At 37.4% G+C, this 57,671-nt stretch carries 56 protein-coding genes (1 of these 56 running past the window's edge); 43 read left to right on the top strand and 13 right to left on the bottom strand.

Annotation, left to right across the window (positions count from 1 at the left end; translation table 11 throughout):
* Positions 1 to 212: 212 nt before the first annotated feature.
* The 4 genes from spxA to pepF all read left to right on the top strand — a co-directional run bounded on the left by spxA (position 213) and on the right by pepF (position 5,142).
* Positions 213 to 608 (top strand): transcriptional regulator SpxA, encoded by a 396-nt coding sequence (gene spxA, locus FCI53_RS04960; RefSeq protein ID WP_138416428.1) that lies wholly within the window; start codon positions 213 to 215, stop codon positions 606 to 608.
* Between the two features lie 341 nt (positions 609 to 949).
* Positions 950 to 1,636, top strand: a complete 687-nt coding sequence (gene mecA, locus FCI53_RS04955) for an adaptor protein MecA (protein ID WP_138416426.1) — start codon at positions 950 to 952, stop codon at positions 1,634 to 1,636.
* 389 nt (positions 1,637 to 2,025) lie between these two features.
* The gene (locus FCI53_RS04950) at positions 2,026 to 3,192 is read left to right on the top strand and encodes a competence protein CoiA (RefSeq protein WP_138416424.1); all 1,167 of its coding nucleotides are present in this window, start codon (positions 2,026 to 2,028) and stop codon (positions 3,190 to 3,192) included.
* Positions 3,193 to 3,324: 132 nt separating this feature from the next.
* Positions 3,325 to 5,142: an oligoendopeptidase F gene (gene pepF, locus FCI53_RS04945; RefSeq protein WP_246050010.1), complete on the top strand. Its 1,818-nt coding sequence runs from the start codon at positions 3,325 to 3,327 to the stop codon at positions 5,140 to 5,142.
* A 1,038-nt stretch (positions 5,143 to 6,180) separates the two neighbouring features.
* Here pepF and FCI53_RS04940 read toward each other — a convergent pair.
* The 3 genes from FCI53_RS04940 to FCI53_RS04930 all read right to left on the bottom strand — a co-directional run bounded on the left by FCI53_RS04940 (position 6,181) and on the right by FCI53_RS04930 (position 8,047).
* Entirely contained in the window at positions 6,181 to 7,065 is an 885-nt protein-coding gene (locus FCI53_RS04940) for a DsbA family protein (protein WP_281279501.1), read from the bottom strand.
* Complete coding sequence (locus tag FCI53_RS04935) at positions 7,062 to 7,361, bottom strand: globin family protein (RefSeq protein WP_138416417.1); 300 nt, start codon at positions 7,359 to 7,361, stop codon at positions 7,062 to 7,064. Before FCI53_RS04935 ends, FCI53_RS04940 begins: the two co-directional genes overlap by 4 nt.
* A gap of 116 nt (positions 7,362 to 7,477) precedes the next feature.
* A complete protein-coding gene (locus tag FCI53_RS04930) occupies positions 7,478 to 8,047 on the bottom strand; it encodes a CYTH domain-containing protein (protein ID WP_138416414.1) in 570 nt (189 codons plus the stop codon).
* Positions 8,048 to 8,330: 283 nt separating this feature from the next.
* Here FCI53_RS04930 and yjbM point away from each other — a divergent pair, with 283 nt between their 5' ends.
* From yjbM to FCI53_RS04915, 3 genes are all read left to right on the top strand, one after another.
* Positions 8,331 to 8,960, top strand: a complete 630-nt coding sequence (gene yjbM / locus FCI53_RS04925) for a GTP diphosphokinase (RefSeq protein ID WP_138416413.1) — start codon at positions 8,331 to 8,333, stop codon at positions 8,958 to 8,960.
* On the top strand, positions 8,960 to 9,766 hold the full coding sequence (locus FCI53_RS04920) for an NAD kinase (RefSeq protein WP_138416410.1): 807 nt from the start codon (positions 8,960 to 8,962) through the stop codon (positions 9,764 to 9,766). The genes yjbM and FCI53_RS04920 overlap by 1 nt, the downstream gene beginning before the upstream one ends.
* 368 nt (positions 9,767 to 10,134) lie before the next feature.
* Positions 10,135 to 11,004, top strand: a complete 870-nt coding sequence (locus tag FCI53_RS04915; RefSeq protein WP_425457154.1) for an RluA family pseudouridine synthase — start codon at positions 10,135 to 10,137, stop codon at positions 11,002 to 11,004.
* 184 nt (positions 11,005 to 11,188) lie between these two features.
* Here the strand turns inward: FCI53_RS04915 and prpE are convergent, their stop codons facing one another.
* Entirely contained in the window at positions 11,189 to 11,926 is a 738-nt protein-coding gene (gene prpE, locus FCI53_RS04910) for a bis(5'-nucleosyl)-tetraphosphatase PrpE (RefSeq protein ID WP_138416409.1), read from the bottom strand.
* An 85-nt stretch (positions 11,927 to 12,011) separates the two neighbouring features.
* On the bottom strand, positions 12,012 to 13,202 hold the full coding sequence (locus FCI53_RS04905; protein WP_138416407.1) for an FtsW/RodA/SpoVE family cell cycle protein: 1,191 nt from the start codon (positions 13,200 to 13,202) through the stop codon (positions 12,012 to 12,014).
* 445 nt (positions 13,203 to 13,647) lie between these two features.
* On the opposite strand from FCI53_RS04905, the gene mgtE reads away from it, so the two are divergent.
* From mgtE to FCI53_RS04885, 4 genes are all read left to right on the top strand, one after another.
* On the top strand, positions 13,648 to 15,015 hold the full coding sequence (gene mgtE / locus FCI53_RS04900; protein ID WP_138416405.1) for a magnesium transporter: 1,368 nt from the start codon (positions 13,648 to 13,650) through the stop codon (positions 15,013 to 15,015).
* A 13-nt stretch (positions 15,016 to 15,028) separates the two neighbouring features.
* Positions 15,029 to 16,882: a monovalent cation:proton antiporter family protein gene (locus FCI53_RS04895; protein ID WP_138416403.1), complete on the top strand. Its 1,854-nt coding sequence runs from the start codon at positions 15,029 to 15,031 to the stop codon at positions 16,880 to 16,882.
* A gap of 244 nt (positions 16,883 to 17,126) precedes the next feature.
* Complete coding sequence (gene fabI / locus FCI53_RS04890) at positions 17,127 to 17,906, top strand: enoyl-ACP reductase FabI (RefSeq protein ID WP_138416401.1); 780 nt, start codon at positions 17,127 to 17,129, stop codon at positions 17,904 to 17,906.
* A gap of 328 nt (positions 17,907 to 18,234) precedes the next feature.
* Positions 18,235 to 18,783 carry a CotO family spore coat protein gene (locus FCI53_RS04885; protein WP_138416399.1) on the top strand — a complete coding sequence of 183 codons (549 nt, stop codon included), beginning with the start codon at positions 18,235 to 18,237 and terminating at the stop codon, positions 18,781 to 18,783.
* Between the two features lie 47 nt (positions 18,784 to 18,830).
* Here FCI53_RS04885 and FCI53_RS04880 read toward each other — a convergent pair whose 3' ends face one another.
* The gene (locus FCI53_RS04880; protein WP_138416397.1) at positions 18,831 to 19,295 is read right to left on the bottom strand and encodes a CotY/CotZ family spore coat protein; all 465 of its coding nucleotides are present in this window, start codon (positions 19,293 to 19,295) and stop codon (positions 18,831 to 18,833) included.
* Between the two features lie 214 nt (positions 19,296 to 19,509).
* Here FCI53_RS04880 and FCI53_RS04875 point away from each other — a divergent pair, with 214 nt between their 5' ends.
* The 4 genes from FCI53_RS04875 (at position 19,510) to FCI53_RS21335 (ending at position 21,192) form a co-directional block, all read left to right on the top strand.
* The gene (locus FCI53_RS04875) at positions 19,510 to 19,761 is read left to right on the top strand and encodes a hypothetical protein (RefSeq protein ID WP_138416395.1); all 252 of its coding nucleotides are present in this window, start codon (positions 19,510 to 19,512) and stop codon (positions 19,759 to 19,761) included.
* Between the two features lie 328 nt (positions 19,762 to 20,089).
* Positions 20,090 to 20,284 carry a hypothetical protein gene (locus tag FCI53_RS04870; protein WP_138416392.1) on the top strand — a complete coding sequence of 65 codons (195 nt, stop codon included), beginning with the start codon at positions 20,090 to 20,092 and terminating at the stop codon, positions 20,282 to 20,284.
* 57 nt (positions 20,285 to 20,341) lie between these two features.
* Positions 20,342 to 20,599, top strand: a complete 258-nt coding sequence (locus tag FCI53_RS04865) for a hypothetical protein (RefSeq protein WP_138416390.1) — start codon at positions 20,342 to 20,344, stop codon at positions 20,597 to 20,599.
* A gap of 443 nt (positions 20,600 to 21,042) precedes the next feature.
* Entirely contained in the window at positions 21,043 to 21,192 is a 150-nt protein-coding gene (locus FCI53_RS21335) for a hypothetical protein (protein WP_171038065.1), read from the top strand.
* A 205-nt stretch (positions 21,193 to 21,397) separates the two neighbouring features.
* On the opposite strand, the gene FCI53_RS04860 is transcribed toward FCI53_RS21335, so the two are convergent.
* From FCI53_RS04860 to FCI53_RS04845, 4 genes are all read right to left on the bottom strand, one after another.
* The gene (locus tag FCI53_RS04860) at positions 21,398 to 22,066 is read right to left on the bottom strand and encodes a DUF421 domain-containing protein (RefSeq protein ID WP_138416388.1); all 669 of its coding nucleotides are present in this window, start codon (positions 22,064 to 22,066) and stop codon (positions 21,398 to 21,400) included.
* A 382-nt stretch (positions 22,067 to 22,448) separates the two neighbouring features.
* Positions 22,449 to 22,871, bottom strand: coding sequence for a GNAT family N-acetyltransferase (locus tag FCI53_RS04855; RefSeq protein ID WP_138416386.1), 423 nt, complete (start codon positions 22,869 to 22,871; stop codon positions 22,449 to 22,451).
* Between the two features lie 5 nt (positions 22,872 to 22,876).
* The gene (locus tag FCI53_RS04850; protein WP_138416384.1) at positions 22,877 to 23,389 is read right to left on the bottom strand and encodes a YjcG family protein; all 513 of its coding nucleotides are present in this window, start codon (positions 23,387 to 23,389) and stop codon (positions 22,877 to 22,879) included.
* 119 nt (positions 23,390 to 23,508) lie between these two features.
* Positions 23,509 to 24,237 (bottom strand): alpha/beta hydrolase, encoded by a 729-nt coding sequence (locus tag FCI53_RS04845; RefSeq protein WP_138416382.1) that lies wholly within the window; start codon positions 24,235 to 24,237, stop codon positions 23,509 to 23,511.
* A 190-nt stretch (positions 24,238 to 24,427) separates the two neighbouring features.
* Here FCI53_RS04845 and FCI53_RS04840 point away from each other — a divergent pair, with 190 nt between their 5' ends.
* The 4 genes from FCI53_RS04840 (at position 24,428) to FCI53_RS04825 (ending at position 27,490) form a co-directional block, all read left to right on the top strand.
* Positions 24,428 to 24,841: a hypothetical protein gene (locus tag FCI53_RS04840; RefSeq protein WP_138416380.1), complete on the top strand. Its 414-nt coding sequence runs from the start codon at positions 24,428 to 24,430 to the stop codon at positions 24,839 to 24,841.
* 112 nt (positions 24,842 to 24,953) lie between these two features.
* Positions 24,954 to 25,565 carry a hypothetical protein gene (locus FCI53_RS04835; RefSeq protein WP_138416378.1) on the top strand — a complete coding sequence of 204 codons (612 nt, stop codon included), beginning with the start codon at positions 24,954 to 24,956 and terminating at the stop codon, positions 25,563 to 25,565.
* 656 nt (positions 25,566 to 26,221) lie between these two features.
* Positions 26,222 to 27,073 carry an SDR family oxidoreductase gene (locus tag FCI53_RS04830; protein WP_210238481.1) on the top strand — a complete coding sequence of 284 codons (852 nt, stop codon included), beginning with the start codon at positions 26,222 to 26,224 and terminating at the stop codon, positions 27,071 to 27,073.
* Between the two features lie 72 nt (positions 27,074 to 27,145).
* Positions 27,146 to 27,490 (top strand): hypothetical protein, encoded by a 345-nt coding sequence (locus FCI53_RS04825; protein WP_138416374.1) that lies wholly within the window; start codon positions 27,146 to 27,148, stop codon positions 27,488 to 27,490.
* A 44-nt stretch (positions 27,491 to 27,534) separates the two neighbouring features.
* Here the strand turns inward: FCI53_RS04825 and FCI53_RS04820 are convergent, their stop codons facing one another.
* Complete coding sequence (locus FCI53_RS04820) at positions 27,535 to 27,729, bottom strand: hypothetical protein (RefSeq protein ID WP_138416372.1); 195 nt, start codon at positions 27,727 to 27,729, stop codon at positions 27,535 to 27,537.
* A 138-nt stretch (positions 27,730 to 27,867) separates the two neighbouring features.
* Between FCI53_RS04820 and FCI53_RS04815 the strand changes: the two genes are divergently transcribed.
* Both FCI53_RS04815 and FCI53_RS04810 read left to right on the top strand, forming a co-directional pair.
* Positions 27,868 to 28,839 carry an alpha/beta hydrolase gene (locus FCI53_RS04815; RefSeq protein WP_138416370.1) on the top strand — a complete coding sequence of 324 codons (972 nt, stop codon included), beginning with the start codon at positions 27,868 to 27,870 and terminating at the stop codon, positions 28,837 to 28,839.
* 99 nt (positions 28,840 to 28,938) lie between these two features.
* Positions 28,939 to 29,478, top strand: a complete 540-nt coding sequence (locus FCI53_RS04810; protein ID WP_138416368.1) for a YkoP family protein — start codon at positions 28,939 to 28,941, stop codon at positions 29,476 to 29,478.
* A gap of 509 nt (positions 29,479 to 29,987) precedes the next feature.
* On the opposite strand, the gene FCI53_RS04805 is transcribed toward FCI53_RS04810, so the two are convergent.
* Positions 29,988 to 30,842, bottom strand: a complete 855-nt coding sequence (locus FCI53_RS04805) for a metallophosphoesterase (protein WP_138416366.1) — start codon at positions 30,840 to 30,842, stop codon at positions 29,988 to 29,990.
* A gap of 98 nt (positions 30,843 to 30,940) precedes the next feature.
* Positions 30,941 to 31,609: a DUF421 domain-containing protein gene (locus FCI53_RS04800; RefSeq protein WP_138416364.1), complete on the bottom strand. Its 669-nt coding sequence runs from the start codon at positions 31,607 to 31,609 to the stop codon at positions 30,941 to 30,943.
* 429 nt (positions 31,610 to 32,038) lie between these two features.
* Here FCI53_RS04800 and FCI53_RS04795 point away from each other — a divergent pair, with 429 nt between their 5' ends.
* From FCI53_RS04795 to FCI53_RS04690, 22 genes are all read left to right on the top strand, one after another.
* Positions 32,039 to 32,884 (top strand): alpha/beta fold hydrolase, encoded by an 846-nt coding sequence (locus tag FCI53_RS04795; RefSeq protein WP_138416362.1) that lies wholly within the window; start codon positions 32,039 to 32,041, stop codon positions 32,882 to 32,884.
* Between the two features lie 87 nt (positions 32,885 to 32,971).
* The gene (locus FCI53_RS04790; protein WP_171038064.1) at positions 32,972 to 33,604 is read left to right on the top strand and encodes a GntR family transcriptional regulator; all 633 of its coding nucleotides are present in this window, start codon (positions 32,972 to 32,974) and stop codon (positions 33,602 to 33,604) included.
* Between the two features lie 38 nt (positions 33,605 to 33,642).
* A complete protein-coding gene (locus FCI53_RS04785) occupies positions 33,643 to 34,833 on the top strand; it encodes an acyl-CoA dehydrogenase family protein (protein WP_246050009.1) in 1,191 nt (396 codons plus the stop codon).
* A 207-nt stretch (positions 34,834 to 35,040) separates the two neighbouring features.
* The gene (locus FCI53_RS04780) at positions 35,041 to 35,994 is read left to right on the top strand and encodes a VOC family protein (protein WP_138416358.1); all 954 of its coding nucleotides are present in this window, start codon (positions 35,041 to 35,043) and stop codon (positions 35,992 to 35,994) included.
* A 240-nt stretch (positions 35,995 to 36,234) separates the two neighbouring features.
* On the top strand, positions 36,235 to 38,094 hold the full coding sequence (locus FCI53_RS04775) for a XylR N-terminal domain-containing protein (protein ID WP_138416356.1): 1,860 nt from the start codon (positions 36,235 to 36,237) through the stop codon (positions 38,092 to 38,094).
* 822 nt (positions 38,095 to 38,916) lie between these two features.
* Positions 38,917 to 39,756, top strand: coding sequence for an alpha/beta fold hydrolase (locus FCI53_RS04770; protein ID WP_138416354.1), 840 nt, complete (start codon positions 38,917 to 38,919; stop codon positions 39,754 to 39,756).
* 13 nt (positions 39,757 to 39,769) lie between these two features.
* Positions 39,770 to 40,255, top strand: coding sequence for a flavin reductase family protein (locus FCI53_RS04765; protein ID WP_138416352.1), 486 nt, complete (start codon positions 39,770 to 39,772; stop codon positions 40,253 to 40,255).
* 23 nt (positions 40,256 to 40,278) lie between these two features.
* Positions 40,279 to 41,061, top strand: a complete 783-nt coding sequence (locus FCI53_RS04760; protein ID WP_138416350.1) for a 2-keto-4-pentenoate hydratase — start codon at positions 40,279 to 40,281, stop codon at positions 41,059 to 41,061.
* Positions 41,061 to 41,939 (top strand): acetaldehyde dehydrogenase (acetylating), encoded by an 879-nt coding sequence (locus FCI53_RS04755; RefSeq protein ID WP_138416348.1) that lies wholly within the window; start codon positions 41,061 to 41,063, stop codon positions 41,937 to 41,939. Before FCI53_RS04760 ends, FCI53_RS04755 begins: the two co-directional genes overlap by 1 nt.
* Before the next feature lie 14 nt (positions 41,940 to 41,953).
* Complete coding sequence (dmpG, locus tag FCI53_RS04750) at positions 41,954 to 42,979, top strand: 4-hydroxy-2-oxovalerate aldolase (protein WP_138416346.1); 1,026 nt, start codon at positions 41,954 to 41,956, stop codon at positions 42,977 to 42,979.
* A 94-nt stretch (positions 42,980 to 43,073) separates the two neighbouring features.
* On the top strand, positions 43,074 to 43,934 hold the full coding sequence (locus FCI53_RS04745; RefSeq protein WP_138416344.1) for an aspartate/glutamate racemase family protein: 861 nt from the start codon (positions 43,074 to 43,076) through the stop codon (positions 43,932 to 43,934).
* Positions 43,935 to 44,031: 97 nt separating this feature from the next.
* The gene (tcuA, locus tag FCI53_RS04740; RefSeq protein ID WP_138416342.1) at positions 44,032 to 45,537 is read left to right on the top strand and encodes an FAD-dependent tricarballylate dehydrogenase TcuA; all 1,506 of its coding nucleotides are present in this window, start codon (positions 44,032 to 44,034) and stop codon (positions 45,535 to 45,537) included.
* A gap of 213 nt (positions 45,538 to 45,750) precedes the next feature.
* Positions 45,751 to 46,800 carry a TRAP transporter substrate-binding protein gene (locus tag FCI53_RS04735; protein ID WP_138416340.1) on the top strand — a complete coding sequence of 350 codons (1,050 nt, stop codon included), beginning with the start codon at positions 45,751 to 45,753 and terminating at the stop codon, positions 46,798 to 46,800.
* Positions 46,801 to 46,857: 57 nt separating this feature from the next.
* A complete protein-coding gene (locus tag FCI53_RS04730) occupies positions 46,858 to 47,370 on the top strand; it encodes a TRAP transporter small permease (protein ID WP_138416338.1) in 513 nt (170 codons plus the stop codon).
* 28 nt (positions 47,371 to 47,398) lie between these two features.
* A complete protein-coding gene (locus FCI53_RS04725) occupies positions 47,399 to 48,697 on the top strand; it encodes a TRAP transporter large permease (RefSeq protein ID WP_138416336.1) in 1,299 nt (432 codons plus the stop codon).
* 50 nt (positions 48,698 to 48,747) lie between these two features.
* Positions 48,748 to 49,707: an SMP-30/gluconolactonase/LRE family protein gene (locus FCI53_RS04720; protein WP_138416334.1), complete on the top strand. Its 960-nt coding sequence runs from the start codon at positions 48,748 to 48,750 to the stop codon at positions 49,705 to 49,707.
* A gap of 217 nt (positions 49,708 to 49,924) precedes the next feature.
* Complete coding sequence (locus FCI53_RS04715; protein ID WP_138416333.1) at positions 49,925 to 52,216, top strand: arylsulfatase; 2,292 nt, start codon at positions 49,925 to 49,927, stop codon at positions 52,214 to 52,216.
* 92 nt (positions 52,217 to 52,308) lie between these two features.
* On the top strand, positions 52,309 to 53,262 hold the full coding sequence (locus tag FCI53_RS04710; RefSeq protein ID WP_246050008.1) for a formylglycine-generating enzyme family protein: 954 nt from the start codon (positions 52,309 to 52,311) through the stop codon (positions 53,260 to 53,262).
* 510 nt (positions 53,263 to 53,772) lie between these two features.
* A complete protein-coding gene (locus FCI53_RS04705; RefSeq protein ID WP_138416331.1) occupies positions 53,773 to 54,891 on the top strand; it encodes a TRAP transporter substrate-binding protein in 1,119 nt (372 codons plus the stop codon).
* Between the two features lie 99 nt (positions 54,892 to 54,990).
* Positions 54,991 to 55,482 carry a TRAP transporter small permease gene (locus FCI53_RS04700; protein ID WP_138416329.1) on the top strand — a complete coding sequence of 164 codons (492 nt, stop codon included), beginning with the start codon at positions 54,991 to 54,993 and terminating at the stop codon, positions 55,480 to 55,482.
* The gene (locus FCI53_RS04695; RefSeq protein ID WP_138416327.1) at positions 55,475 to 56,773 is read left to right on the top strand and encodes a TRAP transporter large permease; all 1,299 of its coding nucleotides are present in this window, start codon (positions 55,475 to 55,477) and stop codon (positions 56,771 to 56,773) included. Before FCI53_RS04700 ends, FCI53_RS04695 begins: the two co-directional genes overlap by 8 nt.
* A gap of 242 nt (positions 56,774 to 57,015) precedes the next feature.
* Positions 57,016 to 57,671 carry the 5' portion of an acyl-CoA dehydrogenase family protein gene (locus FCI53_RS04690; RefSeq protein WP_138416325.1) on the top strand. 541 nt of this gene lie beyond the right edge of the window, so only the first 656 of its 1,197 coding nucleotides appear in the window; its start codon is at positions 57,016 to 57,018; its stop codon lies beyond the right edge, outside the window.

Raw genomic sequence — 57,671 nt, 5'->3', positions numbered from 1 at the left:
TGTTCAGAAATAGGGTATTTCTAAAAGGTATGGAAAAGTCAAAAAAATTACATAAATTTTAAAAAAATTATAGAATTCTCTACCTTTGAGTTGACAATTGTAGTATACTGTAGATAGAAGGTTATTTAAAGTTATTTTAATTTAATAAAGTCTTCAATTCATTAGTAGTTACTATAAATTAAAAAATTTATATATTGAGGAGTGAAGTTTCAATGGTAACACTTTATACCTCACCAAGTTGTACATCTTGTCGCAAAGCAAAAGCATGGCTCGAAGAACACGATATACCATTCCATGAACGAAATATTTTCTCCGATGCACTGACATTAGATGAGATTAAAGAAATTCTAAGAATGACAGAGGATGGAACGGACGAAATTATTTCAACTAGATCAAAGGTTTTTCAAAAGCTTAATATTAATTTAGATCAGATGCCGATGAAAGATTTATTTGAACTGATCCAAGAAAATCCAGGACTTCTTCGTCGTCCGATTATTCTTGATGAAAAACGTCTTCAAGTCGGCTATAATGAGGATGAAATTAGACGTTTTCTACCTCGAACGGTTCGAACATTCCAGCTTCGTGAAGCACAACGAATGGTTAACTAAACATAAGCGCAGATCTTTTAAGATGGAGGTCTGCGTTTTTTTCTATATACTACCAATCGATTGCAAAGGCAGGACTAGTGACAAATGTATCGAAATAAGTTAAAATAATAAACTAATCATCCTTTAGTATAGCCTATTATCCAAACATGAAATTTGTGAAATTCGCCTGTTTTTTAAAGAGATAAGTAATATGTGTTTTCAAACAGGAGAAAATATCATAAAATAAAACTAAGATAAAATGATGATTGATCCATGTAATAATTGGGTATGGTGGTAATAGGAGTATAACTAGGTGAAGTATCCCTTCCACCTAAAATTTTATCAGAAGGGAGAGTGGCGAGATGGAAATAGAAAGAATTAATGAAAATACGGTAAAGTTCTATATTTCCTATCTAGATATTGAAGATCGTGGATTTGACCGAGAAGAAATTTGGTATAATCGTGAGAAAAGTGAACAATTATTTTGGCAAGTAATGGATGAAGTCAATTACAATGAAGAAGATTTTAATATAGATGGCCCATTATGGATACAAGTTCAAGCACTTGATAAAGGGCTAGAGATCGTGGTTACAAAAGCCCAGTTGTCTAAAGATGGGCAGAATTTAGAATTACCAACGGAAAATGGAAAAACGATTGATATGCCTGTTGATGAAAAAATTGAATCGTTATTAGACGAGAAATTTGGAACATCCCATCAAGAAGAATTTGATATGAAATTGCTTGAGGAAGAATTATCATTCGTAGTAAGTTTCAATGATTTCGAAGAGGTAATTCAGTTAAGTCATTACTTCCCAAATGTGGATGGTGTGTCCGACCGCCTTTATCATTTTGAAGGTCAATATTTATTGTTAATTCAATTTGAAGATGATTATCTAGAGGACGAAGAACAAGAAAACGTGCTAAGCCAAATTTTAGAATTTGGTAAAGAATCAAGTGTTACGATATACCGATTACAAGAATACGGGAAGTCAATCTTTGAAGCTGACGCACTGTCGCAAATTAAAGAGTACTTCCCATTGCAAGATTAGCATTCGTATAGCGCGAATGCTTTTTTTTGTTCTTTTTTAGAGTATGTTGTGTTGTCACAAAAAATATAAACTCCGACGTAAGTTTTAAATTTAAGGACAATTTGAGTTGAGTGCTGATTGTTTTCTGGTTCAACGACGCTTTTTTTTCCGCTTACTTACATGCTTGTACTTTTTTCGGTTCAACCGCATATATAATGAATCATAGCTTAAGAGAAGTAAGTATATGGTATAAGCGATAAAAACTAAGTATTTGTAGAAAGGCATAGTAAAATTACATCGGATTTTCTATCAACTACGTCATCGAAAATCACAAAGTGTCACATAGACGTCACATATCAGTAGAGGAAGTATACCTCTGTTATCGAAATATAAAAGTGGAGGTGTATGGAATGCTACAAGCAATGAATCAAAATGGCTATTTATTAACCCCTGCTTTATTAGAACCCCACAAATTAGAAAAGCTGAAACAAAATTCATTTTCCTGTCCACATTGTAAGGAACATGTGATTATGAAGACGGGTAAGTACAAGATTCCCCACTTTGCCCACTATGCGAAAAGCGCTTGTCCATCTTCAAGTAGCGGGGAGGGTGAATACCATGAACATGGTAAACTTGATTTATATTATTGGCTAAAGAATCAAGGGGTTGATGTGCGTTTAGAAGTATATTTACCGACTATTAATCAGAGGCCGGATTTGTTATTTCAAATTGGCTCGAAGACCATTGTTGTGGAGTACCAATGTGCACGCATTTCACATGAGGAATTTATTCACAGAAATAAAGGCTACAAACGATTAAACATCCATCCAATATGGATCCTCGGTGGTAATCGAATGAAGCGAAAAGGAGAGTTTTCACTACAAACGAATGCTTCTGACTACAAGTTTCTTCATCAATTCTCCAAGCAACTCCCACTGACTTTTTACTTTTATTGTCCAAAAACGAAAGATATATCAATTGTTCATTCGATTCAAGCTACAGGAAAAAATGTATCCTACGCACAATTTCAGTTTCAAAAACTTACTAGGTTAAAATTGGCCGACTTATGGCGTTATAACGGCAAGAGCAACTATCAACTTTTGCAAATATGGAAGATAGAAAAGGAACGACTTCGAACTAAACCATTACGTAGTTATTCTTCCAAACAACGTCAATGGAATCAGTGGCTTTATCTTCAACATTTGCATCCCAGTTTACTCCCATCTATTGTACATTTACCTGTACGGGGGCAATTCATCATGAACAGTCCACCATGGATTTGGCAAAGCAGATTAGTCTTAAATCTGTTCCAAACGCCATATAAGCAAGTTACCAAACAGATGTGTGATTGTTTAATAAGAAAAGACAAGTTACCTCCTTCATATTTCCCGCTTGTCAAACCTGTCTATGATCCAGTTTTGGAATATCTCCACTTACTTGTTCAATTAAATTACTTGCATGAGGAAAGTCCAATAACCTACAAATTAGTAAAGGAAATTCCATGTCACCACCATATCAACCGTGCGATTGATGCGGATCATCGCCTGTTGGAACAATTAATGAATAGCGGATTATGAGCAACTATTCGCATGATCTGGTTTTGTTTCGATATACTAATAATAGGTGATAAAAAGATAGGGATAGTTATAAAGGTTTTTAGCTTTTTATCAAGAAATTATATAGGTAGAAGGAAAAAGGAGGATGGACAGTTGGCACAATCTGCTAAACAAATAAAAAAAAGAGAAGAAATACCTGAAGAAAAAACATGGAAATTAGAGGATATTTTTGCTACTGATGAACAATGGGAACAAGAACTAGAAGCGATTAAACAACAGGTACCGACTTTTAAAGAGTATCAAGGTAAATTAGATCAATCAGCACAAAACTTGTATGAATTGTTGACCCTTCAGGATGAGGTATCAGAGCGTATTGGCAAACTTTTTACATACGCACATATGAGATATGACCAAGACACGACGAATTCTTTTTATCAAGCATTAAATGCAAAAGCAGAAAATCTGATTACGCAAGTATCTAGTGCAATGAGCTTTATTGTACCTGAAATTCTGTCGATTGATGATACAAAATTAAAAAACTTTCTAGAGGAGAAAGAAGAACTAAAGCTTTATCAACATGCACTAAATGAAATTACTAGACAGCGTCCACATATTTTAAGTGAGAAAGAAGAGGAACTGTTAGCAGAAGCATCGGAAGTGACTGGCAATGCTGCACAAACATTTGGAATGCTAAACAATGCAGATTTAACGTTCCCAGTTATTAAAGATGAAGATGGAAATGATGTTGAATTAACACATGGCCGTTATTTAGGATTTTTGGAATCTAGTGATCGTCAAGTCCGTAAAGAGGCATTTAAAGCGATGTATGACACGTTTGGTAAGTTTAAAAATACATTTTCATCAACCTTGTCAGGCGCTGTCAAGAAAAATAACTTTTATGCTAAGATTCGAAATTATGAGTCTGCACGTCAATCAGCACTTGATAACAATAAGATTCCAGAACAAGTGTATGATAATTTAGTGGAAGCAATTAATGAACGTTTATCTCTATTGCATCGATATGTTGCAGTACGTAAGAAAGTTTTAGCACTTGATGAAGTGCATATGTATGACTTGTATACACCATTAGTCAAAGATGTCGATATGAAAATTCCATATGAAAAAGCACAAGAACACGTGCTAAAAGGCCTTGCTCCACTTGGAGACGAATATGTAGGAATCATAAAAGAGGGCTATGAGAATCGCTGGATTGATGTCGAAGAAAATAAAGGAAAGCGTAGTGGAGCATATTCCTCAGGTGCTTATGGTACCAATCCATATATTTTATTGAATTGGCAAAATAACTTAAATAACCTGTTTACTTTGGCACATGAGCTTGGTCACTCCGTTCACAGCTATTATACACGCAAACATCAGCCATTCCGTTATGGAAATTACTCCATATTCGTGGCCGAAGTTGCTTCTACTTGTAATGAGGCACTTCTGAATGAGTATATGATTCAAAATACGAAAGATCAAAAGGAAAAATTATTCTTATTAAATCATTTCTTGGAAGGCTTCCGTGGTACGGTATTCCGTCAAACAATGTTTGCTGAGTTTGAACATAATATTCATATCCTGGATCAAAATGGGGAGGCATTGACAGCTGATAAGTTAACGGAGGTTTATTATGATCTTAATAAAAAATATTTTGGTGATGATATTGTAATAGATGAAGAAATTGGATTAGAATGGGCTCGTATCCCGCATTTTTATTACAATTATTATGTGTATCAATATGCAACAGGTTATGCTGCTGCAACAACACTAGCATCACAAATTCTCAAAGAAAAAGACCCTGCTGTTGAACGCTATTTAGGTTTCTTAAAAGCTGGGAATAGTGATTATCCGATTGAAGTATTAAAACAAGCTGGAGTCGACATGACCGAGAAACAACCAATCTTGTCTGCGCTAGATGTATTTGAAGAGAAGTTAACAGAAATGGAACAATTATTAGAGGAAATGGAATAAATAAATTTAACCGAGTGGAACATGTTGATGCTTTCACTCGGTTTTTTTCTGTGTCGCGTTTAGAAGGAGGCTTAACGAAGAGGTAAATACGTTATTTAAATCCCCGAAATGCATTTCTATGTGTTAAAGAAAAGATCATTAAGTAAATAGAAATAAATAACATTGGTAACGTAAGGATTAGTGGAATGAGTTGCATTAGCGCAAATATGTTTAAAATAAAGGAAAGAATGGTTAAAAAAGAAAAGAATAATGGAAAGAAGCGTCGCACCTCTATTCACCTCCAAGGCTTTGTCCACTGATATTTTCTATGTAAATTATATGAGAAAAGATTTGTAGATAGAAGTGTGACATTTATGTGAACTAGTGAACACTGCTATTGCAAAATTCGTCGAACGATGCTATATTAATAAATGTGAGATGTTTAACAAACAAAAAACCCCTTTGTTTGACCTGAAACTTTCTCCCATCCCCCCTTGTCTAGAAATAGACGATAAGAAGGATATGTCGACGGACATATCCTTTTTTTATTTTATTTTGATTAGTGAACCTTATGGTTATTACTGTTCATTTGCTGTATTATGCGCAGTAACATTTATAATTGTTTTTAATTGTTGTTTTGTTATAACGCGTATTTAGATTTTTCTCGATAGCACGATTTTAGAGGCTTTTTCACGCATAATCCAGCGCTAATTATCTAGATCCTGCGCATTTAGTGCTTTTTCACGCATAATCCAGCGCTAATTATCTAGATCCTGCGTATTTAGTGCCTTTTCACGCATAATCCAGCGCTAATTCTCTAGATTCGGCGTATTTAGTGCCTCTTCACGCATAATTTAGCGCTAATTATCTAGATACCGTGTATTTTGGAAAATCACTGTACTTCAGTAGTTAAATTAGTTAATGACTTGTTGCCATAATACAGCTTTTATACAATAATAAAAATCTGTATATAGCATTGCACCTCCCGCATGTTAAGAGGGGATTGCGAGCAATAAAAAAGACCAACTCCTTTGTCCGAAGTTGATCACTAAAACTGGTTTATCCAATATATCTCCAAAATGTTCCATGCTTGACAGGTACTTTTTCTACAAGTTGTTTTAATTGTAATTTTTTCATTTCTTTAGCTGTTTTTTCGTAAGACCAATCATAAACAACGGAGATCTCTTTCGTTCCCACGAAATGAAAATGGGATAAAAAATCTACGAGTTCTGGTTTGGTAGCGGGAGTGGGATCCTTTTGTAACATCTGTTTTAAGACTTTTACATAGATGTCATATGGATATAACCCAGATAGTTTCAAACCTTCTTCTCCATTTTCATTGAAAAAAACAAGTGATGGAATGTATTCCACACCCATTTCTTTCGTTAGTTTCAGATCACATTGTAATGCTTTTCTAGCGGTTTTGGAATAGAGGTCGGATTTAAATTCTTCTATATCTAAGTTAGATTGTTCCGCACATTTGAGTAGGACATCTTCTTTTGAAATATCTTGCTTATCTAAAAATACGTTCTCCTGAATTTTTCGTAAATATTTTCGTCCAGCTTTTTTACCTTGTAGTTCTGCTGCTTTGATTGCGATAGAAGTGTATAAGGGATGTGTAATTGGATTTTCTATCCATATATCTCCGTCACAGCTCATACCTGTACGATTAGCAGTTTTTTCCCAAATTTCTTTCAGACGTTTCGGTTTTCCAAAATTATCTTTATTTAATGTCATTAAACGACCACTTAGGATAGGGCGAATGGTAAAAAAACGGCCATATTCGATCGTAAGCTTTTTTAAATAGGGTTCAAGCGACCAACATTCTGGACATAGTGGATCAACAAAAACATATATTTCTACTTGTTTTTTCAAAAAATCAAAAAAGCCATACGGTGCGGTTTGGTTACTCTGGTTGTTAGATCCAGATGAATTCCAAGTCACAATGATTCTCCTTTCTGTTCCTCGGGTGTATTCATCATTTGGTGTGTTGTTAAAGATAGGCAATGAAACAGCGCACATTTGTATGACTTTGGTATGGAAACTGGATTAAGTACTGCATCCATGTAAAGAAGCCATGCATCTTTTTGAATTGGTGTGTTTGTAAACGGTAGAAATCCCCAATTTAAAACTGACCTTTTTCTTAGATGTATAGCTATTCGAGCAGAGAACATTTTACAGAGTTGTTCTATTCTGTTGTTGCCACCAATTGTCTTAGAAACAGTAATTGGTTGTATCATCCTTACCAAACCCCTCGTGCATCATCAATCAATCATTTTAGTATATTGTACCAATGCCTCATTCGCTTGAGCAACTTATCTGTTTAGTAGGTTGAACTATTATATGTTTAACAAGGCTAAAGCGTTGTATAAAACCGTTTTATTTTATTGTCGGTTTCTCGTTTTGGAATTTGTTGTTCAATGAGTAACTGATTAAAGACTTTTTGGCCATGTTGAAAGTTTTTGGCTTCCAACTCTAGCTCATAATCAACATGATTGTTATACGTATTATAATCCAAAACAACGATCGTATCCTGATAAGGTACTTCTTGCCTATGAGTTTGCAGCCTACCACCATAATGAAGTTTGGCAAAATCTATTCCTAACTGATTCAATTGTTTTGCAACATGAGGTTTGGGAATAATATCGCCATTTATCCACGAATGTGCTTCTTCGGCTGTTAAGGTATCATGGGTCTCTAATAAGCCATCCGTGTGTGGCTGTTTTAATGTTAATTGCCATAAGTCATTTTTTTTTCTAATTCTTAAAGCAGCTCCATTTGCTTTTAACTGAAAGTCTTTGGTTTCAAAATAGTGATTTGTTTGAATGGTTGCTGGATGGTTATCTAAGTTAAAAAACTGTTGCAAACGTTGATATTCTAATTTAGTCAACATATTTTTAAATTCAATTTCAATTTCTTGTGTCAAAATCCATACCTCCAACAAAGTAGTCTAATCTATATTGTGTAGAATCTCTAATGAAATTGCAAAAGATAGCCTTAAAATCTTCTACAATTTCTTTCATTTCGTGTACAATAATAAAGAATGATCATATAAGTGAGTTCTCTAAAAGGAGGAGAAAAAGGACCTAGACGTTTGGTATACTTTACCTTTAAGGTCCGCAGAGTAAAAGTTTGTTGCAATCTTTCGTTAAATTTTTACCTCCTTTTAGAAATGAAAAAATGGATACAATAACAAGGTGGTATGTCATGTGAATTGGGAAGCTTTCCTCGCCCCGTATGTACAAGTGGTCGAGGAGTTAAAAGTTAAACTGAAGGGAATGAGAGCCCAATTTGAATTTGAATCGCGACATTCTCCAATTGAATTTGTTACAGGTCGTGTGAAGCCCGTTCCTAGCATTTTGGAAAAAATTTATCGTAGAAATATTCCGCTAGAAAAAATGGAAACTGATCTTCAAGATATTGCAGGTGTACGGGTAGTATGTCAGTTTGTTGACGACATTTATACGATTATCGATATGTTGAAAGCACGAAATGACTTCGAAATTGTTGAGGAAAAAGATTATATTGCAGAAAAAAAAGAAAGTGGTTATCGTTCTTATCATATAATTATTAAATATCCTGTTGAAACAGTAAGAGGAGAAAAACTTTTGCTTGCTGAAATACAGGTTCGAACCTTGGCGATGAATTTCTGGGCGACAAACGAACATTCTTTAAATTACAAATATGAGGGCCAAATCCCTACAGCTGTAAAAGCAAGGTTAAAGAGCGCAGCGGAAGCAGCCTTTCAATTAGATGAAGAAATGTCTAAGATAAAAGATGAAGTCCTTGAAGCACAGCGAATTTTTCATAAAAATAAAAACAAGGGTGGGAAAAATTAATGAAATTTGCAATTAAGTCCAAAGGGGATGAAAAGTCCAATCAGATACGGGCAAGAATTGAACAGTACTTAATTGAATTTGATTTAATTTATGATAGCGAGGAGCCAGATTTAGTTATTTCGGTTGGTGGGGATGGTACGTTTCTTGAAGCATTTCATACATATAACCACCGCTTGCGGGATACAGCTTTTATTGGTATTCATACTGGACATTTAGGGTTTTATGCTGACTGGGTTCCAGACGAGATTGAGAAATTGATTATAGAAATAGCTAAGAAACCTTTTCAAGTTGTAGAATATCCATTACTAGACTTAACCATCTATCCTAAAAATGGAGGGAAAGTCGATCATTTTCTTGCATTGAATGAATGCTCAGTAAAAACTGCGGAAGGATCTGTTGTGCTTGACCTTTCCATTAAAGATGAACATTTTGAGCGGTTTCGTGGTGATGGGTTATGTATTTCCACCCCTTCAGGAAGTACTGCTTATAACAAGGCATTAGGTGGTGGGATTATTCACCCGTCCCTAGAATCGATTCAAGTAACCGAAATCGCTTCGATTAACAATCGAGTATTTAGAACAATTGGTTCCCCGTTAATTTTACCAAAGCATCATGTTTGCAAGTTAGAACCAATTCATGATGAACGGAGTTTCCTCATTACGGTTGATCATATAACAGGAACATACAACAATGTGGATGCAATTGAGTGCAAGGTAGCAAGTGAAAAAATTCGGTTTGCGCGATTCCGCTCCTTTCCATTTTGGAAACGAGTCCATGATTCCTTTGTATCCGATGATCGAACGTAAAAGAGAAGATTCTGTTTAGCTTTTTTGCGTCGTACTGAAAGAAAATTCGACATAACTGATTTTCTGTTCGTTCATTTATTACGGTGCAACCGTCCGTAAGACTCCCACTTCAAAACATGATCGGAAACGGAAATGTTTAAGCGGGAGTTAACTTTCGCTTTCACCCCGATTGGTTCAAGGGCCTGCGGGTCTCTCCTACTAACATTTAGTTGGGGAAGAGAAAAACAAAGAGTGAAATTTTACTTTATAAAATGAATGCTGGTCTAGCGCTGTGGAATACACCTAGCTTTTCGCAGGTGACTGATGAGCCTCTATAGAAAACAGCCAAAGAGAAAGAAATCCATAGGGGAAGAAGGGTGTAAGTCAAAGTGAAATGGATGATAGAAAAACAACATCAAGACATGCTAGTGTATGATTATTTACGCCAAATAAAAGGTTTTTCTAGTCGATTATTAAAAGAAGTAAAATATGATCGATTATTGGTGAATGGGAAGGTTGTAACGGTACGCAGAAGGTTAGTAGCTGGTGATGAATTAGAGGTCTTGCTACCGCCTGAAGGGCGTGGTGCATCCTTGCAATCTGAACAGCTTCCATTGGAAATTATTTATGAAGACGATGATGTGTTAGTGGTAAATAAGCCCGCAGGCATCGCCACCTTACCATCGATGAATCATAAGTCAGGTACAATTGCTAATCGACTACTTGGTTATTATGACCAGCATCATTTGCCATACACTGTTCATATTGTGACAAGATTAGATGCTGATACTTCTGGTTTGTTGCTTGTGGCGAAACATCGTTATAGCCATTTATTGCTTTTTCGTGATCAACAAAAAGGTTTAATCAATCGTCGGTATCAAGCGATTATTGAGGGGCAATTGTCTAATAAGCAAGGGACAATTCGTCTCCCAATTGGGAGGAAATCAGGATCGATTATTGAACGTACTGTTGTAGAGGATGGAAAACCAGCTATAACGCATTATCAAGTATTGGAAATTCGCAATGGTTACACGAACGTAGGTGTGAACTTAGAAACAGGGCGTACCCACCAAATACGTGTTCATTTTGCCCATATTGGACATCCACTACTAGGTGATGGATTATATGGGCAAAAGAAACAAGAAATCGAACGACATGCGCTACATTGCTCGGGATTAAGTTTTCAACACCCTATTACCAATGAGTTAAAAACCTTTCATGCAGAAATGCCAGCAGATATGAAACAAATTATTTTATAGATAGAAAATATCTATACATGCGGAGACGAAGGCGCGTAGATGCACACAAGTGGTGCACATAGAAGCTCAGGTTGCTCGTCCCCATATCAAAGTTGCGCACACCTTAGAATACGTGTAAGCACCTTTGTCAAGCGCAATTATACTAATGATACTCGAAAAAAAAGCACTTCTTTCTTAGAAGTGCTCAATCTATCCGAAACTTTTCTTCTATATAAGGTTGCTTTGACGGAACAGAAATACATTCTTCTTCAGGCAACCGAAAACAAGTTAAGGCATTACCAAACACGCAACCAGTATCAATGTTAATGGTTTTATTTACGATACGAGGATGGTTGACAGGGGTATGACCATATACAATCCATCTATCTCCATGATAGGATTGTGCCCAATCTCGTCGTACTGGTCGACCATCTTCATGTGTTTCACCAGTAATATCTCCGTATAATACAAAGGTTTTTACCTTTTTTCCAGTTTTGCCAATCAAGTTTTCACTAATGCCAGCATGAGCAATCACTGCATTTACTTCAGGTAGTTCTAGGTAGAGTGATGCTTGGTCATATAACGTCATAAAATGGTGTCTAACTTGTTTTTGCAGTTTTTTGTCCAATGCTTGATATTCAGCCACGGTTGTTTCCAAACCATGTTGTTGTTTGACATTATTGCCTAAAAAATAGCGGTATAATTTGTTACAATGATTGCCTGGAACATATTTCGCAACTTGTTCTTCGACGACCATCTTGTAAACGAGTAATATCACAGCGATGGAATTCGGTCCCCGATCTGTTAAGTCGCCAACAAAAACAGGTAGTCGGTCATCAGGGTGGATCGGAACGTTATTGTTCCATTCGTAACCAAGACGATCAAATAACTCTTTTAATTCATCAATACAACCATGTATATCTCCTATAACATCAACTTTCACGATCATTAACCTCCAACCATTATAATTGCATTCATAAGAAAAGGGCGGAAAACCCATACAAATAGCTTTTCCACCCTTTATAAATCTAATCAAACATATATTCTTTTGTTCGGTAATGAATGTTTAAGACAATCCCAATCGCGATTAAATAAGTCAATGTGGAGCTACCACCGTAACTAATAAACGGTAACGGTAATCCTGTAATTGGCAGTAATTGAATCGACATACCGATATTTTGGAAGGTTTGGAATGTAAACATACCAATGAAACCAGCGATCATAAAGCTTCCAAACGGATCATTACTTTGTAAACCAATATGAATTAATCGATAAATCAATAAGAAAAATAACGTAACGACAAAGCTAGCCCCAAAAAAGCCATATTGTTCGGCAATTACTGAGAAGATCATATCCGTATGTCGTTCCGGGATGTATACTTGAATGTCAGCATATCCCTTTCCAGTTAATTGCCCTGACCCAATTGCCATGATGGCACGTGTTAATTGATAGCCAGAATCACCGTATGTTTCAGGGTAGAGCCAACCAAGAAAACGACTTTCCACGTGCTTGAATCCAACATTATATAGTACATCCCTAGTAGCGTCAGGGTAATTAATATAGAAAAACACAATCACACCTGCAATGATTGTGACAGTTGCGGTAATGGCAAATAAGATCCGCCAACGGATGCCTGACACTAAAATCATACACGCAACAATCGCTGCTAGAACTAAAAAACCACCTAAGTCTGGTTGTACGGCGATTAAGCCCATTGGTGGAAAAGATAGACCCAACAATTTAGCAAGTAACCATAGATCCGTTTGATTGGTCCGTGTTTTGAATTTTTCGTTGTGACTAACAATGATATGTGCAAGAATAACGGTTAAAAAGATCTTCATAAATTCAGCCGGTTGTATCGTTGTTGATGTTCCTGGAATGATAAACCAACTTCTTGCGTTATTTGCCTCATGGATAATTGGTGCAGGAAAATTGAAAAATATCATAAGCAATGTGACAATGCCGAAACCATATAAAATCCATGAGATTTGTCGAAAACGATCATAATCCATTAACATAATTAATACCACTAACATAGAGCCAGCGATGTACCACATAATTTGTTTAATTACTAAACCACTAGCATCGTATGTGGACGGAACGGATGGTTGGAATTGGACAGTATAAATGGCAAAACAACTGACAATTCCCAATAACAACAGGATAAATATTAAAGAATAATCTATACGCATATTTGAATTTGGTTTGTTTGTACTCATTGTTTTACCTTTCTTTCTTTAGGGTAGATGGATAAAAATTTACCAAATATTTATTATAAACGAAAAAAACTATTTTGTACGTAGTTTTTGATATAAAATGTGATTTATGAATAGATAAAAATTTCTTCTTGAGATAAGAAAATACAAAATGTTGATCTATGGTAAACAATTTATTGGAACAGCCGTCTCCAAAAAACGTTAGAGCATGTTAGCAGAACCTCTTTAACATTTGCTTTTAAGATGTACACCATTCCGGTCATGTTACAGGTTAGAAGTTTGCATCTAAAAACTTCATTTCAAGTTTACATCATTTATACAAGAATTTTAAGCATTGTTTATCAGACATTATAATAGGTAAGTAAACGGGTGAACTATTTTCTTAATTGACAAAAGTGCTGGTTGGCAATTACTATTAAACTCTCTAGGCGATAGGAAGGTGATAACAATGGAACATTTAGATGCACAAGAACGTGAACATTATTGGGGAAAAATACAGGATGCTCTAGTTAATGAACAAATTGATCAATTTCGTGCTGAGTTTTTAGAAATGCATCCGTATGATCAAGCGAAAATTTTCGAAGAGCAATCGGAAGATATTCGTTTTTTGGTTTACACGTACTTATCGCCAAAAGAAATAGCAGAAGTAATGGAACATGTGGAAAGAGAATGGGTGGAAACATTTATCACTGAGATGAATGCTACTTTTGCAACCCAAGTACTAGCAGAAATGGCTACCGATGATGCCGTGGACATACTAAATGAATTAGATAAAAATAAGGTTGCAAGTTTTCTAACGGTGATGGAACCTGATGCAGCAGCGGAAATAAAAGAACTATTACACTATGAAGAGAAAACCGCTGGAAGTATTATGACAACGGAATTTGTTGTCATTGATATGAATCAAACTGTAAAAGAAGCAATGCGTCACTTAAGAAAAGAAGCACCAGAAGCAGAAACGATTTATTACATTTATGTTGTTGATGAATTTAAACGACTTGTGGGTGTTATTTCATTAAGAGATCTTCTTATTGCGGAAGGCAGTTGGTTAATTGCTGATGTGATGAGTGATAGGGTTGTATCTGTATCAGTAGGGGAAGACCAAGAAGAAGTAGCCCATAAAATGCGTGACTACGACTTTCTAGCTGTTCCCGTTGTTGATTTTCAAAATCATTTGTTAGGGATCATAACTGTCGATGATATTATGGATGTTATGGACGAAGAAGCAAGTGATGATTATTCCAAGCTTGCAGGTGTCGCAGATATGGATGGTGCCGATCAAAGTGCTTTTGAAGCGGCAAAGAAGCGTTTGCCATGGTTAGTGATCCTGTTATTCTTAGGAATGTTTACTGCAAGTATCATTGGTAGATTTGAAGCAACACTTGATGAAGTTGCAATTCTGGCCATATTCATTCCTCTAATCGCTGGAATGGCTGGTAATACAGGTACACAAGCACTAGCAGTAGCAGTGCGCGGGATTGCAACTGGTGAAAGTGATAAAGAAGGAAAGAATAAGGTAATGTTTCGTGAAGCACTTACAGGTTTAATTACTGGAACTTGCTGCGGAATTTTAGTTACAATTGTCGTATTCGTTTGGCAAGGAGATATCTTTTTAGGCTTGTTAGTTGGTATTTCAATCATGGCAACATTGATTATTGCAACAATTGCAGGCGCATTAGTACCACTTTTAATGCACCGACTAAATATTGACCCAGCTGTTGCTTCTGGGCCGTTTATTACAACGATTAACGATATTATATCGATACTTATTTATTTTGGAATGGCTACAGCATTTATGAATTTACTTACTGGATAAAGGGGGATACAAAATGGAACACGGAGAATCACTTAGTTCATTATTGATTGTGATCTTAGCAGCGTTTTTAACCCCAATAATATTACATCGTCTACGATTAAAAATGATTCCTGTTGTAGTAGCAGAGATCATCGTTGGACTTATTATTGGTTATAGTGGATTGAACCTTGTGGATGAAAGTACATGGTTGGAAACATTATCTACTTTAGGATTTATCTTTTTGATGTTTTTAAGTGGACTTGAGATTGATTTTTCCATCTTTGCGAATAAAAAGAAGGGTCGGAAACCGAGTAAAAGTAATGGAATGCCTAATCCTGTAGTAATTGCGTTAATTGTATTTGTAGGTATATTTATTATTTCGATCGGGCTTTCGTATTTATTTGTTCTTGCTGGATTTATTGATAATATTTTCTTGATGACATTGATTATTTCAACGATTTCATTAGGTGTTGTTGTACCGACATTAAAAGAAGAGCAGGCGATGACAACAACAATTGGTCAAACCATTTTGTTAATTGCAGTAATTGCTGACTTGGCAACTATGATTCTATTAGCAGTATTTGTATCCATTTACGATAGTTCAGGTAACATGTGGTTGCTACTGATCTTATTTGCTGCAGGTATCTTACTCTATTTTGTTGGGAAGCATTTTAGGAATCAAACCTTTATTGAAACCATGTCTAAAGGAACGATTCAAATTGGTACACGAGCTGTCTTTACGTTAATTATTTTCTTAGTTGCTCTATCTGAAACGGTTGGAGCTGAAAACATATTAGGTGCGTTTTTAGCTGGTGCGTTGGTATCATTATTATCACCAAACCAAGATTTAGTCCACAAAATGGATAGTTTTGGATATGGTTTCTTAATTCCAATTTTCTTTGTGATGGTTGGCGTGGAAATAGATTTATGGTCGTTATTCCAGGATCCAAAAGTATTCATCCTAATTCCAACGTTGCTAATTGCATTATTACTCTCTAAACTAGTGCCAGTTGCAATATTAAAAAAATGGTATGATTGGCGCACCGTGTTTAGTTCAGGGATGATTTTGACTTCGACGTTATCCTTAGTTATAGCGGCAGCAACAATTGGCGAACGTATGGGGATCATTGATAGTGACATGGAAAGTGCGTTAATATTAGTCGCTGTACTATCCTGTTTAATTACACCGCCATTCTTTAAGAAATATTATGTAAAACCTGCGGAAGAGGACCATAAGCAAATTATTTCTTTTGTTGGTTCTAACCAAGCAACACTTCCAGTCGTAAGGGAATTAGACCAGCAAGCATTTGAAACACACTTGTACCATACGAAACAAGAAAAGATAGACGAAAATATTACGAAGTCACTGTTTGATATCATCCAATTACAAAATTATGATGTGAAAAAGTTAGAAGAAATTGGTGTGTTTGATGTCGATTTAGTTGTTGTATCCACAGGTGATGAAGCACAGAACGCCGAGATTGCAACGTATGCGAAGGAAATCGGTGTTGAACGTGTCATCGCACGAGCGGAATCATCTCGAATTGATAAAGAACTAAAAGAAAAACAAATTGAAGTCTTTTCTGTCTTAATGTCAACCAAGACAGTGTTAAGGTCATTAATTGAAGCACCAAATGTGGTAGATATTTTAACCCAACAAGAAAGTGCACTATACGAAATAACAATGAATAATCCAAATTACCATGGCATTAAAGTACGTGAGTTTCCATTTACTGGAGATGTCATCATGGTTCGGATCTTTAGAGGGGAAGATACCCTCGTGCCTCATGGTGATACACAATTAATGTTAGGGGATAGTTTGATCGTAACAGGATCAAATGAATATGTGGAAGAATTACAAATGATTTTAGAATATAGTTATGATTAAAGAAATAGGTTAACACATTGTTGTCAGACTCCATTATTTAACTACAGCAGAAAGTTATTTGACGTTGTAGATAAGGGTGTCTGACACTTTGTTTTTGTGCCACCCTTTATATAAAAGAATGCAATAACCATTTAATCAAAGTAATTTTCTAATGTATGCTATTATTGATTGTGTTTTAGCTTGTTTTCATCTAAAATAGTAGCAGGTACTAATAACAAGTGTTAATTATATTGGAGGGTGAATTGTGAATTTTTCATTAGCAGGTCGTACATATGTAGTAATGGGTGTTGCAAATAAGCGTAGTATCGCCTGGGGGATTGCACGTTCCTTACACGAAGCGGGAGCACGTCTTATATTTACCTATGCGAATGAACGCTTTGAGAAACCTGTGCGCGATTTGGTGGCAAGTTTAGATGGACAAGATGCTTTATTTTACGAGTGTGATGTAACAAATGATGATGCAGTGAATGCAACCTTTGAACAAATTAAAAATGATGTCGGTGTGATTCATGGTTTAGCACATTGCATTGCTTTTGCCAATAAAGATGATTTAAAAGGTGAATTTGTTGATACAAGCCGTGATGGTTACCTAACTGCACATAATATTAGTGCATATTCTCTTGTTGCGGTTGCACGTGCTGCGCAACCGGTAATGACAGAAGGTGGCGGCATCATTACGATGACATATTTAGGTGGCGAACGTGTCGTGCAGAATTATAATGTGATGGGCGTTGCTAAAGCAAGTCTTGATGCAACAATGAAATATTTGGCTAATGACCTTGGTAAACATGGTGTCCGTGTCAATGCCATTTCAGCTGGACCAATTCGCACACTTTCCGCTAAAGGGATTGGTGACTTCAATTCAGTATTGAAAAAAATTGAAGAAACAGCACCACTTCGTCGCACCGTTACTCAAGAAGAAGTAGGGGATACTGCTTATTACTTATTAAGTGATTTATCACGCGGCGTTACTGGTGAAGTGATTCATGTTGATTCTGGGTATAATATTTTGGGATTATCTTAATAAGTTTTTAGAAAGAGAATATGTGAGTTATTGTAAAATCCGAACGATGGTTTATAAACCATCGTTCGGATTTTTTCTTCAACCTGTCGAGACAAGCTCTCTCGTGACAGATTCCTCACGTCAAACTTACGACGGATTTTTCTAAAGTTATTACGATAATACAGTAAGCACTTAGAAAACGTCTTTTCAATGACGGAGTATGATTTTTTTGGAAGCTTTGTTTTCAGTTTGAAAAATCGACTACTCATTCTAAATTTTCTGGGCACAAATCCCAATTTTTAAACATATACTATCTTGAAGAGTTTGATGATGGGGAGGAAAGCCGTTTATGAGGAAGAGAAGAAAGTATACCCAAAGACCAATGTTATACATTGAACAACCTAAACTAGGGAATCCATCAGCCTCCATGCAATCCAAATACCGAACACCAAAGAAGAAAGAACCAACAGTAGAACAAAGAAAGGCACAAAAAGCTGTACGCAATAAATCTAAATTTCTACAGGATATGAAACAAGAGGCAAAGCAATCAGCAGATCGCAGTGAGTCAATAGAACAATATGTGGATGAAGAGGAAACAAATGACACAAAAGAAAATGAAAATGTATATAGTGGTGAGAAGCAAACCTTAAGAAGGAAACGGACCGAACGAAAAAAATTTAAGGATATGACGATTGAGGAAAAAGTGGAGTACTTTGTTGGCCTTCCTTCACAGGTGCCGAGAATGAAATGTGAAGTAGTAACTACTGAAGAAGAGAAACTTCGAGGGGTAATAGCTGATTATCAAGACGGAATTGTTCAGATGGCTACCTATAAATATCCGCGACTAAGAGAATTAAATATTGATGAAATCGAAAGTATTCGATTGTTAAGTTTTTAAGAATTTAAAAGGTCTGGCTTCAATCGAAGCCAGACCCACATATTTAATTATACGCGGTCGAATGCATTGATTGCTGGAAGGCAAGTCACGTGACAGAAGCAGTCAAGATCTACTGTCATGCATACACCTGTTGCACGAAGGTGACTAGTATCTTGGTCTGCTGGAGATTTAGGACATTCATCATCATCGTTTGGATCGCGTAGTAATTCTAGTACTGCGCAGTTGTCCTCGTCTACAGACTTCACACGGAAATAGAAACTTCCAAATGCATTCCATAAGTCGTCTTCAGGTACCCCGAAACCTTGGAATGGTTTGCAGTCCCCTTTGCAATAAAGAATTACTGGCACTGTGTCATTTTCGCTTGTTGGGGCAGTTTCCCCTAGAAGGTCCGCAATTGATCTTTCACAGCTTGTGATACAGCCATTATCGATAATATCTGTTTGTGCATCAGCAATATCTCGAAGAATATCCGCTACACAATTTCCTGAATCGAATTTCTTTCCACAACTCATTATATCTAACCCCTTTCGAATAGTTATTGACTTATTTGTCACTAATAGAGTATGTATGGTTGGCCAGTTTGTGTGGGCAAACGTCTCAAATTGAGAAATTGAGCAAAGTGACACAAGAAAATTTGAAAAACGGGCGAATGTCCATATCGGTATTATTTCATTTTCATACAATATAGCGATTAAACCTTCAACGTTAAGGGGAGTGACTAGTTTCATGTCTGAAAAGAAAAAAGTTATCTATGTAAAAGATTTGGTGATAAAGGCAGATAACGTTACGATTGAACCACCGAAACCACGTCGTCGGGCCTATGATCCCTTTTTTGGAGGACCGATTAAAGACGATGTAGAGGAAGAAAAGGTGGAAGAAAAATACGAAGAAGTGGAAGCAATTGATAAAGATGTTGAAGATGACGATGATGATTACAAAGATGACGATGATAAAAAGCGTCCATTTTCATGGGTATAATGTAGATAGCAGGCAAGGCAGCAAGTGGCTGTCTTGTTTTTTTTATCCCGATGCAACCGTCCTTAAGACTCCCAATTCAAAACATGATATGAAATTGAGATGTTTTAGTGGGAGTACACTTTCGCTTTCACCGCGATTGGTGCAGGCTAACACTTAGTGAGGAAGGGCAAAAACCCTATTGAGTGAAGTTTCAATGTATCAAAGTGACTTCTTTCGACGTAGTAAAAATTTTAAGGTGCTAAGGGAAGTGCAACTACATCTTTAACCGGCGCCTAAATGTTTACCAGTAGACATGTTTTCTTTATTAATAGGAAAGGAGAGATTTCCATTGACTTTAAAGTGGATGAAGCACATTCGTGATATTGAAAAACACCTAGGTAAGAATGAGAAATGGTTTCAACATCCAGAAAAGAAAATGACAGAATTTACAACAGAAATGACAAAATGGGATCAGCAATTTAATAAGAATAGGAAAAAGTTTGAAGAAGTATTTGACGAATTAGAAAAAATGTTTGAAAATTGAAACAAAGGGAGTTGTTTACTCGTATAATAGGTAAACCTTTTTTAGGGGGGATTATTCATGGGATATGTGCTTCCAATTCCATCTTATCAGTATCAAGACTATCATACTCGTATAAGTAAAACGAAAAGTGATCCATTTCCTATTGGAAAGTTATCGAAAGCGCAACTAGATGAAACTTACCTACAATACAGAACTCCACAAAAAAATCAAACCATGAAGAAACTCCATCTATCCAAAAATTATCATCAACTGACAATAGACCATGTGTATGCACAGTTAACAGGGATAGGAAAAAATATTAATGAAAGAGTATAGTGTTCCGTCTTAATTAGAAATTTACTAAAATCGAGGATACGATTTCAGAATAAATGAAAAAAGAAGTCGTCGTAATGAAACTACAACAAGTAAATCATTTTTGTTATTATTTTCATGGTCCAGTTAATATAGGATATGTCAGAAAACTAAAACAAGGAATGTTAATTGGATACAGGAATTGATAAATCAACAATGAAAAAGTATTAAAACAATTAAAACATGGTTTTCCAGTTACTCACCTGTTCATTATCCATCCTCATTTGATCATTTTATTGGAGCGCAGTATTTACAGCAAAATCATAAGGTTTATACGATCACTCCGATACTAGAAGAAGCTATTATGAGATGCCATGCTTCCAAAATACACGGAATCAAGGGGAATGTGCTGGATAATGTATGAAAAAACTCTAAATACGCAGGATCTGGAGAAAAAGCGCTAGATTATGCGTGAAAAAGCCGTAAATAAGCAGGATATGGAGAAAAAGCGCTGGATTATGCATGAAAAAGCCGTAAATACGCAGGATCTGGAGAAAAAGCGCTGGATTATGCATGAAAAAGTTGTAAATACGCAGGATCTGGAGAAAAAGCGCTGAATTATGCGTGAAAAAGCCGTAAATACGCAGGATCTGGAAAAAAGCGCTGGATTATGCATGAAAAAGCTGTAAATACGGCAAGATCTAGGGAAAAAGTGGTCGATAATTAAGAAAAAGCTCTAATACATGCTATCGAGGAATGTTACTTCACATAATACAGTTTATACGCATGTATCAAACTTTTGAAGAGATAAAACGGAGAAGCCTAGTATGTTTGAACAAACAAAGCTTCTCCCTCTTTGTATTCAGCATAAAACACATCTTGATATGATTCAATTTTCTGCTTCTGTAATTCTTGTTCAAGCCATTGCTCATCTTGGTTGATTTCAGCTAAATTGTCTTGTACAATCTCCCCGTCCATTATTAGCGTCCATGGTAATGCTACATTTTCGACCATTAAGTTAAGGTCTGATCGTTTCGGAGTTTGATCAAGTGTTTTCTTTAGAACAGATACTGAACCGTCTGTTTCAAGAACTGCGAATTCTACTTCCCTTACGGAAAAGGCGCCTTGTGATCTTAATAAGTGTTGTAGTTGGTTTATATCCAGCTTCCCACGTTTTAAGGCATCGCGCTGAAGTTGTCCGTTTCTAATAACAATTTCTGGCTTTCCTTCGAACACACTCCGTGTTCGTTTGAATTTCTGGGTAAGTATTTCAACAATATACAAGAATGCCCCCCATAAAAAAACTGCAAATGCAACTTCTTTTACACCGACTTTATCATCATATATACCATTACCAACTAGTTCCCCAAAAATTAGAGCAGAAATAAAGTCAAAGGCAGTTAATTGTTTGATTTGCGTTTTTCCTAATACTTTAGCAATAATAAATAAAGCAACAAACCCGAATAATGCTTCTATAAATATATCTTTCATAAGGCCATCTAATCCTTTCGATTTCTACTGAACTGTACTTAATAGGACGTACATTTTGTTTACCCTGGTGCAAGTGCAACCGTTTTAAAACTCCCACTTCAACACATGATAGGAAACGGAAATGATTAAGTGTGAGTATGGTAGCTAACTACCCCGATTGGTTCAAGGTTCTGCGGGTCTTCCTTGTGGTACTAACACTCAGTGGGGGAAGAGCAAAAACCTACACTGAGTGAAGTTTCACTTTATTTTTGCCGGCTGAAGGAATGTTTATACGAAGAGCAACTAGGGGAGATTAGCTCATATCTAACCAGGTTAATCATGATTTACGATTAAGTAGGAGAAATAAAAAACTCTCACCAATTTGATTGGCGAGAGTTTTTTATTAAAGTTGTTTGATCATGGTTACGTGAGGAATACCTGCATCCATGAATTCTTCTGAAATGGTTTGATAACCTAGGGATTTATAAAAGGATTCAGCATGTGTTTGTGCATTTAATTTTGCTTTTGCTTGGCCTTTTTCAGCAATCATACGTTCCATTTCTTGAATAATTTTTTTGCCGAGTGATTTGCCACGGAACTCTTTCAAAACACAAACGCGTTCTAATTTTCCGTAATCTTCAACCAAGCGAATGCGTCCAGCAGCGATGGGTTGCTTGTCCTGATAGCCGACAAAATGGATTGCTTGATCCTCAAGGTCATCAATCTCTAAGTCTGGCGGAACGTTTTGTTCATCGACAAAAACGGTATTCCTTACGTGATAGGCATCTTGTTGTTGTTGTTCTGTTGTTACGATTTTTACTTCCATTAATCTTACTCCTTATCAAGTCTAAATGTATCATAGACCGTCCATGTACCATTTTCAAGTTGGTATACTAATTGGAAACGATCTATTGTTTCGTTCATATTAAATTCTTGTATTCTTAAACTTCCGAACACATCGGAAAATTCATCATTTGATAATTTTTGCGCAATGGTGATGTGCGGTACAAACGAATAAGTTTGTTCGGATGGCAGATTACCCGAATGTAGGCGATCGTTAAGCTTCACTAATTCATCGACAGGTTCTACTTTTAAGTAAATGGTGTTGGTGACTGGTGTAAAAGAACTTACTTTTTTGACCTGCAGTTGAAAAGGTTTTGATTCTTTAGCAGCATCTTGTAATTCCTGGATGATATCGTCCAATTGTTTGTCATCAGCGTCAAATGGTTCCTTTAACGTGATGTGTGGTGGAATTAATGCATAATGTGGATCATAACGCTTGCGGAAAGAATTAGCCTCATCTTGCAACTTTTTCGATGGAAAAATAACAACTCCGTACTTCATAGGGTACTCCTCCTATTCGATTTTTTTCATAGTCATGTATGTTCTCTTGTAGTGAAGCTTCTAAAGTATCCTTATTATAACAAATAATTGCAAATCTTAGATGCAGATGGGAAAATTTGTTAATTCCAACCAAACATTGTTACTAAGGCACGAGGTAAATCTTTTTGCCAATATTTCCAAGTATGATTGCCATCTAATTCATGATAATGATACAGGGAGTTTGATTGCTCAATTAGTTGTTTTAATTCGCGATTTGGACCTAAGAAATCTTTGGTATCACCAGCTGTCGTATTAACCGCCGTTTCTTTGTTGCCTATTGTATGATAGATGGAAATGTTATCAAAATATTTCGCTTCCCTAACGGATTGAAGCACGTCTTCATCAACATAAGGTGATTGCATGATGACTTTTCCAAATGTATGAGGGTAATTTAATGCGGTCATCAATCCCAATGTACCAGCAAGTGAGTCTCCCATTAATGTTCTAGACCCACCAAGGTGTAAGTTTGGTATTTTTTCGTTTAAAAATGGTACAACTTCTCGAATGAGAAATTGCATATAAGCATGCTGTTTGGAACCAGTAGGGTGATATTTATCTTGGCGATCATATCGATCTTTATAGTGAATTCCAACAAAAATGGTATCTTCTATTTCTCCATCTTCGTGTAGTTGATCACTCAGTGTTGCCACACGACCAAGTTGAAAGTAATCATCCCCATCCTGCATGATGCAAACGTGATATTTATTCAATGGTGTAAATGCTTCTGGTTGATACCATTTTACCGTAATTGTTTCACTTAAATATGTGCTATTAAGTTGTGCGTCTAACATTTTCCCTTTTCTTCCCACTTTTCACACCCCTAGTATTCGGTCAGTGTCCAACATGTGAAGGACTAAATATGTTTACAGTGTAGCACAATTTTGATCAATTGCTGAAATCTACTGTTTCGTGTGTCATAATAGGGGAAACACAAATAGTTGAGATACTGTCGTGGATGAAAAAACAGTACTATTATATTCATAAATTGGAGGAAACATGTTGAGAAGAGTTACATTTACTTTTATAGCTTTTGTTCTGTTAACGATCGCTTTCCTAGCATTGACTGGGAACTTCCCACCCCAATTAGGAATAGGCAATCCTACTGCAAAAGAAATTCTTGATGGTAACCCAAATGCTGACATTTTACAGATTGATGGTGTGGTCTATGCGAATGTGTCAGATGTTGATCGTTTCAAAGAACGCAACAATGAAGTTGGTGAAAAAATTGGTGAGGTAAAAAAACAAACGGATCGTACATGGTGGTATCGAGACTTTTTTGCGACTAAACTACCCGTGGGGACAGAAATTTTTGTTACGAAAGATCAATCCTATTCTGATGGGGATACTCCAAGTGTAATTATTGCGCAATCGGAAGGCAATTCTTTTATGTACTTGGCATATGTAGAAGGGTAATCGAAATAGGGATACACTAGGCTTTTACCTAAAGTATATATAGGTGGTTGCGGATCGGACATTTGTTGCATATGGTATCCATGTAAGATGTTAAAGGGGAGGTAAACAACAAATGCCAACACACAATCCATATGGAAATCCACAGCAACCTTGGAATCTTCCATATTCCAATTATCAGCAACCTATGCAACCTGGATACGGTGCAATGCAACCAGGTTATCCAGGCGGGTATGGATCCAATGTCCATTCACAATTCCCGCAGTCCTATGCAGGCTATCCTCAAGTAGGATTTGATTTTAATTATGGCGCTTCACCATATCAAGGTGGATATGATGCAGGAATGTATTCACAAGCTTCACCTTACTATGGTGGTCCAGGGTATGGTCAAATGCCGCCAAATTTTGAAGGACCATTACCGGGTCCAGGTGGAGGCAATGTGAATCCGCAATTACCACCAAATTTTGAGGGACCATTGCCAGGCCCAGGTGGAGGCAATATGAATCCGCAGTTACCGCCAAACTTTGAAGGACCATTACCAGGCCCAGGTGGAGGCAATATGAATCCGCAGTTACCGCCGAACTTTGAAGGACCATTACCAGGCCCAGGTGGAGGCAATATGAATCCACAGTTACCACCGAACTTCGAGGGACCACTACCAGGCCCAGGAGGCGGAAATTGGAACAATCCAAATTATAACGCATATGATAATGACTGGGAATCCTAAAATGTCATCATGAATGCTTGTAAGTGGTCAATCAATATTCATTGGTTGGCCGCTTTTTATTATAGGAATGCTAGCAACCATACAATTCATTTAAGCTAAATTATACGCAGTAACTTTCGTTTATGCTGATTGAAAAGAGAGCTATGAGGACGCTTCTGTAGAATGTTTCGTTTCATATGGGCCAAGGTTTCAGTCCCCGAACCGAATCTGCTCAAAACGAATAAGAGCAAAACGTGCCCTGGATCAGCTCAAAAGCGAGAAACCAGTAAACGAATAAGAGCAAAACGTGCCCTGGATCAGCTCAAAAGTGAGAAACCAGTAAACGATTAGGAGCAAAACGTGCCCTGGATCAGCTCAAAAGCGAGAAACCAGTAAACGATTAAGAGCAAAACGTGCCCTGGATCAGCTCAAAAGCGAGAAACCAGTAAACGATTAGGAGCAAAACGTGCCTTGGATCACCTTAAAAGCATGAAACCAGTAAACGATTAGGAGCAAAACGTGCCCTGGATCAGCTCAAAAGCGAGAAACCAGTAAACGATTAGGAACAAAACGTGCCTTGGATCACCTTAAAAGCATGAAACCAGTAAACGTTCTTGCGTATAATATAATAAATGTGAAGCTGAGACAGTTAAATTTGTAAACTATTAGGAGTTGAAATTATGTATAAAACAGCTATTATTACTGGAGCATCTAGTGGATTCGGTCTATTAACGACAGTGGAGTTAGCTAGGCGGGGATTTCATGTGCTTGCGACAATGCGAAACATGCAAAAATCACAAACTTTCCAGACGATGACAGAGGATTCCAAGATATTGAATCGAATTCATGCTTTTCCATTAGATGTCACAAACCAAGATTCGATCCAGACTTTCCAGCATAAAGTAGAACAATTAGAACAGGTAGATGTATTAGTAAACAATGCAGGCTTTGCAGTAGGTGGATTTGCTGAAGATGTGAGTCTCGACGCTTATCGCCGACAGTTCGAAGCCAATGTATTTGGTGTGATGGCCGTAACTCAAGTTGTTCTTCCGAAAATGAGACAGCAAGGCTTTGGAAAGGTGATTAATGTTAGTAGTATCAGTGGGAAGATTGCTTTTCCTGGTCTATCTCCATATGTGGCGTCCAAACATGCGCTGGAAGGATATACGGAAAGCCTGCGATTAGAAGTGAAGCCGTTTGGTGTTCAAGTTGCGCTAGTGGAGCCAGGTTCATATAAAACAAATATTTGGTCAACTGGGATGGAAGTAGCAGAAGATTCGATGAAGGATGATTCTGCATATCAAGGTTACATGGAGGCAATCTACTCCCAACTGGAAACTGGTAAACAGAAACATGGGGATGCGAAAGAAGTGGCCTATTTAATCGCTGACCTATCAGACAGAAAACATTTTCGAAAATTACATTATCCAATTGGTAAAGGTGTGAAAGTATTGCTATGGATTAAACAGACATTGCCATGGAACAGATGGGAACAGCTGGTGTTATCGAAGTTAGGGATGAAAAAGTAGATCTAATGAAACCATTTCAAGTGCTTTTTCGTTATTATTACATATAACAAATTATAAAATGGGGCGATTATAATGCACAAAAAACTATCGTACAGTATTGGAATAGTCGCCGTGCTGTTTCTTTTATTAATAGTGGCATCAATATTGGTTCAGTCAACAATTGCCGCTTCATTTATTGGGAAGTGGGGCTTATTATTAGGGTTCGCGTTATTACTGGTAGCACTGCCTCTTTACAAAGTTATCTATTTTGGTGGGAGAGGCCTTGTTGGTTCGCAAACACCTGAAATTCCTGCAGATGAACATTTGCATCAACAAACGCATCGTTACTATGAAAAAGACCGTAAACCTAACCTATATCAGGATGTATGTACGATTGCTGGAATACTCATGATTGTCATTTCTATATTTATTGTTTAATTGGTGGAGGGGACGAATATTGATTTGTCCCCTCTTAGTTATAATTAATAATCCTTCATTGTTTGATTAAATGCTTCCATATCCGGATCCTTCTTTAAGTTTTTAACCCGAAAAGGATTTGTCGCCTTGGCCGCATCGGAACTTAGTCCAACTTGTTTACCTTTCGTGTCAGCAATGATATTTTCTCTTTCTCCATCAAAATGAGGATCCTGGTTAACAGTCACGCTTCTTTTAGTCATTGTTTACCACCCCTTAATAATAGGATGCTACACATAGCAAGAAAACATGCCTATCTAAGTGTTTTTGAATCGACCTATAAAATAGTAGTGTTGGGGGTATAATGTTACCAATATATGGAATAAAAATGGAGGCATTTTATGAATCAAGAGGAGACAAAGGTTCAACAAACGGAAATAGAAGTAGGTAATCATATAAAAATTAGAGGATCAATGGCTATCCCTAAAATAATTGAGGGAAAGATGCCTGCGGTTATCATCATTGCTGGAAGCGGGTCAGTCGATCGAGATGGAAATGTCACAAAACCGGAGATGGAGCTAAATTTATATAAGGATTTAGCGATGTTCATTACTGGCGATTTAGGTTTTATCACTGTTCGCTATGATAAGCGAGGAGTCGGTAAAAGTGATGGCGACCATATTGCGACAGGCTTTCATGATTTAGTAGAAGATGCTGGTCTTATTTATGATTATTTAAAAAATCATGCAAATGTTGACAAAGACAGGATCATTGTGGCAGGACATAGTGAAGGGACGATCATTGGAACGGCTTTAACGGAGACGCGACCAGTTGCTGGCTTACTATTGCTATCAGGTGGAATTAGTAACTTAGAAGAAGCGTTGTACGGACAGCGTCAGTTAGCCTATCAAGAACTAATGAATAAACCAGGACTAGCGGGTTGGTTAAACCGTTTATTAAAGATCGACAAGAAAAATGAAAAAAAGGTTCAAAAAATGAATCAAAGGATTATGAAAACAAATAAAGATGTTCTTTCCGTGATGGGTATTAAGCAACCAGCAAAGTGGATGCGTGAACATTTTAATTATCACCCGAGGGAGTCACTGAAAAAAGTTGCATGTCCTGTCTTAGTCATCCGTGGGGATAAAGATAACTTGGTAGATAATAGCGAATTTAAGGAACTCAATGAATTAATGGGTGAAAATGCTGATTATTACGTGATAAACAATATGGAACATGGATTACGAGAACAGACGGAAGAAAAATCCATTTTAAACGCGAAAAAATTAATGCAGCAAAGTATTGGAAAGCCCTTGCATCCAGAGGCGAAGGAAAGAATCGCGAATTGGTTGGTGAAGTATTTTACGAGCTAAATATGTATAGGTGAATTTCAAAAATTAGTTCCTAAAGATTTCCTTGTATGGTCCCTTATTAGGAGCAAAAAACTAAGATAAAAAAAGGGACAGAGGCAAATGAAGGGACAAATCTTTACTATTTGGTCACTATTAGATCCTTTATATTTCAGATGTACGCGCTTAACCTACTTAGCCAATCGTGACAATATTTTTCGGATCAGATTAACTCGTTATAAAGGAAAAAAACGTATATTAAATGATGGAACAACAATTGATAAGGATGATCTGTTAGTAAAAATTCATTTGCATAATGTCAAATTGTTAGCAGAACTGAAAGATGTCAAAAGTGAAATAAAAAAGGCAATGATTACGTATCAGAAGGTTAAAACGTCTTTACCAGGTATTACGCAATACATTACAAACCACCAAGAAGGAGAAAAAATAAAAGGGATTGTTGGCATCACCTTGCTGACAAAGGGAACACAACATTTAGGCTTTAATTCATTTCCAATAAAAAACCCATTTTATAAATTATTTAAATATTTGTCATTTGTGCCGATCGCAATCCTATTTGGGACCAATCCATTTGCAAGAAAGCAGGATGTTCCCAGTTATTTGTTGATGTCTAAGGAAACATTGCAAAAGATGTATCATTGATATTTGTGTCGCCTTAATCTCAAAAAGAAATTCTATTGAAACTTGGACATTTTGAGGAACAAGGAACCGCCTTCCATTTCATGCCGGTTCCTCATTCCGTTATTCTCCTTTTTTAAGCACTTTTTAGTGGTTAGGCGGTTCCTCATTCCGTTATTAGTCTGATTCAAGACCGTTTTCACTTAATTTTGGTGCATTAGCGGAATCAGAAACCGTTTCACCCATATTATTGCTGCTTTTTGGGCCTTTAGCGGAACAAGGAACCGCTTTCTATTGCAAGGCGGTCTCTGACTGCGATATCAGTTATTTCTGGTGGTTTGGCAGGCTATGTCTATAAAGTGATTATACACTACGGTTCCAAAAGATAGTGCATCTTTTAGGTAAGTATGGAGCTGTAAACTTTGTGTCATTTGCATCGAGTTTCTCTCGACGGCGGTGTACGTTTAAAAAGCTTAAAAATAGCAATAAAAAACTTAGGCAGATGAAATAACTCATTTGCCTAAGTTTTTTTATTATATAGCAGGATTAATTTTTTGTTCTTTTTCTTCTGTTGCCAGTGATAACTGATGGAAAGTTATTTCAGGTCTACTTCCAACACGGATATTTACACCTGTTTGCCCTAGTCCTTCATTAATATAATAAGGACTTCCGTTTTGATGATGAAGTCCTTTCACGATATTCATACGGGCTAATTTTCCCATTTTAGCTAGGTGATAGGCTTTGGGGTAGCAAATTTGTCCGCCATGAAAATGGCCAGCTAACAAATAATCAAAATGATATTCCTTCATGTCAAGCACCAAGTTGGGATCATGAGTTAAGACAAGGTTCGTTCCATGTTTGATTCCACGATAAGATTGACTAAGGTCACTGCGCTTAGTACTAAAATCGTCAACCCCAATGATGTTCACTTGTTGACCGTGGACAGTGATGGTGTGATGTTGATTATGCATGACGGTAACATTGTGCTGTTTTAACGTGTCCTTTAAATGCTGGAGGTGTTGGCCTTTTAAAACGTAATCATGATTACCTAGTACTGCATAGATACCATATCGTGGCTTAAGTTTATTTAACATTTGCAAATAAGGAATAAGTTTTGGAATGGTACGTTTACGATCTAGAAAATCACCAGTAAGGGCGATGATATCAATTTTTTCGTCTTTTATTTGATCGTAGAGCTCTGTGGGGGAAATAGAAATATTTTCCAAATGTAAATCAGATAATTGTAAAATAGTTAGTACTTGGTGCTGGTGGTCTTGTGGTGGGCCAACCTTAATATGATTGATCATAACATCTTTTGTGTTGTCATTTGCTCTTTTCATAAATAAATAGAGCAATATGACTAATAAGGCAATAAATGCAATCAACATCAGATCACTCCTTCCACTACAATTATACAACTTAATTTAACTAATTGTTACGGTAATTAGTGGAAGGAGAGTCAGAGAAAGGAACCATAATTAGATTGTTAATAACTAGAAAATATCTCAACAAGATGATTTTTATCACGAACAGTTGCTAATAAGATCTTTCGGATTTCTTTATAATCTTTTGCGTAAATTTCATCCTTTAACCACTGTTCGCTAAGGTTCAATGATTGTAAGTTATCGTGTTGAATCTGTCCATCGATAATAACAGGAACTGGTAATCCTGTATCTTTAACACCTATATTTAAATCATTAGGAGTGACATGTGTGAATTTCTTCTTTGGAAATACACTTATTTTTCCATTCGGTTCCAAAATCACATAATCAATGTCATTAATATCGAAATATCCTGCGGTTCGTATGTTGGATAAAAGCTCCATTAAATTATAACTACTCCGTTTCAAGTTTTCGGTAACAATCTTTCCATCTTTAACTAAAATGGTAGGTTTTCCAATAAAAAGCGTGCTAAAAAATTTATGAAACAAACTTAGTTTTGAGAGCAATAAATTAATAATGACGATCGATACAATCCCGGCAACGACTTGATTATAATTCTCAATATCGATGGCGCCAAAAAGCATATATGCTAAAAAGAATAATGCGCCAAAGTCGTGGGGAGTTAATTGTGCCAAGGCAGTTTTACCCAAAATCCGTATCGAAATCACATAAATTAAATAAAGAACAACAACTTTTCCAATGAAAAGTAACAAAAGATCACCAACTCTCTATTGTTGCAGCATCTTAACGATGTAATCCTGTTCTAAGCTCTATTTAAATCTTTTCATAATCAGGCAAGAAAAATACGTTAGAAACAAAAGTTGCAGAAATTAATTGTGCGAGCATGATAAGAAACCGTTAAAGGAATGAGGAAACGCTTAGCTTATGGCAATGGCAAGCTCTTTATGCAACTATACTCACAAAAGTATTCAGAATTTACAGAATTATGTTGACAAACCGTAACAGAACAACTAAAATTATAGTTGTAAAAGAAAGCGTTTTCTAGTTTCTTTTTTTCTGTTTTTTACCGTTATTTTGCACAAACTAAAATTTTAGTTTGTGTAAGAATCGAACTAGACGCTGAATTGTTAAGTGAAACTATTTCTTAACAAATAAAAAATAATGATAGTGGGGTGTGTATCATGGGAGATATACAAACAAAGACAGTTCAAACTGGGGATTACAACACATACATCATGGAAGGTGGTGAGAAAACTTCTGATACGATTATTTTTTTGCATGGCAGTGGACCAGGGGTAAGTGGTAAAAGTAATTGGCAACATGTCTTACCAGCTTTCACAGAAAAATTTCACGTTGTTGCTCCTGACTTTTATGGGTTTGGCCGCACCGAACATCCTGATGATCCGCCGAATAATGGTGTTAAATGGTTGAGAGAGAGAATTGATCAGATTATTAATTTGATGGACGAAATGAAGATTGATAAAGCTCATTTAGTAGGTAACTCGTTGGGGGGAGTGATTTCTCTTCATTTGTTGATGCAAGCTCCTGAACGATTTGACAAAATTATTTTAATGGGAGCTGGGGGTGGTAAATTTGAACCAACTCCAGAATTAATGAAATTACAGAACTTTCATAAAGACCCAGATCCAGCATCATTCAAAAATTTACTTCGCTGGTTTTTATTCGATGAGCAAATGGTTGAAGATGAATTGGATGATATTGTTCAAGAAAGATTGGAACTGTTTTTTCAACCTGAGGTTCGTAAATCATATGAGGCAACCTTTACTAATGCAACATTAGCTGACTTAGCTGTTCCGCCATCTGCGATGAAACGGATGGAAAATGAATTTTTACTCATTCATGGGAAAGAAGATCGTTTCGTTCCATTAGAAAGTAGCTTATATATGATGGATTATATACCAAACAGTCAATTACATGTTTTTAAACGCTGTGGCCATTGGGCACAAATTGAGCAAAAAGATCGATTCATTAAGCTGACTAAGGACTTCTTTCTAGGTGAACTATAAAACTAGCTTCAATAGCAACGTATAATTTTCTATTCTTTTACACGGTTGGTAAAATAGATAGAAAAAAGAATGACAGGTGTAGAAAATATGAAAATAGAAGCAGCTTACAAATATATTAAAGAGAATATTTTACAAGGGGACTGGAGTCGGGAAGAAGCGATTAATGTTAACAATATTACCAAGACATTAAACATTAGCCGTACTCCAGTCAATAAAGCACTTAGAAGATTGGAACAAGAAGGATATATAACGATCGTACCGCAAGTTGGTGTGTTTGTGAAACAACCAGATCCACAAGAAGTTTATGAGAAGATGCTTATATGTGCAACGATTGATGCGCTGATGACTTCCCATGCAGCATTAACAATAAGTGAGGAAAAACTCGCATATTTAGAGGAACTACTTTATCAAATGGAAGATGAAACACTGCCTTATGACCAATATGCAGAGTTAAATATCGAATTCCATACCGTGATTTTGCATGCTTCAGGGTTGAAATATATGCTCGAAATTACGAAAGAATATTGGGATTACTTGAATTATGTGAGCAGTCCACATGATTTATTTGCAGGCGAAGCGAGAAAGCGATCCCATATAGAACATTGGATGATTTATAACAGTTTAGTAGAAAGAGACAGCGCGATGGCGAGGTCGGTAATGGAAAAACATATGGAAAGAGTCGCCAAACATGTGAAAAAGAAAATGATGGCATTGGAGTAGACTAAAGCGAATTGAAAAACAAAAAGGGAGGAATTTCTTTGAGTAAAGAAACAGTCACAGTCCGTGAAGAATTAGTTAACAAGGCACATGCACTTATTCCTAAATTGCGTGAACGAGCTGAGGAAACAGAAGAATTAGGTAAAATGCCAGATGCAACGATCGAGGATTTAAAACGAAATGGGATTATTAATGTATTCCAACCGAAAATGTATGGTGGATTCCAAGAAAACTTTAGAACTTTTACAGAGGTGACAACAGAGATTGCACGTGGATGTGGCTCTACGGCATGGTTCGTATCGTTAACAAATATTAGAGGATTCATGGCATCTTATGTATTTGGAAAACAAGCACTGGATGAAATTTTTGTGAAGCAAGATGCAGTGCTAGCTGGTAACTTTAAGCCAATCACCATAGATATGGAAAAGGTGGACGGAGGCTACTTTATTAAGGAAGCTAAATGGCCATTTGTCTCCGGGTGCCGCCATGCAGATTGGTTATACTTTGGGGTACCTTTAGAAGATGAAAACGGTGAAGTCGAAATGGCAATTATCATTGTCCCAAGTGATGAAGCGTATATTCATGATGATTGGGATGTAATGGGACTGAGAGGCTCTGCCAGTAACAGTGTATCTTTGAAGAATGTGTTTGTACCGGAACATCGAGTATCGTTAGACCGACTAGCAAGGTTTGGACACTATACGGCAGAAGAGTTGAAGGAAATTGCCGTTTATCGTACACCATTTGTTCCAGCGTTGACACTATCTATTGTAGCGCCAGCATTAGGGTTGGCTAAAGCGGCAATGGATTTGCAAATGAAAACAGTAGAAAGGTCTCACATTGGAAATACATTCTATAATAAACAATCGGAAGCTGCCGTTACCCATTTTCAAATAGCGAATGCTCAATTGAAAATTGACTCTGCCGAACTTCACTTATTCCGTGCGGTAGATATGCTAGACAACTATGCGGCGGAAGGGAAAACCATGACGACAGATGAAGTCGTTCGAGTGAAAGCAGATTTTGGTTATGTCAACCAGCTCTGTAAGGAAGCGATCGAATTACTTGTCGCAGGTGCAGGATCTCGATTTGCTTATAACACCAATCCACTTCAACGTGTCTACCGTGATTTCATGACGATGCATTTACACGGGTTTATTACACCTTCCAGTCTTGTTGAAACATATGGAAGAGTACTTTGTGGCCAAGAACCTAACACCTATTTCTTATAATCAACTAAAAATAAACGAACTTCACTACATCCTAGTAAAATCACTTCTCATCATCATAATCAGCTATAGAAATGATGCCTCTTATGTAAGTCATTATTAGTTTATCTCCAAGAATAATTTCGCAGAAAAATGGAATTGTCAGTATATATTGTGTTTAGTAATTGAATTAAAAATAAATGAAAACGCTTAATTTTAGGAGGGATTTGTATGAGTACACCAGAATTAGCTAAATTAGGTCATGTTGGCCTTGTAACAACGGACCTTAAGAAGTCACTTGTTTTCTTTAAAGAGGTTGTAGGGTTAGAGGAAACAGAAGTAAAAGATGGTGTTGTCTACCTACGTGCGTGGGGGGATTTTGAGCATCATACTCTTGCCATTCGTGAAGGTAGTGAATCGCGGGTTGACCATATAGCTTGGAAAGCGAAACGAGCAGAGGATGTCGAAAAGTTTGCAGAGTTACTGGAGTTTGCTGGTACCGATGTGACGTGGGTCAAGGAAGGTGAAGAAGCTGGACAAGGAAGTGCGATTCGTTTTCAATTGCCTAGTAAACATACGTTTGAAATCTATTATGAAATGGAAAAGACACAGCCAGATGAGGATCGTCGCTCTGTCTTGAAAAATCAGACATATAAATCTTGGCGTAAAGGCATCTCTCCACGTAGAATTGATCATGTTAATATTTTGTCTTCCTATGATGCGAAGGCGATCACAGATTATTTAATGGAAAAACTTGGATTTAATTTACGTGAATATATTAAGGCACCAGACAATTCTTATGCTGGTAGCTGGTTAAGTGTTACGAATCTTGTGCATGACATTGCTGTTAGTTTCGATCCAACCTCTCCTACAGAGAATCAAATACACCACATTTCTTATTGGTTGGATGATGCCCAAGATTTATTGAGAGCAGCCGATATTTTATCTGAAAACGGGATTTCCTTCAAGGGGCCAGGTAAACATGGCATTTCTCAAGCGATGTATATATATGTAGAGGACCCTGGAAGCGGCTTAAGGGTTGAACTGTTTACAGGTGGTTATTTAATATTTGAACCAGATTGGGAGCCAATCGAATGGACGCTTGATGAAATGGATGTTGGTTTCACCTACTGGGGAGATCAAATGGATACGAAACGTGAGAATAACCCTACAATTAAAGCTTAGAAAGTGTCTGCAAAGTCTAGTTGTGTCAGGTAAAATCCTGAACATTAACAATACTCAATCTATATAAAGGCATGCCGATAAGGAATGAAAGAATATGCTTGTGCTTGGATCCTGCCCCAATGCTAAATCTAGAGAGATCTGTCACCTCCGTAATTCGCTAACTCGATCCTAAGCATTTATTCCCAGGCATGCCTTTTACACGAGTGAAAAATTCGCGTTAGTAGTGAGGTGAATGAGAGATTGAAAAACTCAACAGATTTACTAAACGATCCGTATAATGCTGGTAACAGCAAGCGAATTTTATCCACTACGGAAGCGTTTGGTCTGTTACGAAAAGAATTAATAGAAAATATGGGTGCAAAACGAATAAGAGGTTTTTTATTTCGGTATGGTTGGCGATTAGGAGCGAATGATGCAGCTGAAGCGATGAAAGTAAGCACCTCGATTGATTACTTAATTAAACAGGCTTCTTTGTTACATTTAAGCACCGGTCATATACGTGATATTGAATCAGAGCGTCAAATCGAAAAGAAAGATTCCCAAAATATCAAATCGATTACGGCTAAAGGAAAGTGGATTGACTCATTTGAGGGCCACCAACACATTAACCATCATGGATTAGCTGATCATCCAGTATGCCACACATTAACAGGATATGCGAGCGGGTATATGTCTAAAGTTTGTAATGCAACGATCATTGTGAAAGAAACGAGTTGTATCGGCCAAGGGGATGACGAATGCATCTTCGAAATGAAGTATGAAGAGGATTGGGGAAGTGAAATCCAAGAAGAACTGGGATACCATCACGAAAAAACGATTGTGGAAGAGTTAGAATATACGTATGAGCAATTATTAGAAGAGCGCAATAATATGGAAAAGGTCTCAAGGTTTCATAAAATGTTAACCGAGAGTATTTCGAATGGAAGTAATCTACATGATATTGCGTCAATTGTTTATAAATCACTCTCGATTCCAGTAATGATTGAGGATCTGAGTTTTCAACATATTGCATGTTCAGGAATGACGGATCAACAATATGAGGAGCTGAACAAGGATTTAAAAGAGAATTTAGTAGAAAAAAATCGCATCGATAATATGCTTCCTTTATTTAAAAAAACAGAGCTAGTTAAAACGGAAAATCAAACAAGGATGATTACCCCAATTTATGTACAAAAGAAAATTATCGGTTATTGCTCTTTCGGATATATGGAGGAGAGTCTTAGTAGCTCTGACAATGATTCGATGTTCATTGAGCGAGCCGCTAATGCAGCATCCTTGATCTTATTAAATGAAAAAACGAGCTTTGAAGCGCTAGAAGAATTGAAAGGGAATTTCTTGGAACAAATTTTGTTAGGAGAATGGGCCTCTAAAGAGGAAATTGTTAATCGTGGTCGCTACATGGGGATCGATTTTGAAGATAGTTATTATATTGCAGTACTTGATTATGAACAGGCTTTATCGGTAAATCGACTGAAGAGTCACGAAGAACATTTGTTAGAAACAATCTCTAAATATCTGGATATTCAAGGATATGAAGCGCTAATTGGTCGTTATGATGAATATATAACAATGCTACTCCCTGCAACTACCAAAGATAAGAAACAACTTATCCACCTGTTAGAAAAACTCCATGATCACCTACAAAGTACCTTCAAAACAAATGTCTATAAAATTGGAATTAGTAATCAATCAAACAATATAGCGGAAGCGACAAAATTTATGGAAAAAGCTTTAATTGCTTTACGAGTTTCCGATAGACGAAAGGTTACAGCTTATGAAGACCTAGGCATACTAGGTGTGCTCATTAACTCTGAAAATACAAAAGTTATTAAAGAAATTGCTAAAAAAGAATTAGGACCACTGTTTCAACCTGACGATCCCAAGTGTATGGAATTAATTAAAACACTTTATGTTTTTTTATCCAATGGTGGAAATCTACACCAAACGATGGACGACCTTTCCTTGTCTATGAGTGGATTAACCTATCGAAAAAACAAAATTGAAAAATTGATTGACAAAGACTTACGGGATCCATCACAAAGTTATCAACTGTTGTTAATACTAGATTCGCTGCTTGCATTGAATGAGTTGGAGATATAGGGTGAATGCAAATTGGTTACGGCTGTCAGCGACAGAATAAAAATAGACTCCGACGTAGCTCAAAATAATTACTCATATTCATCGAATTTTTAAGCTAGGTGTGTACAATTAACTAGTGTCCGTCTGTATTTGAGGCGAAACTCCCTGCTAATTTGCACGTTTCTTAAGTTTTCGTGTACATTAAGGTCAATTTTTAAGCTAGATGTGCACGTTTCTTAAGTTTTCGTGTACATTAAGATCAAATTTTAAGCTAGATGTGCACGTTTCTTGAGTTTTCGTGTACATTAAGATCAAATTTTAAGCTAGATGTGCACGTTTCTTGAGTTTTCGTGTACATTAAGATCAAATTTTAAGCTAGATGTGCACGTTTCTTAAGTTTTCGTGTACATTAAGGTCAATTTTTAAGCTAGATGTGCACGTTTCTAAAGTTTTCGTATACATTAAGATCAAATTTTAAGCTAGATGTGCACGTTTCTTGAGTTTTCGTGTACATTAAGATCAATTTTTAAGTTAGATATGCACGTTTCTTGAATTTTCGTCTTGTTCTAAGTCGAGGTTTCCATCAACTATGACATTAAAAAGCAACAAACCTTGCAAAAACAGCCATAAATAAAAACCAATAAAAATCCACATAAATTTTCTAAATATTAAAACATTTTTATTCTAGAAACCAGCTTTAACTATTTCTACAATGGTATTAAAGATAAATTCATCATGCAAAGGATCTTTGAAATTAGCAAAAAATCATTTTAAATGATAACGCTTTCCAAACGTGGGGAGTTAATTTTAAAAAATGCTGAAGAATTGAAGGAGGAAAATACAATGGTAGAAATTAATGAAACAGTAGTTAAAACAGGAGATTTCGAAACGTTTGTTAATCGGACTGGTGAAGGAAATAAAGAAGCTATCTTGTTTTTACATGGATCAGGCCCAGGGGTTACGGCTTGGGTGAATTGGCGCTATGCATTACAAGCTTGTGGAGAGAACTACGACTGTATTGCTCCGGATTTATTAGGCTTTGGACAAAGCAGTCATCCTGAGCCTCTACCAAAAAATCGCCAAGCATGGACAGAACTTTGGGTAGACCAAGCGGTAGCGCTATTAGATGAGTTGGGGATTGATAAAGCGCATGTGGTCGGTAACTCATTAGGTTGTTCGATTGCCCAGGAGTTATTAATTGAACATCCAGAGCGATTTAATAGAGTTATTTTAATGGGACCAGGTGGAACACCAAATACGAAGCTTACACCTGAATTAGGACGTGCAAAAGGGTTTTACGACAATCCGACACCAAAAAAATTACGCCAAATTATGAGCTGGTTTGTCTATGACTTTGAAAAACTAAAGCCAGAAATTGATAAATTGACAGATGTTCGTTATGAGACAGCAATGAAACCTGAAGTACAGCGCTCCAATGATTCAATTTTCGCAACCAAGGCGGTGCCAGTACCTATCACAGCACTTAATCGAATCACTCATCCAGTAATGTTAGTACATGGACGGGATGATCGTGTATGTTCGGTTGAATCAAGCTACTATCTACTGTCGCATTTGCCTAATGCACAACTTCATGTTTATTCCCAATGTGGGCATTGGACACAAATTGAGAAAAAAGATAGTTTTAACAGTTTGGTTCAACAATTTTTTTCTGAATCTATCTAAGGAGGATGTAAAAATGGATGATCGTCTGTTTAGAGATGCGATGGGGAAGTTTTCCACTGGTGTTACGATTGTTGCAACTGAGCAGAATGGTACTGTTCATGGCATGACCGCCAATGCGTTCATGTCTGTGTCACTCGATCCGAAGCTAGTTGTTATTTCCGTTAAGGAAGGGGCAAATACACTAAAAAGAATCCAACAAACACAAAGTTATTCCGTTAATATTTTAAATGAACACCAAAAGGATGTAGCAGATTTCTTTGCTTCGAAGAATAAACGAACGGAAGAATTAGATTATTCGTACCTTGACGGCTTACCTGTTATTCCAAATGCGATTGCTCAAATTTCTTGTGAAGTGGTTTCGGAACATGTGGAAGGCGACCATACCCTGCTTGTCGGAAGCGTCACAGACATTCGCACCCAAGATGGGGAACCGTTAATTTTTGCTGGTGGTCGTTATCGCAATTTAGAAAAACAGGTGGAAGTCAATAGCACCATCTAACTTTGATACAAGGAGAATGATGCATGGATATTGAAAAAGCAGTAGCTAGCATTATCGAAGCCGAAAAGAGCAAAGTACCGATTGCACCGCTTACGTCATCTGAACAATCTATTTCCGTGGATGACGCCTATCAAATCCAACTCGGAATTGTTCGCGATAAACTAAACCAAGAAGCAAAAATTGTTGGTAAAAAAATAGGATTAACAAGTAAAGCAATGCAGGAAATGCTGAATGTAAATGAACCTGATTACGGGCATATTTTTGATGATATGGTGTATAAAAACAATGCTTCTATCGCAATTGATCAATATATTGAACCAAGAATTGAGTTTGAAATTGCCTTTGTTTTAAAGAAAGATTTAAAAGGTCCTGGAGTTACTGCTGAAGATGTAAAAAAAGCTACAGATTATGTGGTTCCAGCATTTGAAATTATTGATAGTAGGATCAAAGATTGGAAAATCAAATTTGAAGATACGGTGGCAGACAATGGTTCATCTGCTGGGATCATTCTTGGTGATCAACACACAGCTGTCGAGGAAATTGACTTACCTGAAGTAGACATGACCGTCTATCGAAATGATACGTTTTTAGATGCCGCAACAGGTGCCGCGGTAATGGGAAATCCACTTGATGCAGTTGCCTGGTTAGCCAATGCGATTGGTAGTTATGACATTACACTTCATGCAGGGGAAGTCATTTTAGCTGGAGCACTATCCAAGGCTATTCCGATTGAAGATGGTGACACGTTTAGAGCAGACTTTTCTATTGGAACGGTGTCAGCGTCATTTTATAAGGGGGGGTCATGATGAAAAAGTATAAAGTAGGGATCATTGGTTCCGGTAATATCGGAACAGACTTAATGTACAAGGTTGAACGATCAGATAATTTGCAGATGAGTGTCATGGTAGGAATTGACCCAGATTCAGAAGGATTGCGCCGTGCACGTGATCGTGGTTATGAAACGATTGATAATGGCATTGATGGACTGTTAGAGCGTCCAGAACTTGTTGATATTGTTTACGATGCAACAACAGCAAAGGCCCATCAATACCATAGTCAAAAGCTGACAAAGATCGGAAAAAAAGTAATCGATCTAACGCCAGCTGCTATTGGTCCGTTTGTTGTACCACCAGTTAACTTAGACGAACACCTTGCAGAAGGTGATATGAATATGGTGACATGTGGCGGGCAAGCAACGATTCCAATTGTCCACGCGATTAATCAAGTTGCACCTGTATCTTATGCGGAAATTGTTGCAACGATTTCAAGTAAAAGCGCTGGTCCAGGAACAAGAGCAAATATCGATGAATTTACGAAAACGACTTCAAGTGCGATTGAACAAGTTGGTGGTGCTAAGCAAGGGAAAGCAATTATTATTTTAAATCCAGCTGAACCTCCAATTATGATGCGTGATACAGTCCATGCACTTGTAGAGGAAGACGGGAAAGAGGAAGAGATTGTTGCGTCAATCAAAAATATGATCGGTCAAGTAAATACGTATGTTCCTGGCTATCAATTAAAAGGGGAACCTCAATTTGATGGCAACAAAGTGACCGTGTTTTTAGAAGTAGAGGGGGAGGGGGACTTTTTCCCACCGTACTCTGGAAATCTAGATATTATGACTGCTGCAGCTGCTAAAGTTGGGAACGAATTAGCGAACCAGTTAAATGCCGCTGCAATTTAATAAGGGGGATGACAATGACAGAGCGGAGTTTTGAACTTATTGATGTAACACTTCGAGATGGCAGTCACGCGATGAAACATGCCTTCACGGAAGAACAAGTAAGAGAAACAGCGAGAGGATTGGACCGAGCTGGAATCAATTATTTCGAAGTATCTCATGGCGATGGGTTAGGTGGATCCTCTTTACAATATGGTTTGTCAAAGACTGATGAATTAAAGTTAATTGAAGCGGCTGTCGATGAATGCCAGCAAGCGAATGTGTCGGTGTTACTTCTTCCGGGAATTGGCACAAAATCAGATGTAGAGGAAGCGGTTAAAGCTGGTGCGAAAATGCTTCGTGTAGCAACACACGTAACAGAAGCAGATGTTGCCGCCCAACACATTTCACTTGGTCGTGAACTAGGTTTGAAAACAGTTGGCTTCTTAATGATGGCGCATATGGCATCAACAGAAAAAATAGTTGAACAGGCAAAATTGTTTGAGAGCTATGGTGCGGAGATCGTTTATGTTACCGATTCAGCTGGTGCAATGCTACCGAATGATGTCACTGAAAAAATATCTGCTTTGAAGCAAGCACTATCATGTGAGATTGGTTTTCATGGCCACAATAATTTATCGATGGCAATGGCAAACACAATTGCAGCTGTAGAGGCTGGAGCCACTTATATTGATGGTAGTTTACGTTGCCTTGGAGCTGGTAGCGGAAATACTCAAACAGAGGTCATGGCAGCTGTATTCGAAAAGCTAGGCTACCAAACAGGTATTAACTTATATGAAATTATGGATGCTGCCAATAATGTTGTTGCTGACTATATGCAGCGTCCGCAAGAGATCACAGGGTCAAGTCTAATTCTAGGCTATTCTGGTGTTTATTCTAGCTTCCTATTACATGCTCAAACCGCTTCTAAAAAGTTCGGTGTGGATGAACGAGATATTTTAATGGAACTAGGAAGAATGAAAACGGTTGGTGGACAGGAAGATCTAATCTATGAAGTTGCAGCAAGAATGGCTGATGAGAAAAAATCAATTTCGAAAGTCTAGTAAACGGAACGCAGTTGGCAAACGCTTTTATAGGAGATAGCGTTTGTCTACTGTTGCTTGTTAAACGTTCTAGTATTCTATTGGAGGAGATAGCATGAAAATTTGGCATCAAAGCTTAACAAGTATAGCAAGTGTTGCCCCGTATCGAGATGCAGTAAAGTCACATATTCAAAAGTTAGCTCGACCTGGTGTAGAAGTGGTCCTTCATGGCATGTCAGAAGGTACCTATCCGACGGAATATCCAGGTCATTTTATTACGTATTCCTATTTGCAAAATTTGCATCGTGAACAATTTGTGCGTGCAGCATTGACAGCGGAAAAAGCCGGTTACGATGCCATGTTTATTGGTACCATTCCTGATGTTGGTTTACTAGAAGCAAGAACATTAGTAGATATTCCTGTCGTTGGATATGGTCAAGCTTCCTTCCATATGGCATCGATGCTTGGGGATCGAATCGGGGTTGTCAATTTTCTTGCGCCATTAGCGGATGAATTGCGCCACAATGCACAGCGTTACGGACTTGGAGAGAAGCTAGGTCCAATTGTACAATCTGAAGCAGGGTTCAATGAGGTGCTCGCAGGTTTTGATGACCCAGATCCAGTGATTGAAGCATTCAAAAAAGCGGCTGAAACTGCTATATCTGAAGGTGCAGATGTAATTGTTCCGGGAGAAGGGCCAATGAATGTTTTTTTAGCAACACATGGTATTTCCAGGATAGGTGACGTACCAGTTGTGGACTCATTTGGGGCAGGATTGAAAATGTGTGAATCGTTAGTAGATTTACGTGAAGTATCAGGCGTCTATATGACACGTCGTGGCTACTATAATGCCAAACCACCAGCAGAAGCGGTGGCAAGACTTCGGGAATTGTATGGCTTTGAAGCAGACCCAGACCCAGCAAATGATCATGGGCTTTCCGTTAAAAGTGAACGAATGCACCCTGCGCGTTCTTAATGGGATGGAGTGTCACGGTAGATTCAGAAGAGAAGAGAGTTCGAATCAATCGAGAGAGAATTACTAATCAAGTGTAAATGAAAGTGAGGAGTTGTTTGTGACCAAGCGAGAAGTATATGAAACAGATGTGGTGATTGTAGGAGCAGGGAATGCTGCGATGAGTGCGGCTATCTCTGCAAGTGAAAACGGTGCTAAGGTAACTGTATTAGAAAAATCACCAGAGAAGGAAAAAGGTGGCAACAGCACGTATACTCATGGATCGATTCGTTTTGCTTATCAAGGTGTGGAAGATTTAAAACAGATTATGCCTGATTTGACCCCGGAAGAAATTGCTGAGACTGACTTTGGGACGTATCCAGATGAGAAATTTTTTGATGATATCTGTCAACTTACCAACTATCGAACAGATGGCGATCTTGCCTCACTGTTAACGAGTAAAAGCTTTGAAACGATGAAGTGGTTGCATGCGCATAAGGTTCGGTTTGTACCTATTTATGGACGCCAAGCTTTCAAAGTAAATGGCATATTTAAATTTTGGGGTGGAATGATTGTTGAATCTGTTGGAGGTGGACATGGTTTAATTGATGCATTGCACAATGAAGCAGACCGCATGGGTGTGGATGTTCTATTTGATGCAATGGCAACCGAACTAATCCATGACGATGATGGCGTACATGGCGTTGTTTTTAAACATAGAGGTACGACAAAAGAAGTTCATGCTAAAGCTGTCATTTTAGCAAGTGGAGGATTCCATGCCAATACTGAAATGCGGACACGTTATCTTGGACCAAAATGGGATCTTGCCAAAGTAAGAGGAAGCCGATTTAATACAGGTGACGGCTTGAAAATGGCATTGGATATCGGCGCGATGCCACATGGGAATTTCTCTGGTGCGCATGCGGTTGGAGGAGACATGGATGCTCCTGAGTTTGTCGAAGGGTTTCAGAAACTTAGTTACCCATTTGGTATTATTGTGAATGCAGAAGGACAACGGTTTGTGGATGAGGGGGCCGATTTCCGGAATTATACCTATGCCAAATATGGTAAAGCAATTTTGGAACAAACTGGGCAATTTGCTTGGCAAATTTTTGACCAGAAAGTAACGCATTTGCTTCGTGAAGAATATAAAACGAAATACGTAACGAAGGTGCAAGCAGATACGTTGGACGAATTGGCGGAAAAGCTTGAAGGCGTTGATGCAAAGGCATTCTTAAAAACTGTGAAAGAGTATAACCAATCCATTCGTAAAGACACTCCATTTAATCCAACGGTGAAAGATGGCCGTTGTACCGAAGGGTTAGCTGTACCTAAATCGAATTGGGCCAATACCTTGGATGAAGGGCCATTTGAAGCTTATGGTGTGACATGTGGGATCACATTTACGTATGGCGGGGTAAAGATTAACACCAAAGCGGAAGTACAGGATGTATTAGCACAACCAATTCCTGGACTCTATGCAGCTGGAGAGGTAGTCGGCGGCCTATTCTATTTTAATTATCCAGGCGGTGCGGGCCTTATGGCAGGTTCAGTGTACGGGAAAATTGCCGGAGAGAATGCTGCTGAGTTTATTGAAAAGAAGAGTGAGGTAGGAATAAGCAAATAGGAACTAGCGGAAATATAAATCCAGCTCCTATCAACTAAATGTGTACATTTATTCAAATAATCAAATTTAGTAATATTTTCGATAATAGTGTATACAATTATACAAAAGAAAACTAGACAAATGCTAGAAGGACTATTTAATAAAGCTAGATTTTTATAGTCTTTAGTGATAACGCTTACAAAAGAGTGGGTTTAAATTAAAAGGAGGGAATACATGATTATAAAAAAACTGTATTTGCTTATGGCTTTTGTCGGATTAGTAACTGTATTAATTGGTTGTGGGAGTAACAATGCTGAGCCAGCGACCTCAGAAGTCGAAGGAAAAGATGACTCAAATGGTGAAATACAGGAGAGAACAGTTCGGTTTGCTCATACGTATCCAGTTGAAGAGCCAGTTGCCAAAGGGGTAGAAAAGTTTTCAGAATTGGTAGCAGAAAAGAGTGACGGAAAGGTGAACATTAGTGTCTTTCCATCAGGTCAATTATACAATGACCAAGAAATGCCCGAAGCTCTTACAACAGGGCAAGTTGAAATGGGGATGAATACAGTTGAAATGTGGTCGGGACAAATTCCTGCTGCTGAATTCACTGTACTCCCATTGTTCTCTAATTATGATCAAGTACATTGGGCTCTTGATAATGGTATCGTAGACCTCCTTACTACAAACCTAAATGAGATAGGTGTAGAGCCATTATTTTGGGCGGATTTTGGATTTGGTTATTTTGCTTCTAAAGATGAACCACTTATAAGCCCTGAAAATTTTGAAGGAAAAAGAGTTAGAACTACTAGTCCAGTTCAAGCAAAAATGGTTGAATTAGCTGGAGGAACGCCAATTACGATGGGAGGGGCAGAAGTAGCGCAAGCTCTACAAAGAGGAACGATAGACGCAGCCTTATCAGGAATAACTGCCTTTGTTGCACTTCAATATCATCAAAATAGTGATTACTACTCAGGTCCATTAAATGTAGGATTAATTTCAGCCTCTACAAATTTAGATTGGTGGAATAAGTTATCTGAAGCGGAAAAAAGTATTATAAAAGAAGCATCACATGAAGCACAATTATGGATTTCAGAAGAAGTAGAAGAACAAGTAGAAATGGATAGGCAAAACTTAAAATCAGAAGGCATGGAATATGTTGAGGTAGATAATGAATCATTTGATGAAATCTATCAACAACTAATCCAAGATTATATAACAGAAAATGGTGAAGACGGCAAAAAGATTATTGAAATAACGGAAGAGGCAGTCGAGAACATTAATTAACAAGAGGGAGAGTTAACTCTCCCTAACTAAAAAGGTTCATTGAGGATGGATGAATAGATGAAGGTATTGATTGTGTTAAAGAAGTTTTTATCTTCCCTGTTAGATCTATCGGGGATAATAGCTGGATTCATTATTGCGATTGTAGGGGTTATGGTAAGTTGGGGAGTAATTGCACGTTACTTTTTTATTCCTTCTTATTGGGTCGAACCATATTCGATTTATTTATTCATTGGTGCTTCATTTTTGGGGGCAGCCTATGCAATGAAAAAAGGAGAACATGTAAAAGTAGATATCCTAATTAGAGTGTTATCACCAGTAGTGAGAAAAGGTGTAGATCTATTAACAGCTTCGTTGGCATTTGTGTTTTTTATTTATTTAACTTGGCGAAGTACGTTGATGGTGAAACATTCGTATCAAAGTAAAACAACAGATCTTTCATTATTGGAAATCTATGTATGGATTCCACAGTCATTTGTTGTTTTAGGCTCCATTTTAATGTGTTTAAGCATTATTTGGTATGTGTTAAACATTATAACGCCCGATGACAAGCAGCAAAGCCCATTAGTATAGCAATGATTTTAGATAAGGAAGTGTGTACATGTTTTTCCTTTTACTATTAGTAGTATTTTTTATTCTCTTATTATTAGGTTTACCAGTAGCATTTACATTAGCAATTTTAGGTGCTGGCATTCTACTATTTGAAATGGATCCTCAAATGGCTAATCTACAAGTACCTCAAATAATGTACAATTCATTAGATGATAGCTTATTAGTTGCTATACCTGCCTTTATTTTAACTGGACAAATTATATTGCATAGTGGCATTGGAACAAAAGCATTTCATGCAGCTGATAAATGGTTAGGCCATTTTCCAGGTGGGTTAGCTATTGCTACAGTCGTGACGTGTTCTTTCTTTGCAGCATTAACTGGTTCTAGTATTGCTACAGTCGTAACGTTAGGGTTTGTAGCATCAACAGAAATGATTCGACATGGATATCCGAAAGAATTAGCCTATGGGGTTATTGCAGCATCTGGTACACTCGGTATTTTAATCCCCCCTAGTGGCCCGATGATTCTCTATGGGGCATTAACAGAACAATCGGTGAGCTCCCTATTTATGGCTGGATTAATTCCAGGTCTTTTACTGGTTGGATTATTTATTATCTATATCATCTTAGTTTATTCAAAGAAATTGCCAAAACAGCAACCTGCTACGTGGGGAGAAAGAAAAGCTTCCTTAAGAGAAATTATCTGGTTATTTTCACTACCTATCATTATTATTGGTGGTATTTACTCAGGATTATTCACTGTAACAGAAGCGGCTAGTGTTTCATTTGTTGTAAGTTTATTTTTAGGTGTAGTGGTTTATAAAACGATTAAATGGAAAGAGTTTTTGGATATCCTGAAATCTTCCGCATCGAATACTGGAATGATTATGCTTATATTGTCTGGTGCATTGTTGTTTGGTTTCGCTATTACAATTATTGAACTTCCTCAGATGATTCAAAGCTATATCACATCACTTAATGTGAATAGATGGGTAGTTATCTTGATAATTTTCGGAATATTCACTCTTCTGGGGATGTTTATGGAAGTCGTTTCGATATTACTGATTATGGTACCAATTATTTTTCCTGTTGTTGAAGCATTAGGATTTGATTTGATTTGGTTTGGAGTGTTCACGGTGATTGCTTTAGAAATGGCAATTATTACTCCACCGGTAGGTATGAATTTATTCGTTATGATGCAAATATCTGAAAAACAAAAGAATGCGATGAATATTATTCAAATGTCTAAGGCGGCATTTCCATATTTATTATTAATTATTTTGCTTATCCTTTTAATTTGTATCTTTCCATCGTTCGTAACTTGGCTCCCATTCCTTATGGATGGGTAGTGAAGCAAATAGCATAGCAATCTATTTATTCAAAGTATAGGGGTGAAAAAATGAAGGCGCAGGTATTTGGGAGTATGAAGAGTACGTTTGGTGAGGGTCCATTATGGGACCACGAGACAGCTTCTTTATTTTGGGTCGATCTAGCAGAGAAAAAAATCTTAAGTTACAACTTTAGAACAAAAGAAGAAACATCTTATCAATTGCCAGAAATTGTGACAGCAGTTGTAAAATATTCCAAGAGTCAATTCATTTTATTTATGATTGATGGATTTTATCTATATGACTTAAAAAAACAAACAATAACGGAATTATGGAAACCAGAAGGTCTTAACGAAAAGTTTCTATTAAATGATGGCAAATGTGACCCACAAGGACGGCTATGGGCGGGTTCGGTCAATGACGATTTTAAAAAAATCAAGGAAGCTGATCGACCTCCTTCAATGGAGCTTTTAGAAAGAAAAGCTTTTCTCTATCGAATTGACGAAAACTTATCTATTCGTTCGGTAAGGAATAATATAACTGTTTCAAATGGGATGGATTGGGATCCAGTTAGAAACCGAATGTATTATGTTGATTCCGCTACCCAGTCAATTTTTCAATATGACTTTGAGCCAGATACTGGAACAATAAAAAACGAACAAGTTGTGTATATATTTGAGGAGCTGGAGGGTTTTCCAGATGGTATGACGATTGATCAGGAAGGGATGTTGTGGGTTGCTTTATTCAAAAGCGGAAAGATTGCTCAGAAGACATCTAAACATGGAGTAATTGCTAAAATAAATCCAATGACAAATAAGTGGGTTGATTGTATTACAGTACCTACTTCTCACGTTACTTCGTGCACGTTTGGCGGGGAAGACTTGAAAACGTTATTTATTACAACCGCGATAGAACCATTGTCCGAATATGAAAGAGGGCACCAACCTGAAGCAGGGCGATTATTTTCTATTGATTTAGATGTTGGGGGGTATGAAGTGAATCGATTTAAAGGGGATTTATCACTTTTCTAAGTCTGACTGTATACTTTTATACAATTAGTTTGATCATGTGGGGGGAACCTTCCTTAACAGGCAATCAGGTTCCAACTGATGAAATACTTCACTGGATTTCCTTTGCTCGAATTGAAAGCTTAAAGAAAAAGAAAATCACCAAAGAAGAAAAAGCTTTACCAGCAGTGAACTGTCTTTAGGAGTTTACTAGATATGTAGATTTTGAGGAGGTAATGATTTGAAATTAGGATTACTTGATGTTTCATGGTCACCATTAAAAAAATTTACAGCAACTGCTACAACATTAGCGTTATTGTCTGGTTGTGCCAATGGCGAAGCGTCAGCAACTGCAGATAATAATGAGGGGAAAGCTAACTCCAATAATAACCAAACAAAGATAAGTAGGGATGCTGACATTAACGTTGCCTATATTGTCTTAGATGATTCAGGTTTCTCAGACCTTGCAAGTTATGGTTCTGAGATTGCAACACCAAATATGGATTGGCTTGCAGATAATGGGCTTAGATATAATAATTTCCATGTTAATCCAACTTGCTCGCCGACCAGATCAGCATTGTTAACGGGACGAAACCATCATGCTGTTGGGATGGCGACCGTGGCTAATTTTGACTTAGGTTCAGATTATCCTAATAAACGGGGGCAAATTAATCCAGAAGCAGCAACAATAGCTGAAGTTTTAGGGGAACAAGGAATTAATAATTATGCTTTAGGGAAATGGCACCTATCCCCATCTCATCAAGCAACACAAGCTGGTCCGTATCATAACTGGCCACTTGGAAAAGGGTTCGATCGATTCTATGGTTTTCTAGAAGATTCAACTGATCAATTTAAACCGGAGATGGTGAATGATAATACGTTTGTTGATGTTACCGATGAAGAAGATCTCCATCTATCGGAAGTAATTGTTGATCAAGCGAACCAATATGTGACAGATCATGTATCAATTAATGCTGAAAAACCGTTCTTTGTATCTTTAAATTTTGGAGCACAACACCAACCGGTTCAAGTTCCAGATGAATACATCGACATGTATAAGGGCAAGTATGACCAAGGTTGGGATGTAATCAGGAAAGAACGATTTGAAAGGCAAAAAGAGTTAGGGATAATTCCTGAAGATGCTGAGTTTGTCGATCGTAATCCTGATGTTCAACCTTGGGATGAACTGACACAAGATCAAAAAAAGGCATTTGCTAGATTCCAAGAAGCTTATGCAGGTTTTTTAACTCATACGGATGAACAAATTGGTCGATTTATAGATCATTTACGTTCTGTTGGTGAATTGGAGAACACTATGATTGTACTTCTGTCTGATAATGGTGCAAGTCCTTTAGGGGGAGAAAATGGTTCAGTAAATCATACATTGACGTTTAACGTGATGGATCAAGATATGGAGCAAATTATGGATCAATACGATGATATTGGTACAGAAAAGGCGAAGGTTGAATTTCCTAGTGGCTGGGCGCAAGTGAGTAATACACCATTTAAAATGTACAAAGCAACAGCCTATGAGGCAGGAATTCGCTCACCACTTATTGTCTATAATCCGATCGTAATTGAAGACAATGGTGGGGTTCGTGATCAATATATACATGTAAGTGATATTACACCAACGGTATATGACCTATTAGGAATTGAATTGCCGAAAGAAGTGAATGGAGTCAAACAAATGCCACTCCACGGTGAAAGTTTTCTAGACACGTTCACAGATTCTAGTGCAGAAGGTAAGACTACTCAATATTATGAACATAATGGTCAACGGGCAATCTATGAAAACGGGTGGAAGGCAATTGCTAATCATCAATTAGGCCAGCCGTTTGAGGAAGACATTTGGGAGTTATATCACGTCGAAGAAGATGTGACAGAGAATAATAATTTGGCAAAAGCAAAACAAAAGAAATTAAAACAAATGCAAAAGCAATTCGACCGTGAAGCGAAAAAGTATGATGTGTTGCCAATGAGTGATACTGGTCCAGATGGATTTACATCTGTTCCAGAAGATACACTTCGAGCTAAGAGTCAGTTTACGTTTTATCCTGGTATGTCTCACTTACCAGAAGGAGCAAGCCCATTTACAATTAATAATTCTCATTCCATTACAGTTCCGATTGATCGTGAGAGTAATTCTGATGAAGGTGTGCTGGTTGCTTTAGGAGGCTATCAGAGTGGCTATACATTCTATATTGATGATAATCGACTAGTTTATGAATATAACATGGGCAATGCGATCTATCGTGTTGAATCTGATGTAGAAGTTCCAGTTGGAGAAGCAACAGTAGCAATGGAGTTTCAAAAGACAGGTGACTATCAGGGAAATGCAACATTATCGATTAATGGCGACCAAGTTGGAAAAGGAGAGATCGCACAGACTCATCCATTCAAACTCTCCTTTGAAGGATTAGATGTTGGGAAAGATTTATTATACCCGGTTAGTCCAGCTTATGAAGAGGAAGGAACCTTTGAATTTACGGGGGAAATTGAGAAAGTAGAATATGACATTCAAGAAAACTAGCAATGATACTTGTGTTGGAAGGCCGGGCACATAAGTGATTCCTCCCGGCTTCCACCTTTTATCTTATCTATTAAAAAAGGAGGGCGAGAACGGTGGAAAAGGTGAAAAGCTGTTGCGCTGCTAGTCGATCTGTTGAGGATACAAAGCATGATGGCGCTGATCAAATTATCGATAAAGCTAGCAATCTATCACATGAAGAGATGGTTTATATACCAGGTGGAGAATTCTTAATGGGAACTGATTATAAATATGCTTTTCCAGACGATGGGGAAGGGCCAATTCGAAAGGTATACGTAGATCCTTTCTATATGGATCCATGTAACGTGACCAATAAACAATTTCAAGCATTTGTTGAAGATACCGGTTATAAGACAGAAGCAGAAAAATTTGGCTGGTCGTTTGTTTTTTATCAATTTGTCAGTCGAAAAACAGCTTTGGCATCTACACAACGGGTGGTAGAAACACCGTGGTGGTTGGTTGTGGAGGGTGCCTATTGGAAGCAACCAGAAGGCCCAGATTCCTCCATTGAAAATCGAATGGACCATCCCGTGATTCACGTAACTTGGAATGATGCTAAAGCTTATTGTAAATGGGCCGGGAAACGACTGCCTACTGAAGCGGGATGGGAATTTGCTGCACGTGGTGGATTAGAACAGAAGAAGTACCCATGGGGAGATGAATTGACACCTAATGGATTTCATCAATGTAATATTTGGCAAGGAAAGTTCCCGTCTTCAAATGAAGTTCTAGATGGATATGCGGGAACAGCTCCAGTAAAAGCTTATTCTCCAAATGGTTATGGGTTATATAATGTATCAGGCAATGTATGGGAATGGTGTTCGGATAAGTTCACGAAAAGTGTGGAGAAACGCGGTGGTACTAAAAATCCAAAAGGACCGAAAAAAGGAAAAACACGTGTGATGCGTGGTGGCTCTTATTTATGTCATTACACCTATTGTAACCGCTATCGTGTAGCGGCACGTACAGCCAATACTCCAAACAGTTCGACAGGTAATATTGGTTTTAGATGTGTAAAGGATTTGTGAGTTTCTTGGTTAATTCAGAACATAACCACAAAGGAGTAGAAATAATGGGGAATTATGATAAACAGTTACAAAACAAGGTTGCGATTGTAATCGGAAGTACATTAATTCTACGTTTCTGATGTCTGATGAGAATGCGAAGGTTAATAAATAGGGTATTAAATTAAGAGATTCCTAATCTTGACTGAATCAATCGAGAGAGCCCTTGTCACGGTAGATTCAGAGGATATTAGAGCGTGAATCAACCGAGAGAGCCCTTGTCACGGTAGATTCAGCGGAAATTAGAGCGTGAATCAACCGAGAGAGCTCGTGTCACGGTAGATTCAGCAGAAATTAGAGCGTGAATCAACCGAGAGAGCCCTTGTCACGGTAGATTCAGAGGAAATTAGAGCGTGAATCAACCGAGAGAGCTCGTGTCACGGTAGATTCAGCGGAAATTAGAGCGTGAATCAACCGAGAGAGCCCGTATACGTCGAGTTTTGATCAAAACATTAATTAATAAGGAGGATTTGTATGATATTTCATAAAAAGGTGTTGTTTTTTGTAGTTTTATCTCTACTGCTTTTAGGATTGGCTGCATGTAATGACCCTGCAACAAATGTAAATGAGGATGCTGACACTTCTTCAGAAACGAAAACTGAAGACACATCCAATTCGGAGGAAACCATTGAACTTGTTGTTAATAGTTGGTTTGCAAGCAATGCTCAATTAGCACAAAACGTGTGGGTGCCATGGGAAGAATATGTAGAGGAAGAAACAGATGGCAGAGTTGAGGTAACGGTTCATTTTAATGGTGCATTAGGTGACTCGACAACGGTTTTAGAAGATGTCAAAAGTGGTTTGTATGATGTTGGGATGGCCTTGACGATGTATCATCAAGATATTGAATTATTCCCGGCAACAATCGGTGACTTACCTTTTGCTGGGGAGGACCCAACTTTATCAAGTTACATTATGCAAGAGTTTACTAAGAAATATGAAGATATGATTTGGGAAGATGTTGTCCCAATGGGAGTTGGAGCGCCGCCACCAAGATATTTATATAGTACGTCTCCGATTGAAAGTCCAGAGCATTTGTCGAATATACCAACAAGAGTTTCTGGTGAACTTGATGCCTTGATGATTCAAAATATGGGTGGTGTTCCAACTGAAGTTGCGTTTGAAGAGCTATACAACTCCTTAGATAAAGGGATTATTGAAGCTTATATAAGTACACACGATGTATTTACAGGTTTAAGTCTATACGATGTGTCACCAAACTTTCTTGATCAACCAATAACCTTTACCCAAGCTTCAGGTGTGATGAACCAAGACTTTTACCAATCTCTTCCAGATGACCTACAAACGCTATTTGATGAAAAGTTAAATCCTAAATGGGAAGAGCTTTTTGTAGAGAATTCTAGGAAAGTCATGGATACAAATGATGAAGTCATCCAGCAGGCTGAAGAAGCTGGAGGCGAAGTCACAACATTTACAGATGAAGACTTGTTAACCTTACAATCTACGGCTATCCCAGTGTGGGAGGAATGGATTGAAATGGCTAATAGTAAAGGATATGCAGGAGAAGAGATGATGGAGGAATATGTGAACATCTCAAGGGAAAATGGGGTAGAACTAGAATTCTTAGATTAAATCACCTCTTTAACAGGCGTATACTGCCCCAAGAGTATACGCCTTTTCTTCGATTATGGAAAAAAGAAGGTCAATTAAAAAATGGTAGAGGGTGATTAAATGAAGACAGTATCAAAAGGGCTTGACATCATTGTGCGGGCATTAAAATGGATCGGTATGATTTGTATGGTAGCAGTGATGCTTGTGATTACCATTGGGGTGATTAGTCGGTTACTGGGAACACCAATTTTAGGGTCAATGGAGATGGCAGAAATTATTCACTATGTGTTAATTATGTGTTCGTTCGCCTATACGCAATCGTTGAGAGAACATATTTCAATCGGATTACTGGTTGATCGCTTCTCACCGCACGTTCAAGTGGTGTTTGATAAAATCAGCTATTTAATTGGATTTACGATCTGCATGATTATTAGTTACGTATTTATTGTGGCAGCATTTGATGCAAACCGTACGACGTTACTGTTAGGTTTTCCACATAATGTACTGAAATGGATTGCTTTTGTTGGATTTATGGCATGGGGCATGGTGAATGTACAACAATTATTCGCAAAACCAGAAAAAACGGAAAAAGGAGGATTAGAGGATGTCTGATCCAATTGTCGGTGTGATGTGTATTTTAGCCATGTTTTTGTTACTAACACTACGTGTGCCAATTGCGTTTTCGATGGCATTACCAGCCATTCTAGGGATCCTCTATTTAAAAAACTGGAACGTGTTGGCAAACGTCATTGATACGACCGTTATGAACAATAGCTTAGATTATATCATGACAACGATTGCGATGTTTGTCTTGATGGGTGAACTGATGAATGTATCAGGTATTAGTGGTGAACTATATCGGACATTTAAAATATGGTTTGGAAAATTACGAGGAGGAATGGGGATTGCTACCATTTCTGCATCTGCTGTGTTTGCGGCATCTTCGGGATCGAGTCTCGCCACAACTGCCTCATTAGGAACGATTGCTTCAAAAGAAATGTTGAAAAATAATTACAGTAAAACGTTAACGAGCGGATCGATTATCGCTGGTGGTACATTAGGTATTATGATTCCACCAAGTACATTTATGATTTTATATGGTGTGATTGCTCAGCAACATATTGGGAAATTATTGCTAGCCGGATTAGTTCCAGGGATCTTATTAGCGTTACTATATATTCTCACCGTAATGATCATCGTATCGATCAATCCGCAAGCAGCCCAAAAAGGGGAACACTTTACGTGGAAACAACGGTTTCAGAGTATTTCAAGTATCTTTGCCGTAACTATACTATTTATTTTCGTTATCGGAGGTTTGTATGTTGGATTATTTGGACCAACAGAAGCGGCAAGCATGGGTGCGTTTGGTGCTCTAATTATCGCCCTTTTCAAAAGGAGTCTAACGGTGAAAAAGGCGATCGACGTCTTATCTCGTACATTGAAAACAGTTGGTTTTTTGTTTGCTATTTTACTTTCCGCTTTAATTCTAAATAGTTTTATTGTTCAATCAGGGATTCCAACCATCTTAAATAACTTCTTAACAGGATTAGCGGTTGCACCAGTAGTCATTTTTATATTGATTGTGTTCATTTATATTATTTTGGGTGCATTTATGGATGCGATGGCTGCGATGTTAGTTACATTTCCCATTGTGTTACCACTTATTGAATCGTTAGGATATGATTTAATTTGGTTCGGTGTTGTGATGTGCATTTTAATGGAGTTAGCTCTAATATCGCCACCAATTGGAATGAATGCTTTTATATTAAATGGGGTTGCAAACGAATTAAAATTAACGGATATTTTCAAAGGATCCTTTCTGTTCATTTTACCAATCTTAGCATTGATCATTATTGTTTATCTATTTCCTCAAATTATCTTATTCTTGCCGAATCATTTATAAGCTAGCGCGAATAAAGGCTTTCATTGCTTGTATAGAAACTATTTTTAATAAACTTTCATTTAATTTATATTTCATGACTGATAATTGCTTAAAAAGACTAGTGAAAATTATTTGAAAAGTCAGTAATTTTAAATGGTATTTCATCTATCAATTTTACGCTTGATTACCTAGAATTTTATATAAGAGATATCGTTTATCTCCAAAAAAAGAAATGGTTCAATCTATTAAAAGGAGATGTTGATATGACAAGTACAACACAAACGGAAACCGCGTTTGTTGATCGTGCACGCGATATGGTTCCAACATTACGAGAACGAGCTGCTGAAACAGAAAGGCTTCGCCGCATACCGGAAGAGACGATCAAGGATTTAAAACAAGCAGGATTATTCAAGTTGTTACGACCTAAGCAGTATGGCGGATATGAAACGTCGATGCGAACCTATTCAGATGTAGTCGTAGAAATTTCGCGAGGGGATGCTTCCACTGGTTGGATTATGGCACTTTGTGGAATTCGTGAATTAATGGTAGCCGAATCCTTTTCCAAAAAAACACATGAAGAAATCTTCGGCAATGACCCAGAAGAAGTTCTTTTTGCCGGGGTGTACGAACCACGAAAATGTATTGTGCACAAAGTTGAAGGCGGTTACATGATTGAGGAAGGATTTTGGATGTTTTGTTCTGGATCGCTTCACGCAACATGGGGATATTTCGGAATGCCGATTTATGATGAAAATGGCAACTTAGAAGATCAAGTGTTAATGACATTACCGTTTGAAGAAATGGAAATCATGGACGACTGGTACACGATGGGGCTTAAAGGATCAGGTAGTAATAGCGTAAAAATGCATAACGTCTTTATTCCAGAACACCGAGCTGTTTCCTTTTCAGAAGCATTGAA

Source organism: Aquibacillus sediminis (assembly GCF_005870085.1).
Lineage (GTDB): Bacteria > Bacillota > Bacilli > Bacillales > Amphibacillaceae > Aquibacillus_E > Aquibacillus_E sediminis.
The sequence above is the reverse complement of the archived record's forward strand: the minus strand, read 5'-3'. Positions and strand labels throughout refer to the sequence as shown.

Coding starts and splice junctions, on each gene's coding strand:
- FCI53_RS04885 (WP_138416399.1), top strand. CDS start 18,235: ATGAGGAAGAGAAGAAAGTATACCCAAAGACCAATGTTATACATTGAA.
- mecA (WP_138416426.1), top strand. CDS start 950: ATGGAAATAGAAAGAATTAATGAAAATACGGTAAAGTTCTATATTTCC.
- FCI53_RS04815 (WP_138416370.1), top strand. CDS start 27,868: ATGAATCAAGAGGAGACAAAGGTTCAACAAACGGAAATAGAAGTAGGT.
- FCI53_RS04770 (WP_138416354.1), top strand. CDS start 38,917: ATGGTAGAAATTAATGAAACAGTAGTTAAAACAGGAGATTTCGAAACG.
- FCI53_RS04835 (WP_138416378.1), top strand. CDS start 24,954: ATGCCAACACACAATCCATATGGAAATCCACAGCAACCTTGGAATCTT.
- dmpG (WP_138416346.1), top strand. CDS start 41,954: ATGACAGAGCGGAGTTTTGAACTTATTGATGTAACACTTCGAGATGGC.
- FCI53_RS04865 (WP_138416390.1), top strand. CDS start 20,342: ATGGGATATGTGCTTCCAATTCCATCTTATCAGTATCAAGACTATCAT.
- FCI53_RS04730 (WP_138416338.1), top strand. CDS start 46,858: ATGAAGGTATTGATTGTGTTAAAGAAGTTTTTATCTTCCCTGTTAGAT.
- FCI53_RS04735 (WP_138416340.1), top strand. CDS start 45,751: ATGATTATAAAAAAACTGTATTTGCTTATGGCTTTTGTCGGATTAGTA.
- FCI53_RS04935 (WP_138416417.1), bottom strand. CDS start 7,361: ATGATACAACCAATTACTGTTTCTAAGACAATTGGTGGCAACAACAGA.
- spxA (WP_138416428.1), top strand. CDS start 213: ATGGTAACACTTTATACCTCACCAAGTTGTACATCTTGTCGCAAAGCA.
- FCI53_RS04805 (WP_138416366.1), bottom strand. CDS start 30,842: ATGTTGATTGCATTTATTGCCTTATTAGTCATATTGCTCTATTTATTT.
- FCI53_RS04700 (WP_138416329.1), top strand. CDS start 54,991: ATGAAGACAGTATCAAAAGGGCTTGACATCATTGTGCGGGCATTAAAA.
- FCI53_RS04820 (WP_138416372.1), bottom strand. CDS start 27,729: ATGACTAAAAGAAGCGTGACTGTTAACCAGGATCCTCATTTTGATGGA.
- FCI53_RS04795 (WP_138416362.1), top strand. CDS start 32,039: ATGGGAGATATACAAACAAAGACAGTTCAAACTGGGGATTACAACACA.
- FCI53_RS04695 (WP_138416327.1), top strand. CDS start 55,475: ATGTCTGATCCAATTGTCGGTGTGATGTGTATTTTAGCCATGTTTTTG.
- FCI53_RS04895 (WP_138416403.1), top strand. CDS start 15,029: ATGGAACACGGAGAATCACTTAGTTCATTATTGATTGTGATCTTAGCA.
- FCI53_RS04825 (WP_138416374.1), top strand. CDS start 27,146: ATGCACAAAAAACTATCGTACAGTATTGGAATAGTCGCCGTGCTGTTT.
- FCI53_RS04850 (WP_138416384.1), bottom strand. CDS start 23,389: ATGAAGTACGGAGTTGTTATTTTTCCATCGAAAAAGTTGCAAGATGAG.
- FCI53_RS04725 (WP_138416336.1), top strand. CDS start 47,399: ATGTTTTTCCTTTTACTATTAGTAGTATTTTTTATTCTCTTATTATTA.
- FCI53_RS04760 (WP_138416350.1), top strand. CDS start 40,279: ATGGATATTGAAAAAGCAGTAGCTAGCATTATCGAAGCCGAAAAGAGC.
- FCI53_RS04720 (WP_138416334.1), top strand. CDS start 48,748: ATGAAGGCGCAGGTATTTGGGAGTATGAAGAGTACGTTTGGTGAGGGT.
- mgtE (WP_138416405.1), top strand. CDS start 13,648: ATGGAACATTTAGATGCACAAGAACGTGAACATTATTGGGGAAAAATA.
- FCI53_RS04880 (WP_138416397.1), bottom strand. CDS start 19,295: ATGAGTTGTGGAAAGAAATTCGATTCAGGAAATTGTGTAGCGGATATT.
- FCI53_RS04860 (WP_138416388.1), bottom strand. CDS start 22,066: ATGAAAGATATATTTATAGAAGCATTATTCGGGTTTGTTGCTTTATTT.
- FCI53_RS04765 (WP_138416352.1), top strand. CDS start 39,770: ATGGATGATCGTCTGTTTAGAGATGCGATGGGGAAGTTTTCCACTGGT.
- FCI53_RS04855 (WP_138416386.1), bottom strand. CDS start 22,871: ATGGAAGTAAAAATCGTAACAACAGAACAACAACAACAAGATGCCTAT.
- FCI53_RS04950 (WP_138416424.1), top strand. CDS start 2,026: ATGCTACAAGCAATGAATCAAAATGGCTATTTATTAACCCCTGCTTTA.
- FCI53_RS21335 (WP_171038065.1), top strand. CDS start 21,043: ATGCGTGAAAAAGCCGTAAATAAGCAGGATATGGAGAAAAAGCGCTGG.
- FCI53_RS04780 (WP_138416358.1), top strand. CDS start 35,041: ATGAGTACACCAGAATTAGCTAAATTAGGTCATGTTGGCCTTGTAACA.
- FCI53_RS04755 (WP_138416348.1), top strand. CDS start 41,061: ATGAAAAAGTATAAAGTAGGGATCATTGGTTCCGGTAATATCGGAACA.
- FCI53_RS04745 (WP_138416344.1), top strand. CDS start 43,074: ATGAAAATTTGGCATCAAAGCTTAACAAGTATAGCAAGTGTTGCCCCG.
- FCI53_RS04905 (WP_138416407.1), bottom strand. CDS start 13,202: ATGAGTACAAACAAACCAAATTCAAATATGCGTATAGATTATTCTTTA.
- FCI53_RS04705 (WP_138416331.1), top strand. CDS start 53,773: ATGATATTTCATAAAAAGGTGTTGTTTTTTGTAGTTTTATCTCTACTG.
- FCI53_RS04790 (WP_171038064.1), top strand. CDS start 32,972: ATGAAAATAGAAGCAGCTTACAAATATATTAAAGAGAATATTTTACAA.
- FCI53_RS04920 (WP_138416410.1), top strand. CDS start 8,960: ATGAAATTTGCAATTAAGTCCAAAGGGGATGAAAAGTCCAATCAGATA.
- FCI53_RS04810 (WP_138416368.1), top strand. CDS start 28,939: ATGAAGGGACAAATCTTTACTATTTGGTCACTATTAGATCCTTTATAT.
- FCI53_RS04875 (WP_138416395.1), top strand. CDS start 19,510: ATGTCTGAAAAGAAAAAAGTTATCTATGTAAAAGATTTGGTGATAAAG.